Source organism: Domibacillus enclensis, assembly GCF_900156125.1.
Classification (GTDB): domain Bacteria; phylum Bacillota; class Bacilli; order Bacillales; family Domibacillaceae; genus Domibacillus; species Domibacillus enclensis.
The window spans coordinates 1-57,671 of record NZ_FTLX01000005.1 but is presented as its reverse complement, the minus strand read 5'-3'; the positions used below and the strand labels follow the sequence as shown (position 1 = coordinate 57,671).

Below are 57,671 nucleotides of genomic sequence, written 5' to 3'. Positions count from 1 at the left end.
GTTCAAAGCCGTTAAACAAGGAAATCTGCTCATATTTATCAAAAAAAGCAAGAAACCAGGGGGCGGGTTTCTTGCTTTTTTTCATCGACGTCATTAAGGCGTCGAAAGAAATTCTTCCAGTGAATTCAATGCTTTATCCGCATCATTTCCTTCCGCTGTTAAAATGATTTCCGTTCCGGGCGCAAGCGCTGCGGCCATCACGCCCATAATGCTTTTGGCTGCAATGACTTTTTCATTTTTGATCAATGTAATGTGGCTGTTGAATGTGTTGGCTTTTTCAACAAACACCGCAGCGGGCTTTGACTGAAGTCCTTCTTTAATGGAAATCTTCACTTTTCTTTCCAGCATCCTCATCCTATCCCTTCTATTCATTGATTCGTTTATATAAAATCGTCCACCGTCACTATTTGGAAGCGCTTTCTAGTATATGCCCATTTTAGCTTATCTTTATTCTCTTTTGTAATGGACAACTTGCATAAAGAAATCGCTTCCTTTTTGTGCACGTTTTCAATTCATATTATTGGACATCCCGTTTAGCTCTTTTGAACGTGCGTGGTGACTGTCCAAACTGCTTTCGAAACTGTTCAGCAAAATAGTGATAATGCTGAAAGCCGACTTCCCGTGACACCTCTGATGCCCGCTGGTCTGTGTGTTCGAGCAGGAGAGCTGCCTGATCCAGCCTCATTTTATTGAGCATCTCAATGATGCTGCTTCCTGTCTGCTCTTTAAATAAATGAGAAAGCCTTGAACTCGAAAGCCCCACTTTGCTTGCCAGTTCTTCGATTTTAACCGGCTCTTTCATTCGCTTTGCCAATAAATGAAGGGTTTCTTCAATTCTCGGATCAAGCAAATAGTGCTGCTTTTGTGCAATTAAGAGCAGGATCTCTCGCAGCGCATTCTGACAAAGCTCCTCCCCATACAAACTCTGTTCACGGTAATCTTGAATGAGCCGCTCAAAAGAGGTTTTGATCCGCTTATAGGTCAGGTCCTGTTCAAATGAAGCGATCAGAAGCGGAAGGTCGGGAAGATAACGAGCTTCCAATACATCCGGTCCAAAGTGTGCCCAAATAAACTCCCATTCTTTCCCCTTTACAGTCCCATATTCATGCGGCTCATGCGGCTTAAAAAGCGTTACGTGACCTGGTCGGCAAACACCCTTCTCACCCGCAGCACACGCATACCCCTCCCCTGTCAGCGTAAAAAGGATGATCCAATCTTGAATTCCCTCTTTTCTCCATGTGCGATACGCATCGTTCATTAAAAAATGACCCGCGATTAACCTGCCCGGCTCCGGATATTTTTGAAAGCTGGATAAAGAATCGATCGGCACTACAGCTTCACTCCCTTCTCTTTATTCCTCATTATATAAAAAGTTAGCAGAATCACGGCTGTTTTCAGCTGTTTTCTTTCTTCCGTCCTTTTCTCAACCTGCATATACTTATTCATAAGCAATCCTAATTTAAAAAAGGAGCGATTGTCTAGTGAATATTGACTTGACCATCTTAACGGAAGAACAGAAGCAGCAGTTTAACAGAGAAGGCTATTTAGTCATGAAAAACGTTTTTGCTGAAGGAGAAATAGCAGAAATCGACCACACCTTTATGGAAATGAGCAAGTCGCCGATCCCTGGCTGCTTTGAGCCCGAAATGAAAGAAACAGCCGATCCATTGAAACGGTATCCGAGAATGATGCAGCCACACCGCCGCAGTGAAGTGGCGATGAAGTACATGCTGCATCCGGGCATCATGAATATATTGGCTGATCTATACGGCGAAAAAGCACTCGCCGCTCAGAGCATGTTTTACTTCAAGCCCCCGCTTGCCCGTGGACAGGCTTTGCATCAGGATAACTTTTATTTAAAAGTGGAGCCGGGCACATGTATTGCGGCCTGGACCGCAGTTGACCGGGCGGATCAGGAAAACGGCTGCCTGCTAGTCGTGCCGAAAACAAACGAGGGTGTCATTTACTGTCCGGAGCTTGCGGATGAAACAGAATCGTTTACAAAGCATTTTGTCAAAGTGCCCAAAGGAATGAAGGCGGTACCCGTTGAAATGAATAAAGGGGATGTGCTGTTTTTTAATGGCAGCTTGATTCACGGCTCCTACCGCAATCGCACTAAGGACCGCTTTCGCAAAGCGTTTATCTGTCATTATGCAAGCGAATCCACTACGAAGATCGGCCACTTCTACAGTCCGATGTACAGAGAAGATGGGAGCAAGGTTGAGACAGAGACCAATCATGATTCTGGGCCATGCGGTACGGAGTTTGACGCCATTTACCCCCATTAATTTCTTATAAATTGTAATAGTAAAGCCCATCCGCTTCTCGCTGGATGGGCTTTGTTGTGGTGGACCGGATTTTCTGCTGAATGGACCGAAATCCAGTATCGGATGACTGGAAAACGAGGAATCCGGTCAATGACGCAGCGATTCCGGTCATCCCGCCGTTTTTCCGACCATCGAAGCAGCGATTCCGGTCCATCCCTGCCTGCTCCGGTCATAAATAAAGGACCACTCAAAAAAGCGGTCCTCACACTGCTTATTCCCGGTGAAACAACCCCACGACTTCTACCGTCTGCGTAATATTCACAAACGCGTGCGGATCTACTTCTTGAATCATTTGCTTGACTTCGTTTAACTGATACCGGGTAATGACCGTCATAAGCACGGACCGGCTTTCTCCGGAATAAGCGCCTTTTCCTTCTGTGACAGTAATGCCGCGGTACAGGTTTTTGAGCATTTTCTCGCAGAGCGCATCGCCTTTTGAAGTGACGATGTGCAAGGTGAGCTTAATGTGTTTTGTGTGAATGGTATCGACTACTTTGCCGGTAGCGTAGATCGTAATAAGTGTGCTGAGCGCAGCATCCCAGCTGAACAGAAAGCCTGCTGCGACGATGACGACTGCGTTCATGATCGACAGGAGCGTGCCAAGTGGGAAATCCCGCTTGCGGGCCAGAAGCATCGCGATAATATCAAAGCCGCCGGAGGACGCCGACGCGCGGAATGTGATGCCAACGCCTGCTCCTGTCAAAACGCCGCCAAACAGCGAAGACAAAATCGGCTCGGTGGACAGCTGTGTGATGGGAATAATGTATAAAAACAGGGATAACGAAAGGACAGATAAAATGGTGTAGGCAATAAATCTTTTGCCAAGCTTCATCACACCAAGCACGAGAAGCGGCAGGTTTAACAATAGATTGAGGACACCCGTATTCAGCGGTGTAACAATGCCAAGCATAATCGCGATCCCGCTCAGGCCGCTGCTCAAAATTTCATGTGGAATTAAAAAGAAATTGTACGCTACAGCCACGAGCATGGCGCCTGCTAAAATAAGCAAAATGTGCATCAGACGGCCTCCTTTTTTTCTTCATTATAAGAGAAAAACTGGCAACTCCTTAAAAATAGTGTTTTCAGAAAAGCGGAAAATGCGTGTTTTCTTTCTTCTTATTGTATAATGAAAAGAACGAAAGGCATTTGTCAGAGGAGTGTTGTGCATGAATGAGCAAACCCCGCTTGTTCGCTTTTTGGGTGGACGAACCGCCCTGTTTGTTTTAGGCATTGTGCTATTGATCGGGCTCATTATTATGGTGTATTCCCGTGTTTCTTTTATTTTTGATCCGATTCTCGGATTTATCGGCACCGTTGCTCTGCCCGTTATTTTATCCATTGTCGGCTATTATTTACTAAGTCCGCTCGTGAATACGCTTCAGCGGTATAAAATCAAACGCGGCTGGGGTATTTTAATTGTTTTCGTCGCCTTATCGGGTCTCATTACGATTCTCGTGCTGACGATTCTTCCGTTTTTACGGGATCAGACGGAAGCTTTGATTGCCTCGTTTCCGGGATATGCCCGCCAGCTTGGCATGGATATTGATATGTGGGCGCGCCGGTCTCCTTTTGAAGCGCAATACATGGAAATCTCTAAAAATATGCAAACGAATGCAGAACAGTTTCTCGGTTCGATTACTCAGAACTTTTCTGATGTTGCCGGCCAGACGCTGGACAGTGTGACCGGTGTCATCGCCACGCTCACGAATTTTATTGTTTCGCTCGTGACCGTTCCCTTTATCTTGTTTTATTTGTTAAAAGACGGCCACAAGTTGTACAGCGGCTTTTTACACGTGCTTCCGCCGAAAATGCGTGGACGTACAGGTGCGATGCTGATCGAAATGGACGAGCAGCTGCGCTCGTATATTCAGGGGCAGATGCTCGTCAGTCTTTGCATCGGGATCATGATGTACATCGGCTTTTTAATCATCGGCCTTGACTACGCCCTCCTGCTGGCCGCAATCGCGAGTGTGACTAGCGTTGTGCCTTACTTGGGTCCGGTTATTGCCATTACCCCGGCGATTATTATTGCCATTGTCACCTCACCGTTTATGGTCGTGAAGCTGGCGCTCGTTTGGACCGTGGTGCAGCTGCTTGAAGGTAAATTTATTTCTCCGCAAATTATGGGGAAATCCTTGCAGATCCACCCTGTGACGATTATTTTTGTTCTCTTGACTGCCGCTCATTTATACGGTGTTGTTGGCGTGCTGATCGGTCTGCCGACGTACGCGCTTTTGAAAGTATTCGTTCAGTACATGTTCGGTCTTTTTAAAGCCCGTTATAACCGCTTTTCAGAAAAAGCAGATGACCAGTATGCCGTTATTGAAAACGATGATCTTGTTTAAGTTAGTGTGTGCCGGGTAAACATCTACCACACAGATAAAAAAAGGAGATGTTTTTTCACATGGCACATGACAACAACGGATTAGGCGATAAAATTAAAGGCGCAGTCAATAAAGCTAAAGGCGAAGTGAAAGATCAAGTTGGCAACGCAACGAACAATACAAGAATGCAGGCTGACGGAAAAAAAGATAAAGTAAAAGGCGAAGTACAGGATCGCATCGGCGAATCCAAAGACCGCCATTAAGCAAAAGCCCCGCTCGAAAATGCGAGCGGGGCTTTTTTCATGCCGTCAACGACCGCTGATAAAAGGAAAATACCGCCGATATCCACCCAGCTATCGCCGATAAAATCATGATAACGCTGATATTTTGATAATATCAGCGTTAGACCCTTTCATATCAGCGATAAATAGAAGATACCGGCGATCACGCGCACGCCATACCTGTTGCATACCAAAAAAAGCAGCTCCCCGTTAAGGAAGCTGCTTTTTGTTATGCTTTTTTCTTCATCCATTTGGATAATACTTCATACACAATCGGCACAATGACAAGCGTCAGCAAGGTAGAGCTCGTCAACCCGCCAATTACCGTCACGCCAAGCCCTTTGGAAATCAAGCCGCCGCCCTCTAGTCCAAGTGCCAGTGGGAACAGGGCTCCGATTGTCGCAAGAGCGGTCATCAGGATCGGACGCAAGCGCGTCGAGCCTGCTTCAAGCAAGGCATCCCGTGTAGAGAGCCCTTCGCGTTCTTTATGAATAACACGGTCGATCAAGACGATCGCATTGGTCACTACGATCCCGATCAGCATGAGAGCACCGATCATAGAGGAAATACTGATTGTTTCACCTGCAATTAACAGTGCCACAAGTGCTCCGATAATCGTAAATGGCAGGGAGAATAAAATCGCAAGCGGTGCAAGCCCGCCGCCAAATGTAATGACAAGCACCAAATACACAATCGCAATGGCAGCCAGCATCGCCAGGCCAAGCTGTGTGAAGGATTCGTTAATGTCCTGCGTGACGCCGCCCATCTCAACGTCCACACCAGTCGGCAAGTCGAGCTTATCAATCTCCGTTTGAAGTGCAGCAGATGCCGCCGACACATCATCGCTGCCTAGCTCGCCGCTCACATCGACAAACACCTTGCCATCACGGCGTGAAACCGTATCAGATGTTTCGCCTTCTTCGATGGTCATGACGTCACCGATTTCCACCGGCTCCCCTGTCATACCGGCCACCGTTCGGCTGGTGACATCGTCAATCGATTCGTACGTCTGGACTGGAACATCGACGTATACGTTCACGTCTGCCCCATCCTTTTCAACCGTCGTCAGTACCGGCCGTTCCCGAACCGGACTGAGCTCCATCGCTATTTGTCCGGCCGTTAAGCCTGCTGCTGCCAGTTTTTCCTGATCCGCAACAAGCGTATATTCTTCATACGAATCAGCCAGACCGGTTTCGACTTTTTTGAAATCCCCGCTGTCTATCATCATCGCTTCGATGTCCGCGACCACCGGTTCAATGTCTTCCACCGTTTCTCCGTAAATATTCACGGCCACTTTATTGCTGCCGGCACTTGCCGAGAAGTCCTGCGATGCCCATTCTCCGCTCGTTACAGATTCTTGCAGGTCTAAAAGTGCGTCTTCTTTTTTCTCTTCAAAATTCTCGGTTTCTTCATTGTACATTACATAAAACATAGCGCTGTTTGTCTGTCCCGGACTCATCGGATTTTCACTGCCGACCGAATACTGAACGGTGTCGACATCATCCAGATCCATGAAATAGTTTTCGGCCTCCGTCGCAATATCCGCGACTTCCTCCTGCGTCTGGCCCGGCTCTGGTGAATACGTCACAATGACCATTTTTTCTTCTTCACCCGGCAGGAAGCTGACGCCAATCGCCGGTACGAGGAAAAAGCTGCCTACAAGCATGGCGATTGCGACGACAAATGTCACGATTTTATGATTGAGTGTCCAGTTCAGCACTGAACGATACCCGTCTGCTAATTTCCCTGGCTTTTCTTCATGTGTTTTCGCTTTAACACCTTTTTTAAACATCGTGTGTGCCAGCATCGGCACAATCGTAACAGCCACGACTAATGAAGCAAGAAGCGCAAACACAACGGTGAGCGCAAACGGCAGGAACAGCTCCCCTACCGTTCCTTCAACCAGCCCGAGTGGAAGGAACACGGCGATTGTCACAATCGTTGACGACATAATTGGCACGAACATTTCTTTCGTCGCCTCACGAATCAATTCTTTGCCGCGCAGCACTTCGTTTTCGAGCGACAGCCGGCGGTAAATATTTTCGACGACGACAATGGAGTCATCAATGACCCGTCCGATGGCCACCGTCATCGCACCTAATGTCATGACGTTCAATGTAATATCCATCTGCTTCAGCAAAATAAGTGCAATTAGAATCGATAATGGGATCGAAATAACGGAAATGACCGTCGAACGGACATCGCGCAAAAACAGCATGATGATAATGACCGCAAAAATGGCGCCAAACAGCGCTTTGCTCAGCATCGTTTTCACCGATTCTTCAATCGGGCCGCCCTGGTCAAACGTAGAGGTGATCGTCAGACCGTCCATATCTCCTTCAAACTCATCCACTTTTTCTTTTACTGCGTTTACTACATCAACGGTATTCGCATCTGCCGCTTTCACAATTTGAAGGCCGATCGATTCCTGGCCGTTCGTCCGTGAAATGGATTCTGCTTTCCCTGTTAATTCAATCGTTGCCAAATCCGACAGCTTCGCGGGACCGATTTGCATGTTTTTCAAATCGTCAAGCGTCGTGATGTTTCCATCGATTAACACGGACTTTTCCGTCTCACCGAACGTAAACAATCCAAGCGGTGCAGTCATGTCAGATGCTTGAATCATTTGCGTCACCGCTTCTTCTGTTAATTGAAGCTGTGCCAGTTTTTCTTGATTAAACACGACCGTTGCTTCTTCCACCTGCTGTCCGGAGATTTGAACAGACGCAACGCCCTCCACCCCTTCTATTTCAGGCAAAATCTCTTCTTCCACAAGCGTTGTAAGCTCCGCAAGCGTCAGCTCTTCATCAGACAAGCTGAGCGCCATCACCGGAAAAGCGTTGATTTGCAGACGGGATACATCCGGCTCCTGTACATTCTCTGGAAAACCAACATCTGCAAGTGCTTCCTGGGCTTCCTGCTCTGCTTTTTCCATATCCGTTGAGAATGTGTACTCTACCTGGACGGATGAGGCATTTTGAAAAGAGGTCGAGCTGACCACTTTTACCCCATTCAGATTTTGAAGCTGCTTTTCAATGGGCTCTGATACACTGTCCGCCACTTCTTCCGGTGTCGCGCCCGGGTACACAGTTGTTACCGTCACAATCGGCGGCGTAATATTTGGAATCGTCTCCAGCTTCATGGAAAGCCCGGAATACAGACCCGCCGCTGTAATGATGATCGTCATCAGCCAGACGGCAAATTTGTTTCTTAAGACGAAATTAATTAACGCATTCATTCCTAGTCTCCTTTTGACCAACTGGTCAGTTTTAACTTAAATATATATGACTGGTCGGTCAGCAGTCAAATAAATAAATGTTTAAATTTTGTGACCAGTGGGTCATAATAGAAAGAAGAGGTGACAGGCAATGAATGAAAAAGAAAAGCTGATTATCGAAACATCCATGAAATTATTTGCCCAAAAAGGCTTTGCCGCCACATCCATACAAGAAATCGCCACTGCCTGCAGCATGTCAAAAGGTGCTTTTTACCTTCACTTCAAATCAAAAGAAGCGCTTCTGCTCGCCATCCTGCATTATTACTTTGAATTGCTTTTCGAAAAGATCCATTCAATCGACAGCGAATCCTTGCCGCCGCGCGAGAAATTCCTGAAGCAGGTTGAATGCCAGATGCGAGAAATCCATCAGCATAAAGAGTTCATCATTATGCAGGCACGCGAAAATGCGATCCCGTTTAATGATGAGATTGAAGCATTTATTTTCAAAATGCGCACCGAAACGCATCGGATTTATCACAATCGTCTGTATGCCATATACGGCGAGCGGATTAAACCGTACTTTTGGGACATGGCCATCGCCTTGCAGGGCATTGAACAATCCTTTCTGCATTTGTCCCTGATCGAGCAGATTGATATGGACTACCGGCAGTTTGCTCACTTTATGCTCGATTGTGCGGATGACCTCGACGCCGGATTCCAACGGCGCGCCAAACAGCCGGTCATTGATGCAGAAAAAATGAACGGCTTGTTTAAAGAAAAAATGAATGGTGAGATGATTCTCGGCTGGCTTTCTGATCTTGCGGCCGAAGACTGGTCAGATGACACAGCTGTTTCTCTTGATGTGATCAAGCTAGAGCTCGCCAGCGATGCCCCGCGCCCTGCTGTTCTGCGCGGGATGCTTGCCAATCTGGCAGAAGAACCTGGACTTCAAGAGTTTATTCAGCTCGTAAAGGATTATTACAAGCTCAGCTGACTGCGCGCCCGAGTTTGGCGTATTTCCCAGGATTACGGCGCATTTCCCGGAGTTACGGTGCAATTAAGGCAGAATTGCGCCGTACTCTCAATTATTGCGCCGTAGCAGCCTGGCAATTGTACCGCAAAAGAAAAAAGCGATCCGCCAGGCGGACCGCTTTTTTTATTTCGATTGTGGACGAAAACCTTCTTCAAGCAAATAACGCTCGGCTTCTTTAAACGATTCAAAGCTTTCTTCTAAATTCAACCCGGTGTATACATTCCAAAGCTCGTCTTCATTTGCAAGCTTCAATGTCTGTCCTTCACGGTTTTTCCATTCTGTTTCTTTAATTAGCTCCTCCTGCTCAACAGGCGCTTCTTCCGGCTTATCTGATAAATAGCGGATCGAGTCTGAAATCGCTGCCCGAAGCTCCGTCTCCGTAAAGTCCCGAACATTCACAAGGCCCTTTGCATCTGCTTCATACCCCGGCATGTCACCAACGAACACAAAACCGTTTCCGTTCGGATGAAGGTGATAGACGACTACTGTTTTCTCATACAAGCTGTCCTCAAAATGGTAATTCACCCGTTTCAGCGACACATCCTTTGCTGTCAGCTGCGGAAATGTCCCGATAATTGCTTTTTTCTCTTCAAATGTAAGCATTCTACGCCTCTTTTCGTTCTTGATGAACGTAGTATACCATCTGGCGTTCCGCTTTTAAACGCAAACCGTTATTATTCAAAGAAATCGCCGAAAATTCGCACCGGCTGTTCATTGCTTATATGACATTTAACAGAAAGAAAAATGCTGTGCAAACGATTTTTCGCTATTATTTTCCTACGACTTATGGAATAATAAGAGGACAGAATAGTGAAAGGGGTTACATTGATATGATGCGTCATTTATCCATTCGAAAAAAAATGCTTGTTTTAATGATTACCGCAATCCTTTTTCTCGTTGCGATTAGTCTCAATACGAACATGAATATGAAAGATTTATCCAAGAATTCCACTGAGCTGTACGAATCACGCTTGAAGCCGATTGAATATTTAGGGCAAATCCGGACAAACAATCGGGCCATCGACACGTACTTACTGGAAATGATGATCACAGAGGACGATGCTATTTTTGATGAGCTCTCCACCTCGCTGCAGAAGAAAGCAGAGGAAAATACAGCTTTCTTTCAGCAATATTCAGAAACGGCAAGATCTGATGAAGAGAAAAAGCTGTTAAGTGAAATGAATGATTTGTATAAAAACTATTTAACACAAGTTTTCGCGGCACAAAACCTTTCTGAGCGGGCGCGTGATGTAGAAACATATGAGTTTTACTTGAATGATGTAAAACCGGTTCGCCGCGCTCTAAATGAAAAAGGAGACGCGCTGACAGAATACAACGAGAATGCGGCCAATCAGCTGAACGAGCAGAACGTTTCTCAGTCGGCACGAACCAGCTTCATCTCGACGGTTTTAGCCTTGGCGTCCATTTTGATTTTTGCCGGCCTAAGCCTTCTGATCTCCCGCATGATCACAAGACCGCTGAAGGAAGTCCAGCAACTTATGTCCCAGGCCGAAAAAGGAGATTTAACTGTTGCGGGTACGTACCGTTCGCGAGATGAACTAGGCCAGTTAACCACCTCCTTTAATCAAATGACGGACGGCATTCGCACGGTGATCCGGGAAGTGAGCGAAACAGCCGGGCACGTAGCTGCTTCTTCTGAACAGCTGAACGCGAATGCGGAGGAAACAAGCAAAGCAACTGAGCTGATCGCCGGTACGATGGAAGGCATGGCAACCGGCTCTGAGCAGCAGCTGCAGCAAGTATCACGCACAACCGAAACCATCAATGAACTTTCAGATGGTGTTCAGCAAATCGCACACAATGCCCAGCGCGTCACAGAAACAGCCTCAGACGCGAGCGGAAAAGCAGCCGCTGGCAACGAATCGATTCAAGAAGCCGTTTCACAAATGCAATCGATTAATTCAACCGTAGGTGGGCTGTCTCATGTTATTCAAGGCCTCGGTGATCGCTCGACTGAAATCGGCCAAATTATTGACTCGATCACATCCATTGCTGCGCAGACAAATTTGCTTGCGCTAAATGCAGCGATTGAAGCGGCTCGCGCGGGCGAACATGGGCGAGGGTTTGCTGTTGTAGCAGATGAGGTGCGTAAGCTTGCAGAAGAGTCCGCCCAATCCGCCAAGCAAATCAGCAGCTTGATCGATGGCATTCAAACCGAAACGGAAAGTGCGGTTCAGTCGATGCAAACGGCGACAGAGGAAGTGTCAGAAGGAATCCAGGTGGTTAATGAAGCAGGAAGTGCTTTCGCTGAGATTCAACAGTCGATTCATGACGTGACCGACCAGATCCGTGAAGTGTCCGCTGCCGTTCAGCAGATGGCGGCCGGTACCGACCAGATCGTCCAGAGCATGACCGCCGTCACCGACATTTCCGAAACAGCGGCCGCTGGAACAGAAAACGTCTCGGCTGCCTCAGAGGAGCAAATGGCCTCAATGGAGGAAATTTCATCGTCCGCCGAGGCACTGTCTCAAATGGCGCTTGATCTTCAGCGGTTGACACAGCAGTTTAAAGCATAAGTAAGGGAGGCTAAGTGCTTTAAACCTGCTTAGTCGAATGGATGCTTCGTTCAACAAGAAAAGGCAAAGGATTCTCGTCCCTTGCTTTTTCTTCATTTCATATTATATTTGAGGAACCTTTTCCCAATCGGCAATGAATTTTGCAATCCCTTGATCTGTCAGTGGATGCTTAGCAATTTGCTCGATTACTGTATAAGGAATCGTCGCAATATGAGCACCAGCCATCGCCACACGCGTCACATGATCCGGATGACGAACAGACGCCGCAATGATTTGTGTATCAAATTGGTGAACACGAAACAGTTCAGCTACTTTTGACACTAGTTGGACGCCATCCTCAGAAATATCGTCCAAGCGGCCCAAAAACGGTGATACGTATGTTGCACCTGCACGAGCCGCTAACAATGCCTGATTCACAGTGAAAATAAGCGTTACATTCGTTTTCACCCTTTTGTCCGAAAGATAGCGGCACGCCTCTAATCCTGCTAGAGTCATTGGAAGCTTTATGGTCACCTTTTGATCTCCGCCATTAATTTTGATCAGCTCATCAGCCTGAGCAATCATTTCTTCAGCTGTAATAGCGTCTGGTGTCACTTCAGCGGATACAGACTCTACACGCGGGACAGCTTGACAAATTTCTGCAATTCTATCTTCAAATTTCACGCCTTCTTTAGCGACTAGAGAGGGGTTGGTCGTAACCCCGGCTAATACACCCACTTTATATGCCTTTATAATATCTTCAAGATTTGCCGTATCAATAAAGAATTTCATTGTTTATTTCCCCCTCTTAAATGACTTTCGCCGTCATGTCTTCGTAATCCTTGCACATGATCTCCCATGACTTTTCGATATCCTCATCCAAGCCAAACAAACCGCTGCGGCCTATAATATAAATGTCTGGGCCGGCTGCATCAATGCTTTTAAATGTTTTCCGGCTTGATGATCCATCCATTTCAATTACAAATTGATAGCCTTTTTGTTCACGCAATTCTCTTAAGGCAACAATTTTATCTAGCGTGCTTTCAATAAAACGCTGCCCGGCGAACCCTGGGTCTACGGTCATAATTGTAATTTTATCTACTAATTCGATATAAGGGAAAATCGTTTCGATTGGTGTTTCTGGGTTTAATACGATTCCTGCTTTTAATCCAGCGTCCTGGATTTGATCAATTAGCCGAAAAGCCAAACCATCCAGCACTTCTGCATGCATGCAAATCCATTCACACTTGATATCAACCAATTGCTGAACCCAAAAACTCGGGTCTGTCACCATAAGGTGTGCAGAAATAGGCAGCTCACTTATTTTACGCACTTCTTCGATAAACCATGGCGACAATGTAATATTGGGAACATAATGTCCATCCATAATGTCAATATGATAAGAGCCTACGCGGTCGTTTAAAAACGTGATTTGCTCTTTAAACTTATCCAAGTCCATTGTCATAAGCGATGGTGAAAATTCTACTTTTTTCATCCGATATTCCTCCTCCATAAAACGATAATTTATTTAAAATATACGGCAGGGTTGTCAATACCCCCACTTAATTATTCCGAAAAATGAATTAATTCTAACTGAATGTTTGGAGCTGATTATAGAATTTGAATATCATCTAAATCGATGTCTTCTTCTTCAACTTCTGCGCGTTCTTCTTCCTTGCTTACATTTTTCTTAAGCACCGCCAGAGCCAACCCTGTTACAAGAGCGTTCACTAATATGGCTACTGCTCCTGTCCACGGCTGAGACATTGTCGGCAACATGAAGACCCCGCCAAACGGAACCGTTGCATCTGCTCCTAACACCATCGTGATCGCGCCACCTACCGCGCCGCCAATCGCTACTGCTGTTACACAGCGAACAATGTCATTCATCACAATCGGAATAACACCTTCCACAATATTTACCACACCCATTGGAACGGCCGATTTCAATGCTTCCGTTTCTACTGGTGTATAAATATTTTTGCCGAACAGTTTAGCGATAAAGTAAGCTAAACCAAATCCAATCGGTGTAGCTGTGTTGACTAATTGCAACGCAGTAATCGGTCCGTTAATTCCCTCTGCCTGGATGGTCAATACAAACGCAAATACCGTTTTATTAATCGGACCGCCGAAATCGATGCCACTAAGTAACCCGATAATCCCACCAAATACGAGCAATGAAGAGGAACCTAAACCGTTTAAAGCATTTGTTAATAGCGCTGTCAGAGCCGCAATCGGAATACCGATAATGTAAACCATTATTAATCCGCCAATAATCGATGTGAAGAATGGAATAATAAGAGTTGGCATTAATCCTTTTGCCCACTTAGGCACTTTGAAATATTTCAAAACCGCTACAGCAAGATAGCCTGATAAGTACCCGCCTAAAATCCCGCCAATGAATCCAGCACCAATGGCATTCGCCGTTAAACCAATAATGAAACCGGGAGCAATCCCTGGTTTTCCGGCGATTGAATAAGAAATCCCGGTAGCAATAACGACTGGCAGCAACCCTAAGCCTGCTCCACCCATTGTCGCTAAAGCATCCCATATCGAAAATTCACCTTGCACTAAGGTTCCCTGACTGGTCCCTCCGAATGCCATGCCGATTGCAATTAAGAAACCTGCACCGCAAACGATTGGAATCAAGTATGAAATCGCTGTTAATAAATGACCTTTAAGATTTATTTTTTTTATGTTGCTCATTTTTAACCCCCCTGTCGTTTAAAGTGTGTTTAATTACATAACGCTTCTTTCACATCTTCAGCATCTGCCGACTGCAGCATTTTCTCAACAACTTCGTCGTTTCCTAATTTTCTTGCAAACAGTGATAATAATTTCAAGTGTTGCTGTGCTCCATCATTCTCTTTTCCAACGGCGAAAAGAATGATTCCCTTCACACCTTTTCCATCCAGTGTCTCCCACGGGATCTCTTCTTTCGTTATCCCAATCGCTACGCCTATTTTTTTTACGGAATGACTGTTGCCATGCGGAATCGCGATGTAATTTCCGATTCCCGTTTGCCCAACTGCTTCCCTTGCATAAATGTCTTCTACAAACGCTTCAACATTTGTAATATACTCATTTTGAAGCAGCACTCCTGCTAATTCATGGATGGCTTCTTCCTTGCTCTTAACGTTTATGTTCGTTTTGATTGTATTAATGTCAACAATATCTTTTACTTCCATCATTTTGCCCTCCTGTTCGATTACATCCTTTACAGCCGTTTTTACTTTACAACTTCCGCCGCTTTTTCGATTAGTTTGTTCGGTGATTTTACAGCGGTTTCTGTTTTTACTTGAATGATTCTTTTTCCTTCAAAACGCTCTCTTCCAGCGATTTTTACATCGGCAGCTAAAATCACGATGTCTGCTTCATCAATCTGTTTTTGGGTCAGCTCGTTTTCTGTTCCGATCGTTCCTTGTGTTTCGATATGAATGTCATGCCCTGCCTTTTTTCCGGCATTTTCTAATTTTTCCTGTGCGATATATGTGTGCGCGATCCCTACTGTACACGCTGCAACTCCTACAATTTTCATTTTTATTTCCTCCTTAGTTTTTAATCGGCTAGATACTTTTTTATGGCCTCTACTGAATATTGTTGATCGATCAATTCCTGAAGCAACTCGTCATCAGCACATAATGAAGAGAACTTGCGAAAGCATTTAAGGTTTACACTATCTACGCTTTGAATGGCGTATAGAACAATTAATTTAATGGGGTGCGTTTCGTTAAAATGCCAATGCGTCAAAGGATTAGACAAATAATACAGATAAATTCCTTCTTGCTTAACCGTTTGCGCAATGGAATGAACAAGGGCCGCACCGGAACCAATGTGGGTATTTCCAAGCTGTTCTCTTTCCATAATTTCTTTATAAAAGAAAGCGGAATCTTCTATAATGTCATTGGCAGACAAGGAAACAGACATTTTATTTAAAGCGCTCTCTTTTGATTCAGACATTTCAACATCCAGTGAATAAAGGCCAATCTTCATCACACAAGGCTCCTTATTACACTTCTGACTCGTTCTTGATCATTCTCAGTAAACAGGGCAGATACAAGAATTTGAGGAGTATTAGAATGACTATCCACATGAACAGTCGTAATAATTAAGTCAATGTTGTTGTCCCTTGTATCATAGTTTTCAAGCATTCGTGTGGAGATCACATCAATAATCTCCACTTCTGGAAAAGCTTTTGTCACCTTTGTACGAAGCAATTCGGATGTGCCAATTCCCGTTGTACACATAATAAGCGCATTCATTCTACGCGGGTTCGTTTCTAAGTATTTCGCAAAATAAAGAGTAATGAACCCTGACTCCTCTTTGGAAATAGGATTAAAATCGAATGTTCTCTCGACTTCTGTAGAAGCGTCAATCACCGCCGCTAAAATATCACCATATTCCTGCTCAATTTCCTCAAGCAAATGATTTTTGATCTGAATGTGATGATTAATGCGATTCAGCATCGGTTGAATATGCTTGATCATATCTTTTAAAATTTCTTCACTTCCAGTTGTCTGCACATCTAATTTTTGTAAGACTTGACTGATGTAAAAGTGAGTCACTTCAAATACGAGAGGTGAATACCGAATCTCTTCCACACAATTAGAATCGATCCTGGATGAAATTAAATATTGAAACAGATAGAAAACTTCTGAATTCGGAATTTGAATAGAAAACCGAAAGCGAATGTGATCAATAATTTTCTGGGATAGTTCATACAGCTCATTGTTGGCTTTAATCAATTGTTGGTCATTGATCGAATACTGATCAATTGAATAACCAATGTTAATGTCCCCTTGCATTAACCGTTTGATCATAATGTATAGATGGGAAGTAATATTTAGATTATATGGGTAAGGAATGGACGAGTTTTGCGCCTGTTCAATATAGTCGATTTGTTTCATCGCAAAGGACATATACTCCTGGTTGATCGCTTCCTCATTTGCGTAAAACTCATTCGTTTCTAATGGAATCTCATTTAGCAGCAGCTGCGCAATGGCATTTCTAATGTCATTTTCATTCCCAATCACCGAAATTTTTCTGTTTACACGTACAACTTCCAAATGAAACGGCTTCAACATATCAGCTATGATTTTCTCGTCCGAATTAATAACGGATTCGCTTACATAAAATGTTTCGCAAAATGTCATGATCGAAACTGATCTTGGTGATTTGAATAAAAGTGTTTTTGTGATCGCGTTCCTCCTTTCGAGAGGTGTATAAATAGATTCCCCTTCGGCCTTTGAAGCAATTCGGTGCTTGATATACTCAGAATAGTTAAGTAAATATCCTTTTCCGTATTGAGAGACAATGATATTTTTTTGAGGAGAACCATCATTGATTTCATTGATCATTCGGTAAACGGTCTTATTTGAGATATCAAGAGATTTAGAGATCTCGTGAGCTGCAACATACTGCTTTTTTTTCATTAAATAAGTGATTAGTGATTGCTTCCTTTTTTCAGATGCACTCATTTTTTTTTACCTCTCTCTCTACAACCTAAGATTACCACGGTTTTGTGTAATCGTTTTCTTGTCTTTTGTCCGCCATGGTGGTCAACATTTGCAAAGTCAGCCACATCGATTACTATATACAACGGAAGCAAAAATGAAAATGGTCAGTTATTTTCATGAAATTTTCAGGAAAAAGGCATTTCAATAATCAAAAAAAAATGACCATCAATTGATGATCATTTCGCCGTAAAAGACACCTTTATATTTTGTGATTTGTTTAATTATGTCGTATACTTCCTCGATTTAACGCATTAGTATGATTCCAATACGACTTCGGTTTTTTTCCACCTTTAAAAAACATAATCAAAAAAAGTACTAAGCCGTCACTAGCCCCTTCCTTTAACGCCCCACCGTCATACCCACACGAAGCGACTCCAGATAAGCCAGCACCTGCTCCCGCATATCCGGCCGCTGCAAAGCCATCTCAATGCCTGCGCGCAAATAACCGAATTTGTCCCCGATGTCATGCCGCTGCCCTTCTAAGCAAACAGCATGAATAGGCGCAGCCGCACATTTTTTGCGCAGCGCGTCGGTCAGCTGAATTTCGCCCCCGGCACCGCGATCGAGGGCTTCAAGTATTGTAAAGGTGGATGGCTCCAGTATGTAGCGGCCCATAACGGCAATCATCGATGGCGCTTCGGCTGCGGTCGGTTTTTCTACAAGATCCGCTATTTCATAGAGTGGGCCTGTATGGGCACCTGGATCAATGATGCCGTATTTTGATACGTCTTCCGGCGCGACATGCTGCACACCGATCACGTCTGTTTGTACTTGATCGTAAATGTCGATCAGCTGTTGAAGCGCCGGCTTTTCAGACACCATCAAGTCGTCGCCAAGCAGGACCGCAAAAGGCTCATCCCCGATAAACTGACGAGCGGATAAAACGGCGTGACCGAGACCGAGCGGCTCTTTTTGGCGAATGTAATGAATGTTTGCCAGATTGGAAATGTCGTGCAGCTGCTCCAGGACGTCGTTTTTCCCTTTTTCTTCAAGCGTCTGTTCAATTTCAAACGAGCGGTCAAAATGATCTTCGATGGAGCGCTTGTTGCGTCCGGTCACGATAATGATGCTTTCAATGCCAGAAGCTACCGCTTCCTCTACAATGTATTGAATGGCCGGTTTGTCTACAACCGGCAGCATTTCCTTTGGCTGCGCTTTGGTCGCGGGCAGAAAACGCGTCCCGAGTCCTGCGGCAGGTATGACGGCTTTTTTAATGTTCATATTGATTTCCTCCTGTTCGATCGAAACACCCAGAAGCGGCTGCCAATAAAGGTTACGGCCATGCCTGCGAGTGTAGCGATCATTTTACTGATGAAAAGCGGCTGTCCGCTTAATATGGTTAACAGAGCGGTGGAAATAGAAAGCCCTGCGATATTTACGGATAGAAACCGCAGCACTTCTCCTGCTTCCACCCTTCCCTTCGCTTGAAATGTCCATGAGCGGTTCCAGAAAAAGCTGTTGATCATGCCGGCACTGTAAGAAAGTACTTGTGCCGACAAGGATGGGGTGCCCACAAACCATAAGCTAAAAAAAACGATAAGATCCACCGCTGTATTTGAGGCGCCGACGATGCTGAACTTGATGAGTTCACTTATATTTCGCATAGCGTGTCACAAACTCGTTTTCGTGCTCGCTTTGATGACTGTCCCGTACAATATAAAGCGGCCGGTCCTTTGCTTCATCGTATATGCGCCCGATGTATTCTCCGATGACGCCAAGCATAATGAGCATAACCCCATTGAAAAACAACATCGTGAGCAGCAAGGAAGACCAGCCGGGGATCGTCGTTTCCGTGAAGAAACGCTGGTACAGCACGATCAAAATGGCCAGGGCACTTGCGGCTGACAGCATCATGCCAAGCAGACTGGCGAGCTTCAGCGGCTTGTAGGAAAAGGACGTCATCCCATCCATCGAAAACTTCAGCATTTTCTTCAGCGGGTATTTCGTTTCACCGGCCATCCGCTCATCCCGTTCGTATTCAATCGCCGTCTGCTTAAACCCTACCCAGCTGACAAGACCGCGCACAAAGCGGCTTTGCTCCTTCATGCCTTTCAGCTGGTCGCACACTTTCCGGTCAATAAGCCGGAAGTCGCCCGTATCGAGCGGAATATCAATATCTGTTGACGCCCGGAGGATACGATAAAAGGCTTTGGCGGTCTGCTTTTTAAAAAAGGATTCGCCATTTCGCTTTGTCCGTTTTGCGTAAACGACCTCATATCCTTCCTTCCACTTTTCAATCATATCGAGAATCAGCTCCGGCGGGTCCTGCAAATCGGCATCGATAATGACAATCGCAGCGCCGGCAGCATGATCCATGCCAGCTGTAATCGCAATCTGGTGTCCGAAGTTCCGGGAAAAATCAAGGTACTTCACGTGGCGGTCGGACAGCGCCAGCTCCTTTAAAATCTCAATGGTTGCATCACGGCTGCCATCATTGACAAACAGCAGCTCGTACGGACCGTCCACCTGCTCCATCACCGTTTTCAAGCGGCTGTATGTTTCACGGACAACGAGCTCTTCATTGTAAACCGGAATGATAATGGAATACTTCATTTCGTCACGCTCCTTCATAAACATAAAGTCCACTCCAGTCCTCCGATGTCACTTCTGTACAGTTTTCCTGAATCCATTCTGTGACCTCGCTGTTTTGTCCGCCGCCCGGACCGCCGCTCGAGGTCATGAAAAATTTCACTTCACCGTTTGCGGTCATTTCTTCAAGCTTTTGGACGGTCATCGCGGGATCAGAGCCGCCAAAGCCGCCCATTGCCAGTGCTGTGTAATCGGTATCGAGTATAATGCTGGCTGCAGAGTTCGCATTTTGAACGGCAACCAAATACGTTTCACCTGTATTGTTTTCCTCAAGATAGCTGAGAAGCTCGTCACTGATGCTGCCACCCATGCCGCCACCTCCTCCGGATGGGCGTTCACCCGTTTCTAGATCTTCAGGCACTTCGCTATTTCCATCATTAACCTGATCATCTGGCAGGTCCATTCCATCCGGCACCTCCATATCCTCAGGTATTTCCGGCCGCTCACCATCTTCTGCCATGGCCACACCACGATCGCCGAATACTCCACCGCCTGGTCCTCCTGTTGAAGCAGGTCCTGCCACCGGCATCACGCTGTTAGTCGTTCCAGCGGCCACCGGCATTGCTGCCCAGTAAGCAGGCATCACCAGCAGACCCAGCATCGCTGCGGTCCGGACGTGCTGGGCATGCTTCGTTGTGAGAAGCAGCAGCATGCATACAATTAAGCCCATCGCAATCACAACGCCGATCAGCCACGGCTGGATCGTTTCGATATTTTGATACAGTACAAACGCCTCGAACGTAAACGTGGAAAGAAGCGCGATTGGAAACAAGAACCGGCTCCAGTCCTTCTGCTCTTTGTACATACTCCAGAGCAAGGCCCCGCCAATGGCCGTTAATGCTGCAATGGCCGGTCCCATCATGCTCAAGTAATACCGGTGGAAAAAGCTTGCGATGCTGAAAAAGCCCATCATCGGCAGCAGCCACGCCAGCCAGAAAAGTGCAAATTGATGCTGCATCGTCCATGCTTTTTGCCGTTTAACGGATACGATTAAGGCAATGAGGCCGAATAAAACAAAGGGCAGCAGCCAGCTTGCCTGACCGGACATCGAGTCAGAGAACAAGCGGAAAAACCCGGCTTCTCCAATGTCTTCTCCCCCGGCACCCTGAGTGGAGTTGCTATTCAGCAGACTGCCTGATCCAGAACCGCTGTCCTTGGATTCGTCGCCCGTCAGGCGCTGAATGCCGTTGTAGCCAAAGGCAAGCTCCAGCACCGAATTTGTTTCGCTTCCGCCGATATACGGCCGGTTCTCCTCTGGTGTCAGCTGGACAGCTACTGCATACGATACCGATACACTAAACAGCACCACAGACGCCGCAATCAAATGCACGATCCGTTTTTTCCAGCTGTGCTGTGCGGCAAGCAGATAAAAAAGGTAAAAAGCCGGAACGACCATGTATGCCTGCAGCATTTTAATGTTAAAGCCGACTCCAATAAAAGCCATTGACAGGAGCAGCCAGGACCACTTTTTCTCTCTGACGGATTTCATTAACGCCCACGTCGCCAGCAGCAGGAAAAAAATCAGTAACGCATCGACATTATTGGTACGTGTCACTGCGACAAAAATCGGCGTGACCGCTAACACAAGCGAAGCCCAGCGCGCTGTTTTCTGCCCGTAAAAAGGCTTGACGATCATATACAAAATCAAAACCGACAACACGCCAGCGATGGCCTCCGGAAGAAGAACGCTCCAGTCGCTCACGCCGAAGATTTTGGCACTGACCGCCTGGAACCAAAGAGCAACGGGCGGCTTATCCACTGTAATAAAATTGCCTGAATCAAGCGATGCGTAGAAAAAGGACGTCCAATTGGTCGTCATGCTTTCCACAGCTGCTGTATAGTACGAATTCGATCCCGATTCGCCTATCTTGTAAAAATTCAATGCTGCTGAAAGCGCCAAAATCGCTGCCAGCCACGGATCAAACCGCTTCTTCATTGTCACCACACTCCATTTCTTTCTTTCGATAGTTTGAAGTGTAAACAGAATTGGTGAAAGAACGGTGAAACCTTCAACTGTTTTAAAGAGAGGTGTTAAAGAAGCCTATTTACAATGATTTGGAAAAGAGGTACACTACCGCAAATGGAGGTTTTTACATGAAACAGGAGATTCTGCAGTCTTTACTAAAAATAGAGGGGTGGGAATGTTGAGAAGCGTCTATTTAAAACCGCACAGCTTAACGTACGCTGACCGCATCTTCACTCTTACGTCCGCACCGGAAATCAGGGAAGCACTCGACCTTCATGTGGAAACAGTTGATGACACGATTGATTTTTTACAAGCAGTGCTGAAAGAGGAAGTGGATGGCCAGACCGTTTCGCGGGCTATATTCAACGAAGAAGATGAATTGATTGGCATTACGACACTTATGTTTATCGACCGGGCAAAAAAACAGTGCAGCCTTGGCACATGGATCGGCTATCCTTATTGGGGAAAGGGGTACAACTCGGCGTCTAAATATGCGATTTTAAACATGGCGTTTGAGGAATTACACCTTGAACGGGTGTTTGTTGGCGCCCGACTTGTTAATGAACGCTCCCAGCAAGCACAGAAAAAGCTGCCGTTCATCACATGGAACGTTGCGTCCAAGTATCCGGATGTACATGAAGCCTTAGAAGAAAAAGAAAAACAGCCCTGTCTTTTAAACGTCGTCCATCGATCTGACTTCCCGATGATGCGCGCGGCAAATAAAGCGGATATTCCGGCGATTCAGTCCTTGGCAAGGTGTACATGGCAAGATACATATGAGAAGCTGATCCCATTAGCAGTTCAGAATGCTTTTTTAGCAGCTGCTTACAGCGATGAAGCGCTCTTGAACCGAATCGACCGGGGTCTTTTTCTCGTTGCCATGCTTCACGATCAGATGTCAGGGTTTGCACATGCGTCTGCTTCCGGGGACGAAGCTATTCTTCATGCCCTCTACATAAATCCCAGTGCCCAGAGTCAAAAAATCGGCACGCTGCTTCTTCATCGAATTGTGAATGCAATGCCTGAAGTGAGCAGGTTCACAGCGGATGTGGAAAAAGGAAACCTGAATGGGGAGCGCTTTTATGCATCAAAGGGCTTCACCTGCATCGATGAGTTCGAGGAAAAGCTGTTCGGACATACGCTTATGACGAAAAAAATGGAGCTTCGTGTCCACTAGAAAAAGACGGCCACTTGTTGTGGCCGTCCCTTTGCACGTACGGTTATTCATGTATGGTCAAATTTCGCCGCTTCAGCTCTTCTTCTAAGAGCCGGAGAAATTCAGGGTCCAACTTTAGTTCTACCGCTTTTTTGTACGCATCGATGATAAATTGATCTGTTTGTTCAATCATGTCTGTTCTCTCCCTTTTCTTGTTACAAAGGAAGTATACCTGCCTAGCTATCTTTCTAAACCTTTAAATGTGCTATTTTTCTGTAAAACGCTCCAGCCAGTCTGCTTCTTCAATCTCATTGGAAACGTCGATGATCTTTTCCATCACCCGTTCTTTTTCCACGCCATCAAGCTTTGTCGGCTGATAGTCGTTTCGGTCTGAGCGTGAAGAAATGGAGAACGGAACGATGTCGATGTCCTGCTGCTCTGTGGCTTGTCCATCTTCGAGATGAAATGTTTGCTGAAACACAAACGAATCCTTATCAGATGGATTCCGGTTGCCTCCAAACATAAAGTTGCCGAGGCTGTAGACAATAAATTTACCGTTATATTCTTCTATTCCCTGTACAACATGCGGGTGGTGGCCGACAATGAGATCGGCGCCCGCATCAACGGTAAACTGCGCCAGTGACCGCTGTGATTCTTCAGGAACGTAGCTTCGTTCAATGCCCCAGTGGTAATGGACAACGATGATTGCCACACCGTCCTCGCGCATGGCCAAAATATCTGACTCTGCCTGATCGCGGACTTCTGCGGTATCATCCCAGCCTTCATAGCCGAGCACACCTACCTTGACTCCCCTAATTTCCGTTACGTACGTGTCGCCATAACCGGAGTAGCCGATATTCGCTTTTTCCAAATTCGTTTTTGTGTCCTCGTATCCCTTTTGCAAATAATCAAAAATATGATTATTCGCCAGATTGACCGATTCAATGCCCGCATCAGTCAAAATTTGTGTGTACGACGGATCGCCTTTAAAGCGGAATTTTTTTGCCGCCTTTTCGGTTGCATCCGTTAACGTCGTTTCTAAATTAACCGTCGACAGGTCATCGTGTTGAAAAATGCCGTCCAGGCCTTCTGTAAAATGAGCAAGACCGCTTCTCTCTACTTCATCTGGAAATGATCCTGCATACGTAAATGTTTCATCCGTTCCAAGTGTAAAGTCTCCGGCAGCACTGATCGTAATGGTTGTTTTTTCCGGCTCAGTCACCGCATCAACAATAGGTTCAGCAGCTTCTTCCAATGTATTTCCCGTAATCAAAAGATTGACCAGCAATGTAACCAGAACCGTTAAAAGCAAGCCCAAAAGCGTGAGTCTTACCCACCCCTTCAGCCTGCGCCGCTTGCGTCTCTCGGCTCTTCCATTTTCCGTCATAAAATATATAGCTCCCCTGCACTGTTTGTTCCATTATACTACATTTTCGGCACAAATAAGGGATTAATGATGCGATTCGACATTGGCAGCGGGCTTGTCCACCTCCGCCTCCACGACATCACCGATGACAACTTTTTTCGTCGGCATAATATGCTGTCCATCCGTTTGAATATCCGCTTTTACAAAGTAAATACCGTCTTCTGACATCAGCTGATCTGCGGTAAACACTCCTTCAGCTTCTTCGATAACAGCCAGTGGTTTCGACTGCTCACCATCCTGCCAGAAGAAAACCGCTACGTCGGCATCCGGAAACGTTTCTACTTGAATCCGGTCCCCCGATACCTCGATTACCGCTTTGAGCTTTTCCTCTGTGACATACTTTTGAGCGGCATCTGGATCAAGCGAGCAGCCCGCGAGCAGCAAGCTGCCCGCTAACACCCAAGTCTTCTTCATGCTGCACGGCCTCCTTTCACCTGCTTGATCACCAGGTCTAACACCCAGACAAGAATCATCGAAGCACCCGCAAGCGGGAACAACAAGCCAAGCACGATCATAAGCACAATCACTCCTTTTGCCACACGCGTACCAGGGCGTTCTGGCAAACCGTGCCGGCGTGTACGCCATAAAAGCAAGCCGCTGATGATCACCAGCACCATGCCGATGCAAACAGCGAGACCGATCAGTTTGTTGATCAAGCCGAACTGCGACCCTTTATGCAGCGTAATCCCCATTGCAATCGCTTTGCCCGCAGGACCGTAGTCGTCATACCGGTAATCAGCCAGGACTGCGCCTGAATACTGATCCATATACATCGTCACCTCGTCTTCTGCCTTCGCCGGAAACGCTGAAACGGTAAATACACCTGCTTCATCCTGTGGAATGTAAAGATCAAAGCCTGGTTTGATGCCGCGTTCTTCTGTGACCGCTACGGCGTCATCAATCGTAATCGGAATGTATTCGGTTTGAACGGATGTTGGCACCGGCAGATTTTCCGCTGCCCAGCCGACATCAGCGATCTCCTCTGCTTTTACTTCAGACAACGGGGCATCTCCAACCCAGATCGCCGGCGGATAGCCTTCACCTGAATTGGTCGCCATATTTTGCACCTGCGTTCCCCAGAAGCCGGACCACGGAAGACCAGTCATGATCAAGAAAAACATTCCGGCCGAAATCCAGACAGCCGGTACGGCATGCAAATCACGAACCAGCGTCCGGCGCCCCTTTGATAAGCGGGGTAGCAGTACACCTGACAGACTGTTTTTTTTCTTTCGCGGCCACCAGAGATAGACGCCGGTCACAAGTAAAATAATTGCCCAGCAGGCGGCTAGTTCAACAAGACGGTCGCCGATTGTACCGGCCATCAACTCTCCATGAATGTCTTCCAGCTTATTCATGATTCGGTCGTCATCCTGCAGCGTGCCGATCACCTGCATTGTATAAGGGTCAACGAAAACCGTTTTCGATACGCCTTCATCCATAATGCCGATTTCTGTCGAGCGTTCTGCCGATTCACCCGACCGGTAGCGTGTCACCGCTGCATCAGGATACTGTGCCTGTACAGCAGAAATTAAATGGCTGGCTGGCATTGCCTCTGACTTTGGCGTCACGTCATACCAGTCTTCATACAGCTTGTGTTCAATCTCTGCTTTAAATAAATAAACGCCGCCTGTGATCGCCAGCACAAGCAAAAACGGCGCAAAAAGAATGCCCGCATAAAAGTGCCACCGCCAAATCCATTGATACGATCCTCGTTTTGTATCCATTCTATCGCCCCTTCAGCTCCATTGTTCAGCTAACGTCTGATTTTCCCATTCGGATCATGCTAACACTGGATTATACAGACTGTTTGTGAATAAAGTATGAAAGAAAAATGAAAAAACGCCTGCTTATGAAGAAGCAGACGTTTTACGCAAGCGGCTCATACAAATCGTTATAATCGTAAATGCAGTAAAGCTTAAAAAAGGTATCGTAATGAAGCTAAGCACGTTAATATACTCTCCGGAGCACGGGACACCGCTCGTACACATTTCAAACTGCTTCATCGCCGGCACCTTTTGCAGCGCATAATGGTACCCGGATATCCCCATGCCGATTGCACTAAGCGGCAGGACATACCGGTAAATGCGGGAATCATTCCAATAAAACGCAAGACCCAGCACCAGCGTGAGCGGGTACATCAGGATGCGTTGATACCAGCACATCGTACAAGGGACGAATCCAAGCTGATCACTGAAAAACAGGCTGCCGAGCGTGGCTGTAATAGCGGTCAGCCAGGCGGCAAGAAGCGTTTTATTCAGCATCGGCCGCTTCCTCGTCCACCATATCCACCAGGTCTTCAAATGAGTTCCCTTTAAACTCCTTGCCGTTTACAAAAAGAGTCGGCGTCCCGGACACACCAAGCTGCTTGGCCGTTTCCGTGTCCTTTTCCCAGGCTGACATGGATCCTTCCGCTTCCACAACTGCCATGACACTCGCCACTTCCTCCTCTGTTGCGATTTCAGCGAGCGTTTCCTTTAAGAAGTCATTCGTATACAGGTCCACTTGCTCAAACGATAAATCAGACGGCTGTTTTTCATACATTAAATGATGAAATTCCCAAAAACGGTCACTTCCAAGTGCCTGAAACACCGCTTCCGCAAACTGGGCCGACCGGTTGGAATCAACATTAATAAACGAATAGTTCATGAAGTAAAATTTCGCTTTGCCTGTCTGTACAAGCTCTTCATCGATCATTGGGAAAAAGGAATCATTAAAGTCCTTGCAGACTGGACATTTATAGTCACCAAACTCCACAATTGACACCGGTGCCGCCTCTTCTCCTATAAACGGCTCATTGTCAAATTGAATGTCTGCACGCGTCTCCGTCAAATTTGATAAAAACAGAACCCCTGCCATACACACCGCAAAAAAACCAACAACCCAAAAAACACCTTTAGCCAATTTTAGCCACTCCTTCATACTACATTGTGTAGTGTTATCATGTAAAAAGAAGTCATTTACGACAGTGCGTAAATGAACAAAAAACAAATTGCCGCAAAAACAGCCAGTGAAACAAAAGCGGAACGCACCGGTATACACAGTGGCCGGCTGGATCGCGGATCAAGCAGAAAACGGATCCGTTCGTTGACTGACGTATCTGCAAACGACACACAGGAAAACGGCATAGACAACTGGCCTCCCGCTTTGATCATTTTAATCAATGCGCTGCCAATCGGCGCTGATGAGCCATTTCGCTCAATGGCATACGCATCTGCCAGCAGCTCTTTTGAACGCCGGTACTGATCACTCACCCACGATAAAATCGGCATATACCACAAAACAGAAGCCGACATGGACAGAATAAACACCTTGAGCGGATCACGATTTGACCGGTGGTACAGCTCGTGATACACAACCGCTTCAAATTCTTCCTCAGACAGCATTTCCTTTAAGCCGGTCGACAGTACAACAGCCGGACGGAAAAAACCCATCGTCACAGCAATCGGTGCCGGGTAGGAAATCACTTTAATGTCTGCCTCATACCGTTCTGTCCATTCGTCCGTCAGCGGGCGCATCGTATAGCTTTCAAACAGCTTCTTCATGCGTGATGACTGAACCCATTGCACACCCAGCTTCCAAAAAAACAGACATAATGTTGTAAACACAAGGGCATCCAGCGCATATTTCAGTGATGTGAAGCCAATGCTTTTCAGCACACTGTGGCAGACGATCACAAGGTTAAACCGCACGTCCCATCCCGCTGCCACTGACACAGCGTACAGCACCATTTGCGATAAAAGAATGCCCGATGCCAGGAAGCTTAGAATAAAAAGTCCTTTTGTTTGACGAGTCGACATTATGATGACGGTTCCTTTTTCCAGTCTTTGATTTTCTGCTCCAGCTGGGCGACTAACGCCTCATCCGCTTCATCAAGCGCCTCAATCATATGGCTGACGACGACGCTGCCGAATTCATCCATCAGCTCCTGCGTCATTTCCTTCGATTGTGTGTTCACAAATTCTTCCCGGGACTGCACCGGACTGAAAATCGATGCCCGGCCTTCTGTGCGCTTGATCAAGATACCTTTATCTACGAGGCGGTTCATCACTGTCATCACTGTATTAAAATTGGTCGATTTTTCTTTTTCAAGCTCGTGCTGAACGTCTTTAATCGAACGCTCCCCCTGCCAGAGCACGTCCATAATCTTTGCTTCAAGCGGGCCGAAAAAACGATTCAAGCCGCGTTCGTTTCGTTTAAATAATTGAATTTTCATCAGCCGCCTCCTCACATTACTCATTGTAGTGCTCAGCCAGTTCTTCGTCAAGACACCGTTTCATGACAATTATGTTTCAATGAAAACAAGAAAAAAGCCGAACTGTGCAGCTCGGCTTTTCAAAATGAATAAGGTCTCAGGATTATGTCATGTTGGAGTACCGCCAAAACCGGTTGGCGGCAGGCGGGGCAAGACGCTCAAGTCCTCTTGTTTCAGAACGATGCAGCGGCTTCCAGTCTCCGTTTTCATGCTTTAAATAAATCTCATGATGCGGTGCTTCATCGTGCTCGCCGCTAATATCAATGAAGCCGTTCGGGTAAAAGCCGGCGTACAGTTCGTACACAATATCAGGCGATGGCATGAGCGGATTGCCGACGGAATGCTCCAGCAAAAACGATACTTTTTCTTCATCCGTTTGCACCTGTTTAATAACAATCCCTTCATCCGATGCCGTTTCGCGCTCGACCAGCTCCTTATTGACGGTGTACCCCTCTGACGCTCCGACATCACGCTTCAGCGACACTTCACCGCTGCTGACAGAAATCTCTGCGCGTGTCCGGTACCGGTCTGCTTCCGGATCAAACGTGCGCCCGTCTCCAGTAAAGTAGCGCATTTTCGACAGGACATTCGGATTCTCCACCCACTCGTCCTCCAAAAATGTCGTGTAGCGGAGACGGTAGTTCAGCGGCTTGATTGGCATACGGCCATTTAACTGGTCCGAGGGGCGGCCAATGTCTTTCCCCATTAAAAACGTTTCGACGAGGATGTCGTCTTCATCCTTCGTTACTTTCAGCAAATCAATTGCCCGGGCCAGTAATGACGGCTGTTCCGTTTCTTCTTCATCCCCAACTTCCAGCGGACGGATGCCCTTGATGCCATAAACGTACTGCTCGTCCATGTCAATATGCCGGTCTTGAAAAGCGGGCTCTGTCACGGTCCCAGCGTACTCGTCATTGCGGAATATCTCATACTCTTCAATGCCGCGGATCGGCTCCCACACAAGCGAGATGAGTCCTTCTTCAATAACCGTCGTGACGATAAGCTCTTGAAGCGGAATGTCTGCATTTTTTTCTTCACGCTCAACGGCTGTGGCGGTTTGAATTTTGATGGTGCCTGTTCCTTTTAACGTGTAAGAGTAGATCGTACCGGGTTCGAGTCCGTTGTCCGTAAACGATTTTCCGCTCCCGCTGTACAGCTCTTTTCCGTCTTTAAACACCTGGACAGATCCATCATGTTCCCAGTGGATTGAAATGCGGTCGGGCGTCTGGCTGATAGAAATAAGTTTCATGCATAAGCCACCTTTCTTTTCCATTCTCTACCCCGTTTCGTTCTTCTTAAAAACGCAAAAGAAAAGAAGCCTCCTGCTCAGCTTTTTTTCTGACCTGCTTTGATCAAAGCAGCAATTAAGATGAGAAGAGGCACACCTAGAAACAATCCAAGTCCAAAAGTGTAAAGTCCTTCTTCGATCATGAACGGTCATCCAGCTTTTTTTCGATTCGTTCCAGCTGACTGGATCGTCTTTTCCAGCCTTTTACACCGATCCAGATAAGGACAACCGGCACGATTAGCCCGAGCAGCATCATAATTTGAAAAAGGACGTCACCTGTATTTATTTCACTCATTTCAAAAAAACCTCCATTGTTTTCCTTTTAGTATACAAGTTTTTTCCAAAACAAAAAAGCCCCGGCTGCTGGGGCTTTTTTGTTTTTATTCATTAATGCAACGGCATCTTGTCAACACCGAGATCTTCAAGCTCAGTTTCCGCATCTTCTATTAAGCTTTCTGCTTGCTCTTTCGTTTCCTCATCTAACCCTTCAAGCACTGCACCACCGCCGAGGCCATGTCCTCCTTTGCCTCCATGACCGCCGCGTCCGCCGTGCTCAGGCATTTCGATACCGAGTGCTTCTAGCTGTGCATCAGCTTCTTCACGCGTGATTTCTTCATTCCGCATTTGCTCCATAATGGCTTCTGCTTTTGCTTTTGTTTCTTCATCTAAATCGGCAAACAAATCTCCTTTACCGCCGCCTTCATTGATGTCAACGCCGAGAGCGGTCAATTGCTCCTCTGCTTCATCGTGCGTGATCGTCCCTTCTTCAACCTGTGCAAGAATTTCGTCCGCTTTCAACTGTGTTTCTTCATCCAGACCGGCTGCTTCCACGTCCTGTGTTAAGTGGCCGAGTCCCTTGCCCTGTCCACGCTCAGGCATTGTCACACCAAGTGCTTCTAGCTGTTCCTTCGCCTCAGCCTCTGTGATCTCGCCCGCTTTTTGCTGCTCCATAATGGCTTCCGCCTTCGCTTTTGTGTCTTCGTCCAAATTCGCGAACCGGTCGCCTTTTTCCGGAAGCTCTACGCCAATCGCTTCAAGCTTTGTCCGCAAGTTTTCCATTACACTTTCCACTTTTGTTTTCGTTTCATCATCAAGGGCTGTACTGCTTGCTGCAAGTGCTGGCAGACCCGCTGCTCCGAGCACACCAAGTGATAAAGCGCCCGTCATGACTACATTCCATACTTTTTTCTTCATCTGTTTTCCTCCTTTAATGTAGCGGGCAATTTCCTGCCCTTCTTGTACTGTAACCGGCTTTGGTGAAAAACCGGTGAAAGCTTATTCGCTTTGTGAAGATAATGTCATGTTGATCGTTTCCTGCTGTCCGTCACGGTAAACCGTCACCGTTACTTTGTCTCCAATCTCCGCTTCGTTGTACAAATATTTGCGGAAGTCAGCTGTGCTTGTCACATTTCGGTCCCCGATCTTTACGATCACATCTCCTGCTTCGAAACCGGCTTCCGCTGCGGCTGAACCGGTTTCCACCTGCGAAATAACGGTTCCTTCCGTTACTGTTTCAGGAAGATTCAGCTGATTTTGTGTAATCTGGCGGGAAAGCGCGCTGACGTCTTCAAGTCCAACACCGAGATACGGCCGCTCCACTTCACCATTTGTCATTAACTCTTCGATCACTGGAATAGCGTCTTCTGTCGGAATGGCAAACCCGAGACCTTCTACACCGTCTTCGGCAATTTTCAAGCTGTTAATGCCGATCACTTGTCCAGCACTGTTAATCAATGCGCCGCCGCTGTTGCCCGGATTAATCGCAGCATCCGTTTGAATGACGTTCAGCTCCCATTCGCCGGCTGACGTTGACACCGGCACACTCCGGTCAATCCCGCTGACAATGCCCTCAGTCACCGAGCTGGACAAATCAAGCCCGAGCGGATTTCCTATCGCCGCAACCTGTTCACCGAGCTTTAAGGCACTTGAATCACCAAAGTCGGCTACTTCTGTCACATGGCTGCTTGAAATTTGCAGCACAGCCAGGTCTGTCAATGCATCTGTTCCGACTACCTCGGCATCAACCCGCTCACCGCTAGCAAGCGCCACTTCAACGGTATCCGCTCCTTCTACCACATGATTATTTGTCACAATGTAGCTCGTGTCCTCACCCTTTTTAAAAATAACACCCGATCCCGTTCCTGCTTCTGTTTCTTCCGCTGCTTCGTCTGTTGTATCCATCGGCTGGCCGCCAAACGGATTGTACTGCTCCTGCGCCTGTAAATTCACAACCCCTACAACCGCTTCGTCTATAGCATCAATCGCTGAAACAAGATCCGTCTGTGATGCGGCTGTGGATGAAGCGGGCTGTACGGTAATGTCGCTTGAAGAAGCCACTCCTTCTGTTTCAGCTGTCGTTGCGTTTGTTTCGAGCAGTGAGGGAGCCATGTAAAACATCATCGTTCCGCCGGCAAGCATGCCTGTAAAAGAGGCAGCAGCTGTTTTCATTAATCCGCTTTTTCCTTTTTTCTCCTGGCCTTGTGTCGGTGTATAGCGTTCTTCTGTTTCCATCTATAATCGCTCCTTTTGGGTATTGGTTTTCTTGATTGACTTTATTGTAAAAAAGAAAAGTGAAAAGACGGTGAAAGAGAGAGCTTTTGATTGAATGAGGTAGATTAACGCTGATAAAGTTTATTTATCGCCGGTATGGTGTGAGCGATCGCTGATAAAATCAACATATCAGCGTTAGATCCCAAGATATCAGCGCTTTTTTCAATTTACCGGCGATACGTCTGTGTCCCTCCTTTGCTACATAAAAAAAGCCGAACGCTGCCATGCGATACATTTCGCAGGAACATTCGGCTCTTTCGATTGGTGATTACATTCTTTTTGTTCCATCTTGCTGATCTGTCGGCAGTTGTACGGTAAAGGTGCTTCCGTTACCGGGTTCACTTTTAACCGCTATCGTTCCGCCATGAATGCCGGCGATCCATTTAGCGATCGATAAACCGAGTCCGTGACCACCGACCGTGCGGGTACGCGACTTGTCAGAGCGGAAGAAGCGGTCAAAAATGCGGGACTGGTCCTCCGCGTCAATCCCGATGCCTTCATCTGAGACGCTCATGGTCCAGTGCCGGTCGCGTTGAGACAGCATCACTTTCACCTGTCCACCGTCCGGCGAATATTTCACGGCATTATCCAGCAAAATATACAGCAGCTGCTTTAGCCGTGCACGGTCTCCGTTTACAAAAAGCGGTGCCGGTCCTTCAAGAAAAAGCGACACACCTGCCGAGTCCGCGTACGGTGTCAGCGATTCAATCACCTGTGCCGCTTCCTTCTCCATATCCAGCTCCTCCACGGTCCGTTCAACACTGCCCGAATCCGCCCGTGCCAGCACAAGCAGATCACTGACAAGCCCTGTCATTCGCTTTACCTCCGACTTCATGTTCCGGAGCAGCTTCCCGGCAAACGGATCTTCCTCAACCCCGTCTGTCATTTCCAGTGCGTCGATTGAAGACAGCATGACACTGAGCGGGGTGCGCAATTCATGAGACGCATCCCCGACAAACTCTTTTTGCCGCTGAAATGCCGTTGAAATCGGCCCCATTGCTTTTTTCGACATCATAAAGCTAAGCCATACCGCTACACCCGCAAACAACACAGCCAGACTGACGAGGACAATAAGCAGCCATGTAAACAGCTGATAGGCAAACGAAATGTCTTTTCCAATATAAATCATGCCGACAAACTGGCCGTTATAAAAAATCGGGCTGCCGTCGACCATTAGACGAACCGTGTCTGATTTAGGCGATTCATCAATTTCCCGTCCGCCAATGCGCCGTTCATCAAATGTGACTTCCAGTGTTTCTTCGCGAATCTGGTTTCGCTCCGGCACCCAGCCGGACACCAGCTCAAACAGTTCCTCGCGCATATGCGGCAATGTTTCACCGCCCATCACAAAATCCCCGTTCTCATCCGTCACATAATAGAAAAACTGGTCCACCCCTGCCAGAACAAGCTCCTGGCTCCCAAGGCCCTGCAGTTCATTCCGTGCACTTTCAGCTAAATAATCGCTGATAATACGCGTTTCCTGACGGGTTAAGTTTTCAAGCTCCCGGTGCTGGTCACGTAAAATCACAACATATAATAACGTATACACGACCACAATAAACAAAATAAGAAACAGCATAATCAGCCCGCTGTACTGCATGGTCAGACGCCGCTGGGTTGTTTGAAACAGGTCGCTGCTGCGCTTAAACCGCTTCAGAATATTACTCTTCAACTTTATACCCGACGCCGCGCACACTTTGGACAATGTCCGGACGGCTGAATACATCGAGCTTTTTGCGCAGCAGCTTCACAGTTGCGTCGATGGTTTTCGCTGTTACATCAGCGTCGTAGCCCCAGATCCGGTCCAGCATAACGTCACGTGTCAGCACCTGTCCCTTGTTTTGAACAAGCAGATCAAGCAGCTGAAATTCACGCGGACTTAATTGAATCGATTGGCCGTCCATCTGAATCGTCTGGCCGTTCCGGTTTAATTCCACTCCTTGAATGGACACCGTTTCTTCGACAATTGGAGCATAATTACGGCGGGTAAGTGCCCGAAGACGTGCCAGCAGCTCATCAATTTCAAACGGCTTTACTAAGTAATCATCCGCACCGGCATCCAGACCGACAACACGGTCCTCCACCGCATCCTTTGCTGTCAGCATTAAAATCGCACCGCCATATCCTTCTTTTCGTAAATCGCGGCATACATCGACGCCGTCCCCGTTCGGCATCATCCAGTCCAGCACGAGCACATCATAGTGAACAGAAGACGCATAGTCGTACGCGTCCTCACCCGTTTTCACCCACTCCACCTGATAACCGCCTTTTTTCTTCAGCATAAAGCTAATTAATTCCCCAAGCTGTAAATCATCTTCTGCAAGCAGTATATTCATCCGGTCCACTTCCTTTCGCTTCTTCTGTTATACCATGTTTTAATGAAAAATTAGTGAAAAAAAAGACGCCTCATCGGGACGTCTCGATTCTCACGTATAAGCAGACGGCAGCTCAATCGTAAACGTCGTACCCTCGTTCACGACAGATTCCACCTTGATTGTCCCGTTGTATTGTTCCACAATCGTAAAACAAACCATTAAACCGAGACCGGTTCCATCCTCTTTGGTCGAATAAAAGGGCTCGCCTATTTTCCGCAATACGTGCTCCGGCATGCCTTTTCCTTCATCTGCTATGAGAATCCGAACCGTCTCCCCATCCGATTGAACAGATGTGCGAATGACGCCCCCATTATCCATCGCTTCAGTTGCGTTTTTAATCAAATTAATGAATACCTGCTTCATTTGCCCCGCGTTGCACCGGATAAAACACGCCGGTTCAATCGCTTTATATTGAATATCGATTTTGCGCATGACCGCCTGAGGCTGCAGCAAAATACACACATCCCGGACCATTTTCCCCGCATCACACACTTCAATCTCAAGCGACACCGGCTTTCCAAGCACCATCAGCTCGCTGGCAATCGTTTCGATCCTGTCAATTTCGTCTTCAATAATAGTGTAATAGGCTTCATGCATGACATCTTCCTGCGCCAGCTTCATAAATCCTTTGATCGATGTGAGCGGATTGCGGATTTCATGGGCAATCGAAGCGGCCAGCTGTCCGGCGAGGCTCAGCTTTTCTGCTTTGATCGTAAGCTGACGATTTGCTTTTCGATCGTCGATGCTCCGAATGATCAGAATAACGGTAAAATCATTCAGCATATCATGAGAAAACGGAAAGACTGCGAGCTCTATATCCACTATTCGACCCGTCAATGTAACCATTTTCATTTCCACAAGAGGCACTTGTTCGTTTCTTTCCATTTTCTGTGCCCGCGCTTGAATAAGGGGATGCTCGTCCGGATGAAAAAAACGCATGACACTTTTTGACGTTAAATCGTATGCGCCGCATTCGAGCAGCTCTTTCGCCATCTTATTCCAGTATAAAATGTGAAATTTCCGGACGATCAACACCGCATCCGGCATTTTTTCAATAACATTTTGATAATGATGCATTTTTTCTTTTAAGTTTTCTTCTATAAACAGAGATGGCATATGGAGATCGTTTTGATAATACATAGAGGCCATTAATTCATCATCTGTCATCACGTAAGAGTGGCCTTTCATTAAGCCGATCGCCATATTGGCAGAAATCTCTTTGCTGCTATAAGAACACACACAGAAGATTTGAAAAGGCTTCAGTAATTCATCCGACTTTTGTTCATACAAAGGGATTTCGTTAGTATGATCCGTTGACTGATGCCAGAGCACTTTACTCCAAATGCGGATCGGTTTTCCGGCTTGTTTATAAAAATGAACGGTTTCCTGAACGTTCTCAAGGACCGTTTCAATATCAAATGACTGGTGAGTTCCGTAAAAGGTACGATGATCGGTAAAGACAATGGCTTCTATTTGTGAAGAAGAAAATCTTTTTTTGTAAAGTCGGTGCTTCATTTCCTCATACATGTCCGGTGACTCCAGTAAAATAACGGCATGATTCAACTCAAGCCCCTTTGCGAGAAAGGTGCACGCGTTATCCAAATACTTTTTCTCATCTTCATATAAATACAAAAAGTGTGCACCACTCGTGACTTCCATGTTTTGTGTTAAAGCGACTTTTGGGTGCACCCTGTCATTTGTCCGTTCCAAGCTCAATCCCTCATTCTTATTCATCTTTTTTCGACCTATTGTACCACGTACAGTTTTTTCCGTATATATAGATCTTTATACCTAAAAACTATACATTTTGAAAGAGTTCTATTAAAATAACGAAAAGGATGTGATGAATTGAAAGCTTCTAAATTCCGGCTGATCTTCCGGGTTGTTCTTATACTATTTGCGCTCGTTTACGGTGTTTCCGCTTTCCCGGATGGCTGGAGCCGTTTTGCTCTGCTTGTCGCTGTTATTGCTGGATTTATGACATTTGAAGAGGTGTTTATGAAAAAGGCCGGGAAAAAAGAACGAACTTTCTTTGTTGTTTTATTTGCTCTTACTTTTTTTCTAACCTTTTATTTTGTTTTTTTAGCATAAAGAAAACCGCCCCGGAAAAGGCGGTTTTTGTTATTTTTCTTGTTGATTTAAATAGTCGTTTAACTGCTTGAACAGCAAGTGCAGTCCTCCGCTGGCGATCGCAATGGCAATAATGAATGTGACAAACATAAGAAGAAATAAATCCATTTTTCGCTTTACGCCCCTCTCACTTAATCTACGTTGAGATCAGTATAACGCGGGGCGGTTACATACAGATGACAATGGCATTAAATTACATTACGATTCGGTTAAAGCGTGAAATATAACGCCGTCTCGATCATAGAAAAAAAGCCGCCTGCAGCAGACGGCTTTTTCCTTATTCCAACTCCACCTGCTTCGTTTCGCGTCCGAGCAGCGCTAGTACAATTACGCCGATCACAATGCTAATGCAGAACAAACCGAAAATAAAACCGATGGACTGCCCAGCTGCGATCAAAGAGCCAACGAGCAGCGGACCTAAAATGCCGCCAATCCGGCCGACAGAGGCCGCCATTCCAGACCCCGTGCCGCGAATAACAGCCGGATATTGCTCTGGCGTATAAGCGTACAGCGCCCCCCATGCACCGAGGTTGAAAAAGGACAAAAACATGCCGGACCCAATCAGCATCGCGGTTGATTCTGCATTGCCGAAGACGAGCGCTGATGCGGCTGTTCCGAGCAGATACGTGACCAAAACGAATTTCCGCCCTGCCCGTTCAATGAGCCATGCAGCGGTAAAATAGCCGGGCAGCTGCGCAAGCGTCATAATAAGGACATATTCAAAGCTTTTAATTAAGTCGAAGCCCTTCAGCACCATCACACTCGGCAGCCAAAGAAACATCCCATAATACGAAAACACAACCGTAAACCAGACAGTCCAAAGCACAAGCGTCGAACGGGCATGCTTTTTAGACCAGACATCACGAATGTTTTGTGCGATGGTTCGTTTCTCTGCTTTTTTTGGTGAAAACGCCGGTGAATCGGGCAGCTTCAGCCGTAAGTACAGCGCGTAAAATGCCGGAAGAGCTCCGATAATGAGTGCCGCCTGCCAGCCGTACGACGGGATGACAAAATAAGAAATAAGAGCGGCAAGCAGCCAGCCGAACGCCCAGAAGCTTTCAAGCAGCACGACAACACGGCCCCGGTCCTTCGCCGGAACACTTTCCGACACAAGAGTAGACGCAACCGGCAATTCGCCGCCCAACCCCATCCCAACGAAAAAGCGCAATAGTAAAAAGGCAAAAAGCGTCGTGGTAAAGGCGGATAATCCGCTGGCGACTGAAAACAAAAGCAGTGTAATGATGAAAATGTTTTTCCGTCCGATTCGGTCTGCATAAATACCGAAGACGAGGGCGCCGACAGCCATGCCAATTGAATTGACGCTGCCAATCCAGCCCATCTGCTCCGGTGTCAGTGCCCATTCAGCTGCAAGTGCGGCAATAATAAACGACAGCATGCCTACGTCCATGGCATCGAACATCCAGCCGAGTCCTGCTACACCAAGCAGTTTTTTCTGCGAAATTGTTTTTTCTGACATTGATTTTAGATCCCCTGTCTTTACAGATGTGATTACTACACCACTATAGTCAATCCTTGCCGAAAAAACAATGGTTTTTCTATTATAAAAATATCGTTTGAAGCACTGGATCGGATTGCAGAACGTGCTTTGCTTTCATCCGGTACCGCTCTTCATGTAAATACGTATAGCGGTTCGGCTTGATCTCCGGCGCGCGGTCGATGGCCATCTCGAAATCAGCCTGCTCCATGCCGAGCGTCTTCACATAGTCAAAAAAGCCGGTGCGTGTGAAGACCTTTCGCATCCGTTCATACCGGTGCTCCTGGACAAGCGCCATCACATACGAGGCAACACCGACTTGAATGCCGTGCGCCTGCGGTTTTTCCGCCCATTGATCCAGTGCATGCGAGATTAAGTGCTCCGCGCCGCTGATCGGAGCGCTTGATCCGCTGATTTCCGTTGCAATGCCGCTCATCGTCATCGAGCTGATCAATTCTTTTAACAAAATCGGCGCGTGAATGTCCGTCATCGGCGTTCGGATAAAGCTGTTAACCGCTTTTTTGCTGAGCATTTCCGCGAACGCATTGACCTCGCTTACGCCCCTTTGCTGTTCAAACTGCCAGTCATACAGCGCGGTAATATTCGACATTAAATCGCCAATGCCAGCGAATATAAAGGATGCTGGCGCTTTTTGCAAAATACCGAGCTCCGCAACGATGCCATACGGAATTTTTGCCGGGACGCTTGTTTTTTTGCCATTTATTTTCAGCGAGCAGCCACTGCTGGCAAATCCGTCGTTTGACGCGGAGGTCGGAATGCTGATCATCGGGATTTTGCGCAAGAAGGCGGTATATTTCGCGACATCAATGACCGCACCGCCTCCCATACCAACGAGTACATCGCTCGCTGGAATCCCAAAAGCCCGCTCGGTAATGTCATGAATATCGCTCGATCCGTCCAGTAACATGGTTTGAATGGAACAGCCGTCGAGTGCCGCCGCTACCCGCCTGCCATAGGATTCTGCCACAAAACCGTCCCACATCACCGTCACCTTTGAAAAGCCATGCTGCCGGAGACGTTCGCCCAGCTCCTCCATTACATTTTCACCGATGTCCATAATCGCCGGAATCGATATATTCGTCACTGCGCGGTTCATTTCGACAGAATTCCTTCTTGAATTAAATCCGCTTTAATGTCATTAAAGCGCTCAAACGGCACGTACGGGACTCCTTTTTCCGTTAAAATCTCCGGCAGTGCTTCTTTCGCATACGTCCGGTCCGCAAATGCGGCTGGATGCGAATCCGGCTCACTGTCGCCAGCAAAATACACCACCTCATACTCTTCCTTCAGACGCTTGATAACCGTTGCTTTATCAATGCCGTACCGCTCCGAATATGTCCAATGAGCCGGATCAATCTCCAGGTGGATATTCCGGTCGCGGTATACTCCTTTATTCGACAGCACGGTGACGTTTTCCAGCCCCCTGCTTTCGACAATCGGTTTAATATAATAATCCGTGCCGGCACTCAAAATGTAAAAGTCACCGCCAGCTGCCTGCACTGCCCGGACAAAATCCGGTACATCCTCGTCAATCGGAATCGATAAAATATCTTCCGCAATTTGCTTCTCACTTTGATGGATAGAAGCAAATACCTTGGCTAAAAAATCAATGTCCTTCCATTCTCCACTTTTCCACTTCGGATACAGATCGCGCCCTTCTGGAAAATACGCGTCAATCACCAGCCAGTAAAAATCCTTTTTCGAAATCGTGCCGTCAAAATCAGAAACAAACGCCCACTTCGTCATGTCTTTTCCTCCTGATCATCTGTTGATACCGCCATTATATACCAGTGAACACCGGAAAACGAGCCTGTTCATCAATTTGTGAAATATTTCACAAATGTAACCGTTCACCTTTGAAAAAGGGATTGACGAGACATTAAACAGGCTGCCCTGATTACTGACAGCCTGTTCAGAACTCGATTTGGTAAAAGCACTACACTTTATGGCGCAATTATTTCGATTACGGCGCAATTCGAAGATAATTGCGCACTATTTCAAATAATTGCGCGTTAGCTGACGGAATTGCGCCCTGTTCTCTAAAATTGCGCGCTAATCAGGAGAATTGCGCCAAAAAAGCGAAATGGTTTATTCCATCATTTCCAGCTGATAAATCATCAATGCAAGCTCGCCGCGTGTTACTTGATCCATTGTGCCAAATTTGGACGCTGATTTCCCGGAAACAATGCCTGCTGCGTCAAGGCGGTTCACCGCGTCCTGATAACGGGAGCTGACGTCAGTGAAGCCCGCTTTTTGACTAGTTGCCGGTACATCGTAGGCATTTGCCAGGATCAGAGCCGCTTCACCGCGTGTAATCGTTGCAAATGAATCAAACATCGTGGCTGTTTTCCCGTTAATAATGTCTGCTTCTTCAAGCGCTGCCACCGCTGCTTCCCCACGCGCCGGTACATCTGTAAATGGTGATTTCATCGTTGAATCGCTGTCGATCATTTCCGTGCTTTTCGCAATCATGATCGCTGCATCGATCCGTGATAGTGGCTGATCAACCCCATAGCGTGTATCGGTTAAACCGTTTGTGATCGTTTTAAAGTACAAGTACGCCACTGCATCCTGGTATCGGCCTGATACATCTGTAAACGGCGTATCCCCTAAAAATTCAGAAGGAAATTGATCCACAATCGCGGCGGATAAACCGGCAGCCGGCATCGTCATATGCGCATACGATTCACGAAGCGCATCATAAGCTGTATCGTAATCACCGGTCACATATGAATCAAATGCGCTCAACAGCTGTCCAACGTGCTCAGTCAAGCCTGCCTCTAAAGCCTCTGCTGGAATCCGTCCATCTGTAGCCGCTTCAAGAAACGCGGCCTGCTCAACAATATACTCGTCGAGATCCGCTTTTGCTTTGTCTCTGCCTGATTTGCTATTTTCAGCAGTGGCCGTTACATAATCAACAAAATAGCCGATATGCGAGGTCCAAATGTCAGAGAACGCTTCTCCCGCTTCTTCTCCGTAAACAGAAGCAACTGCGGCTGACAGATCATCCGCATTGGCTAAAAGTGCGCCTGCAGACTGCTCGAAGCTTTCTGCTCCGTCAATGCCGTCCTGCATCGCCATGACCGCAAGTCCCGCATGCTCAGTGAACAAGTGATTTAAATGCGAACGCAGGTCAGCAGCCGGTGTGTCCGGATTTGTATTTTGAACTACTGTCGGGAACTGGTCTGCGACGGCGATCGACAAGGTTTCGCCAAACATGCTCATATGATGAATCGCTTCACGCTCCTGCATGTAGGCCGTTTCAAAGTCGCCCGCTTTATATGCATCGAAGGCTTTCAAAAGCTGATCGATATGCATCGTTAACCCTTCCTCTAATGCAGCGGCTGGAAGACGTCCGTCTGTTGCTGATTCAAAAAAAGCGGCTTGCTCTGTCTTGTATTCTTCTAAATCAGCAAGCGCTTGATCCATTCCCGCCTGGTCACCTGCATTCGCAGCGGTTACATAGTCAACAAGGTAGCCGATATGAGAATTCCAGATTTCAAGAAACGCCGCTCCGCCTTCTTGCCCGTATAAAGTAGAGATGGCTGCTGCGATGTCATCTGAATTGGCAAACAGGGCGGCAGCGGCTTGATCAAAGTCTTCTGCTCCGTCTGCCCCTTTTTGCATGACTTCAACAGCTAGAAATCCGTGCTCCGTCAAAGCCGTTTCAACTCCAATGCGAAGCTCCGCAGCCGGTGTATCCGTTAACAAAAAAGTGCCGTGTGCTGCTGCTTGAATAGGTGCTGTGCTGCCGCTATGATCCTCGCCGTTATGGGCGAATGCCGCCGTTGGAATCATTAATGAAGCTGCAAGTGGGAGGGCCAATACGTTTTTTGGGAATTTCACAATAAATCTCTCCTTTTTCTATCCTTATTTTTAGTGCTCTGATCAGCAAACGGATGAAAAGAAGAAATGGATCACTTCTTTTGAAAAAAAATTAAAAAAATTTTAATAATTGTGATCCAGCTGTAACAAAAAAAGGCAAAGCCCTATTTACTCCGGGCTTTGCCTTTTATTAAAAACGGACTAGTTCACCTGTCGCTGCATGAACAGCGACCGACGAATCTACCTTTCCGGTTAAACGATACGTCGTTCCATCCCACATATACACAGGGGTGATGTCAACGTGGGGTTTTATTTTCTCAAATGCTTCACTTCGGGATAACAGCGGTGCTTCCGCTTTTTCGAATTCTTCGTACGGTGCCGTCATCCAGCTGCTGTCCTGATAGCTGATCACGTTATAGGAATCCGGATCAAGCAGCAGCTTCCACATGCGCGGCACGACCGATATATCTTTTGTGTTGGTTAGTCGTGCTTCGATCACGCCGTTTGACCGCAGCACATTTGACAGCGTCCACTCGCCGCTTTCTTTCGGCACGTATGTCTGCAAAAACTCCGTAGACGCTTCACGCACCTTCGCATAGCCCTTTTTTGTAATCGGCCGTGTATCTGGATGAGGCGGAAATTCAAACAACCGGTTTTCGTCGATATCCGCCGCTGCCAGCTGCACGAGCTTTCGCTTCACCTTTTTGTTTTTGGCCGTTTTCCACGTCAGGATTTCCTGCATGTCTTCTATCGTTTTTCCTGTCTCATTATCAACGAGTACATCATCGATCATAAACAACGGCAGCCATTTTTCTTCCTCTTTAGCTGGATACTCGACCAAAACAAGCCGTTCCTTCACGAGCGGCTCGATTGAGTCTGTCGACAATTGAAGAACGGATTCTTCTGCCTGCTCAGGCACTTGCCCATGTACAGAAAAAAAGACGAGCTTTTTTTGTTCATCCATTGAGAGCTGAATAAAGCCTTCCGGCGAAACCGGAATTCCTCCAAATGCGGTTTGAAACGAAAACTCATGGTCTGTCCGCTGTGCATCAATAAACTCATTTCCATACGTCCAGCCCGTTTCCTGCTCCACCCAGCGAATCACTTCTTCCTTATCACCGGTTAAAAAGGACAGTCCGCGCTTCGGTGCTAGCCCGCCAACAAAAATCACACTGTTCAGCCGGCCTGTTTTCGCATTCAGCTCAATCACGGCTGTACCATGCGGGTTTGATTCATCCTCCTGGCGGCCTGTATGCCCCGGCGGCAGCCATTCTGTTGTAAATCGGTAGTCTGTTTCATTCCAATCGTTTTTGGCATAGGTGGTCATCGATTCAAAACACGTAAAGTCCTCCAGACCAAACTTCGTCCGAACCATCTCTGTCCACTCTTTCAGCTGTTCGTGTCTCACTGTTTTAAAAACCCTTTCCCTTTCACAAAATCAAGCATATACGTTCGGCGCGGCTCCGATAAGTAATCAGCCATGCCTTCTGTCCATCCAGCATCCTTATTATTCGAGGACCGGTCCGCATAATACGCCCGGATCACATCGTCGTATTCATCGAGAAGCGTTTCGTATTTTGTTTCATCGTATTCATTTGTATGCAAAATGGCCTGAACCGGCAGACGCGGCTTTACTTCATTTGTTTGTGCCGGAACGCCAAATGTCAAGCCAAATAACGGAATGACATGGTCAGGAAGATTCAGCAATTTACTGATCGGCCCCGGGTTGTTGCGGACGCCGCCAATATAGCAAATGCCGTATCCTTTCGATTCCGCCGCGACAACGAAGTTCTGGGCAAGAAGCGCTGTGTCAATGACAGCGACCATAAAGTTCTCCGTTGTGCCCGCTTCAACTGTTTTGCCGTGCTTTTTCGCAGCATAATCCAGCCGCTTTAAATCGGCACAAAAAACGAGCGCACGCGCCGCGCCTTTGATTTGAACCGGGTTTTTCGACAGCTCCGCCAGCTGCTCACGCTTGTTCGCATCCGTTACGTCAATAATCGAGTACGCCTGGACGAAGTGGGACGTTGCCGCACTTTGAGCCGCTTCAATCAGCTCATGAAGCTGTTCATCCGAAACGGGCTCGTCTGTATACTTCCGAACCGAGGCATGGGATTTTAATAATTCAAGCATTGTACTCATCCTTCCGTTTGTTGTAGAAAAAAGTCAAAGCCAAGCATTGTGGCGATGCCGATAATGAGCGTCCAGAGCCCGATGCTGATCGTCAGCCAAAGGGTTGTCCACTTTTTATCTGCACCAAATGACAGACCAATAAAGGCCGCAATATGGGTGCCGATGAATAAAGGACCGAGAAGAGCAAGCCCCGGCAGGCCGTATTTATTCATAATCCGTCTGGCCCGGTCCATCTGTTTTGTCTGCCGGCCGTTTTTCAAATCAAACCGTTTTTTCATCCACTCTTCCACTCTGGCAAAACCGAAAATGAGCATCAGCACCGTCAGCATGTTGCCGGTGAAGCCAAGCAGCATGACCCAAAAGGGCGAAAGTCCACGCACGATGCCGACCGGGATAACGAGTGCGATTTCCATCCAGGGAATGGCGGCTGCAATAAACACAAGGGAATATTCCACAAGTTGCATTCTTTTTCCTCCGTCTTATAATACCTTTACTGTATCGAAGGGCTGGCATTCTGGCAACTATCAGCCCTTAAGAGTTTCCTCTTCCTTTTTCGGGTAAACTACGAAAGAAATCGTTTACAGGAGGGGTACAATTGATCAGTCAAACTAGAATGATTGTCCAAAACTCGCTGGATGCACTTCTTGAGAATGAAGTCTTTTTGCCGGAGCTGACCGGGACAGAGCGTAAAAAGGCTTTTATGTCCTTGAGCTCCATTCTGTCTACGCCGAATCATGTGCACAAATCGTTTATCCGTTTGCCGCTTGAATCAGGAGAGGTCGTGCGCATACCCGCTTTCCGGGTACAGCATAACAACGCCCTCGGTCCGTATAAAGGCGGCATCCGGTTTCACGAATCCGTGAACGAAGAGGAAGTCATCAATCTCGCTTTTTTAATGACACTGAAAAATGCGCTGCATAATGTACCTTTTGGCGGCGGGAAAGGCGGCATTCTCATCGATCCGAAAACGCTGGATGAGCGGGAGCTTCATTTGCTTTGTGTGAAGTACGTCCGCTATTTCAGTGATTTGATTGGCCCGGATAAAGACATCCCTGCTCCAGACGTCGGGTCCGGGGAGCGCGAAATGGACTGGATGATGACCGAATACAAAAAAATTCACCCCGGTCATGCGTATTTAGGCAGCTTTACTGGAAAAAGCGTCGCGATTGGCGGATCAAAGGGGCGAAGAGAAGCGACTGGGAAAGGGGTGTATTTTACCTACCGCTACTTGCTTCATGATTATATGAGGCAAAATGAAAAAACACTCGCCTCTTCTCACAATGCGTTTGCAAAAACAGCTCTCGAGCATGCAGGACGCCCGATGCGTACGGCTATTCAAGGATTTGGAAATGTCGGTTCTGTTACCGCAATGGAGGCGTATAGCTGTCCGCACATTCAAAACAAAATTGTCGCCGTCAGTGACCGTAACGGAACACTTGTGAATCCGGATGGCCTTGATATTCCAGCTTTAGTTGCGTTTGCTTCGAAAAACCGTGGAGACCTGCCGATGACGCAAAAGGCGCTGCAGGCAGCGGGCGTTTCCGCTGACATTCATGACCGCGATGCCATTTTGTCTATGGAACTTGACGTTCTTTTCCTCGCTGCACTCGAGGACCAGCTGCATGACGACAACAAAGAACAGGTCCGCGCCCGAATCATCGTCGAAGGTGCCAATGCGCCTATTACACAGGAGGCCGACGACTATTTCAGCGAAAAAGGCGTGGTGATCATCCCGGATATTTTAGCCAACGCGGGCGGGGTTATCGTCTCGTATCTTGAATGGCTGCAAGGACGCGAAACACAATTTTACACAGAAGAAGCCGTGTATGAGCAGCTGATCCATAAGATGCAGGAGACGATGGAAACAATCTTGCCACAATTTTTTGCCGATCCGTTTTCACTCCGCCAAAACTGTTACATCCATTCCCTGACCAGGCTGTCAGATGTTCTGTACCGGCAAGGCCAGCTGTATTAATGGTTTAAAGAGAGGAATGCTGTGGCCGTAACGCCGGTATCTGTTCATTATCGCTGATATAAAGAGTGGATCGCCGATATGTTAAAGATATCAGCGTTAGATGGGCAAATATCAGCGGTTTATTGATTTTATCGGCGATCGACAAGTCGGTATCGGCGGTATTCTTCCTTTATCAGCGATCGCTTTTAAAGAAGAAATGGGCTCAAAAACAAAGAAAGCCGAGCGACCGCGAATGATGTTTCGCTGACCGTTCGGCTTTTCTTCTATTTTGTGCTACTCAATGACCTGTCGTTCCATTTGCTTTAGTTCATAAAAATACCCCTGCTTCGCCATCAGCTCTCCAAACGAACCGGCTTCGGCGATTCGTCCGTTTTCCATGACGATAATTTGATCCATTTTTTCAAGGCCGGTTAGCCTGTGGCTGATGAGGAGGAGCGTATCCTTCTCCGCTGCCTTCAGCAAGTGATTGAACATCCTCCCTTCCGTTAACACATCAAGGGAAGAGGAAGGTTCATCGAGCAGCCAGATCCGGGCCCGCTTCAGCAGCACCCGGGCCAGCGCAAGCCGCTGTTTTTCACCGCCAGACACATTTTCCGCTCCTTCAAGCACCGGATCATCCAGGGAAAAAGGCAGTTCCACAACGCGGAGGGCTTCCTTCATCTCTTCATCCGTTACATCCTCTCGTGCGATTTGCAGGTTGTCTTTGATCGTGCCGTAAAAAAAGTGATTGGCTTGAAGCATCACATTCGTTTGAGACCAGATGCTTTCAGATTGAATGTCACGGATGGATGTTTCCCCAATGAACAGATCGCCGTGTTCCACCGCGTACATATCCAGCAACAGCTGAAGCACTGTTGACTTGCCTGAGCCGCTCGGGCCGACAATAGCCGTTTTTGTACCAGCGGGCAGTTTAAAGGAAACGTCCTGAAGAGCAGGCCGTTCTTCTCCCGGATAGGTGAACGTGACATTCTTTAATTCAATGGAAAAAGCCCGTTCTTCATCAAGTCTTTGCTTTTTAGGAGCTGGAGCCGGCTCGTCTACTACTGAAAACAAACGGCTCGATGCCTGTCTCGTTTCTTCAAAATGCGCCGGAAACAGGGCCATTGGCACCGCATTGTCAAATACCGTTAACGAGATCATGACAAGCATCGCCAGAAGCAACCCGTCCAGCTCCCCGATCGTGACAAAATACGCGCCGAGCACGAGAACCATAAATGAAACAAACAGCGCGGCCGCTGCATTCAGCGACTGGCTTGCTGCAGCCTGGACGCCTTCTTTTTCCTGTTCTCCCGCGTAGCTGTTCGCCATCTCCAGCAGCTGCCCCTGCTTTTTATCCAGCTTCTGATGCAGCTTTAAATCTCGAAACCCGTATAACAGCTCGGTCGTCTCGGTCGACAGTTGAGCCCGCTTCGCCCGAACCCCTCGCATCACATTCCGCTGCTTGAGCGAAAGCAGCCCCGGAATAATAAACCCGGTGAAAAGAAGGCCCGCCAGCAGCACAAGCGCGATCCATACCGAGTAAAACATCGTAAACAGCACTGTGCTTAAAAACACGATCACAAGGACAAGCGGCGGATAAAATACACGCAAAAAGAAGTTCTGCAGCGTTTCTACATCGCCGACGATCCGCGCCAGCAGGTCACCGCTCCGGTATTTCCCGAAAATCCGCGGTGCAAGCGGCTCTAATTTTTCATAAAAGGATACGCGCAGATTGCTTAAAATAGTGAAGGTCGCCCGGTGGGAAACATACCGTTCGGCGTAGCGGCTTCCCGCTTTCGCCGCACCAAACAATTTCAAAAGAGCCGTCATGATCGTAATAATGTACAAAGGCGGCTGAAGAGCCGACTTTGAAATCATAAATCCGCTCAGCCCGAACAACGCAACCGATGTCAGGCCTGCCAGCACCCCGAACAGGACAGACAGAAGCACATCCCGCTTTTCTTCCATCATAATGTCGATTAACCGTTTCACTGTGCCCCGCCTCCCTGCACCATCAATCGGTACGTTTCGCTTGTATCCAGTAATTCCGTATGGGTTCCAGCCGCTTCCACTTCTCCTCGTTTCATCAGGAAAATCACGTCTGCCTGCTGAATCGTGTGGAGCCGGTGCGCCACCGTGATGACCGTCGCCGTTTCGGCCAATTCATCGATCGACCGCTGCAAAATTTGCTCGGTTTTTAAATCAAGCCCGGTTGTCGGTTCATCAAACAGCACAAGGGATGGCTTTTTTAAAAAAGCTCGGGCCAGCGCTACACGCTGCTTTTCCCCGCCGGAAAGACCGCGCCCCGCTTCCCCTACGCTTGTGTCCAGCCCTTGTTTAAGCTCGCCGATCATCTCCTTCAAGCCTGCTTTACGAACGGCTTCCTCCACTTCCTCACGAGTCGGCTGACCGACTGCACCGAGCAGGATGTTTTCCTCAATTGTTCCCGAGAATAAATAAGGGACCTGTGAAATGTAACTGATCTGTTCAAACCAGGAAGCTTCACTAAATTGATGCCTCGGCTGACCGTCAACCAGCACCTCTCCAGCGAGTGGATCAAATAAGCCCGCCACAATGTTCAACAGCGTCGTTTTCCCTGAGCCCGTTGCTCCGACAATCGCAACACGAGCGCCCGGCTCGATGCGGAAATTAACGGTTTTTACGGCAAATCCGTCTCCATATCGAAACTCCACATTCTCAAGCGCCAGAGATGGCTGCGCCGTCACTTCTTTTATCCCCCACTGAACCGCATGATCGTCCGTTTGCAGCTCTTCTTTGATTTTTTCAGACGCTCCCAGGCTGCCGCGTCCCGTATGAAAAGCAGCGCCAAGCTCCTTCAGTGCCGTGTAATATTCTGGTGCCAAAACGAGGACGAAAAAAGCCGATACGAAAGAAATGCTATCAAACACGACGAGACGCAGACCGATTTCAAGAGCGATCAGTCCAATGCTCAGCGTAGAAATAAACTCAAGCATCAGCGTCGAGGTAAAAGCGATTTTTAAAATATCCATCGTCGCTTCCCGGAATCCGAGGCTGCTTCGCTGAATTTCTTCCCTCTGCCGTGCAGAGCGGCCAAATAGCTTCAGCGTTTGAAGTCCCTGCAGCGTGTCCAAAAACTGCCCGGAAAACGCTGCTAATTGACCAAGCTGTTCTTCTGATTTCTTCTGCGTTTTAATGCCGATGATAATATAAAAAAGCGGAATAAATGGGGCGGTAATCATCATAATGACCCCGCTCCAAATATGGGTATACGAAACAGCCGCCAGTACGATCAGCGGTACAATAGATGCCTTTATCACTTGCGGCATGTATTCGCGATAATAGCTGTCGATGCTGTCGACCGCTTCCATCATCACCGTCACCTTCCCGCCCGACTGGCCCTGTATCGCCGTCTGGATCGGGTTGGACGTCCACTTGTGAAGCAGCAGCGTACGAACATGACGCTTCACAATAGCCGCTAATTTCACCCCGAGCCTTGCGTTCATATACGTAATAAATACACGGACCGCCATCGTTCCGAGCAAAAAGCCGAGCAGCGGGATAATCGCTTGAAACGCTTTCTCTTGAAGAAAAACCGCATCGACCGCATGAACTAAAAAGTAGGCCTGCCCTGTAATCACAGTGCCCAGCAGAACCGACAAGCCAACGAGTGCTCCGATGATCCCTTTTTGTGCAAACGCCCAATTCTGAAGTTCTTTCATCGGCTTTATTTTTCCACCTTTCTGAACGTGAAAATATTCACAATGTCTTTTTAGTATAAAATAAGTTTCTTTAAATTGCTCCTCTTCTGCTCGCTTTTCGGTTACTTTCCAGCCCTGACGTCACATTTTGTTCAATGATAGCATGAAAACCATTCCATTAAGAAGAAATAGACTGCCGGTATTTCTTAGGTGTCAGGCCCGCATGCTTTTTAAACACCTTTGTAAAATGGCTTTGGTCAGTAAAGTGCAGCCAGGCGCTGATCGCGGCAATCGGATGTGTGGACAGCTTTAGCAGGCTTTTCGCTTCCTCCACCCGCGCTTTTTGAATCGCTTCACCGACGGTCATGCCCGTTTCTTTTTTCAATCGTGCAGATACGTGAGAAAGCGACAGGTCAACGTGCACAGCAATCTCCTCCAGCCGTATAGGCTCATAAACGTGCTGCTCGATATAACGCAGGCATTTCAGTATGGTGGGCGAATACGCTTGTAACCTCGCTTTTTGCACCCGTTCTGTAAACGCACAAAGCGCATCCCGCAGCAGCGCTTCGACTTGCTTTACTTCCTGCAGCTCTTCTAGCCGCTGAATGTATACGTCACTAATCGTATAAGCCGTCTCCGGGTGCACGCCGCCTTTCATTGCAGCCCTTGTCGCTAATGTAATCGACGCAATGGCCAGGTTTTTCTGGCTTCGGATAAAGCTCCGTTTGGACAAAACCCCAAATTCACCGCCATCCGCCGGTCCTGACTGAACAATTTCTATCACATCCTGTATGAGCCCTTTTTGAATCGCATCCATCAGTTTCTGCTCATGAGACGGATCATGGTGAAACGACAGCGTTTGTTTTCGCCGGGACAGATGCGGCTCGGACTGCTCCACCTGAACAGCTTCCCCCTGCTCAGCCAGCACCCCTTTTTTGCCATACACACTCCAAAAAGCGAAATGGGCCATCGCATGCCATTTCTTTTTTGAAATAACGGGCAGCCGGCGATAATAGCCTGCCCGCTGCTCCTGCCGGGCGCTTACATCATTCATCCATGCACGGAGCCGAATGTCCGTCATTTCTTCATGCAAGCAAGGTCCGGCTAAAAACGTATCTCCATCCGGTAAACGAAAGAAAAAAAACTGCTCTAAATAAGCCGAAGTAAAGATGGCAGGTCCGTTTTTCGACGGCTTCAGATCCAGTTTATATGTTTGTTGAAAGGCTGCCGAGTCTTGACTGTTCAACAGTAAAGCCTGACAGCCTAATAGGTCTGACGTTAATTGCTTGAGCGGCTCAAATCGCATGACTATTCTCACTCTTTCACGGTTATTTACCAAAAATAATGGTTATATACCATCATTATAGCTTCCTTTTTTATATGATGCTCAAAAAGAAGGAGGATTTCATATGAATCAAAATGTAACCGCATTACTAAAGGAAATGACACTAGAAGAAAAAGCGGGCATGTGCTCCGGTCTTGACTTCTGGCATTTAAAGGGTGTCGAGCGGCTCGGCATTCCATCGATTATGGTTACCGATGGACCGCACGGACTTCGCAAGCAGGATACGAGTGCCGACCACCTTGGTCTTTTCGACAGCGTGCCGGCGACCTGCTTTCCTTCTGCTGCCGGAATGGCCAGCTCCTGGAACCGCTCGCTGATTGAGAAGGTCGGCGCTGCACTTGGAGAGGAATGTCAGGCAGAACAAGTCGGGGTGCTGCTCGGTCCGGGCGCAAACATTAAACGCTCGCCGCTTTGTGGACGCAACTTTGAATACTTTTCAGAAGATCCGTATCTCTCATCTGAAATGGCTGCTTCTCATATTCAAGGTGTTCAGAGCCAGGGCGTCGGGACCTCACTAAAGCACTTTGCTGTGAACAACCAGGAGCACCGCCGCATGTCTGTTGATGCCATTGTGGATGAACGGACACTTCGCGAAATTTATTTAGCCAGCTTTGAAGAAGCGGTGAAGCGTGCGCAGCCGTGGACGGTGATGAGCTCCTACAATAAAGTCAACGGAGAATACGTAGCTGAAGGCAAACGGCTGTTGAATGATATTTTAAAAGAGGAATGGGGGTTTGAAGGCTTTGTTGTGTCCGACTGGGGCGCTGTCAACGAGCGTGCGGACGGACTGGCTGCCGGACTTGAGCTTGAAATGCCAGCCAGTCATGGTGCTGGCGAGAAAAAAGTCATCGAAGCGATTCAAAATGGCACATTGTCTGAAGAAGCACTCGACCGGGCCGTTGAGCGGATTTTGGGGATTATATTCAAAGTGGTGGCACATCAAAAGGAAAATGCAGCGTATGACAAAGAAACACACCATCTGCTGGCACGTGAAACGGCGCGCGAAAGCATGGTACTGCTGAAAAACGAGGCCATTCTTCCATTGTCCCGCAGCCAAAAGGTCGCGGTGATCGGTGAATTTGCCCAAAAGCCCCGCTACCAGGGCGGCGGCAGCTCGCACATTAAGCCGACAAAGCTTGAAAACATTTTTGATGAAATCGCGAAGGAAGCCGATGCCGCATATGCCCGCGGCTACGACGTGTCAAGCGATGAAACGGATGAAGCACTTATTGAAGAAGCGACCCGTGCGGCGCGTGAGGCCGATGCAGCTGTTTTATTCGTCGGACTGCCGGATCGGTACGAATCGGAAGGCTATGACCGGAAGCATTTGCGCTTGCCTGCAAACCACATCTCACTCATTGAAGCCGTCTCTTCTGTGCAGAAAAATGTCGTCGTTGTGCTCAGCAACGGAGCGCCTGTTGAAATGCCGTGGCTTGATCAGACGGCGGCTGTGCTGGAAGGATATCTCGGCGGCCAGGCATTGGGCGGCGCGATCGCTGATGTATTGTTTGGCGTCGTCAGCCCGAGCGGCAAGTTGGCCGAAACCTTCCCGCACAAGCTCGAGCATAACCCGTCTCACTTAAACTTTCCAGGAGAAGGCGACAAGGTGGAATACAAGGAGGGCATTTTTGTCGGCTACCGCTATTACGACACGAAGCGCATCGAGCCGCTGTTTCCGTTCGGATTCGGTCTCAGTTACACAACCTTTGCTTATTCGGATTTAAAGGTGGACAAAAAAGAATTGACGGACCAGGATTCTGTCAACGTCACGGTGAACATTAAAAACACCGGCAGCGTCGCAGGTCACGAAATCGTTCAGCTGTATGTTCGCGACCAGGAAAGCACCGTCATTCGTCCGGAAAAAGAATTAAAAGGGTTTGATAAAGTGTACCTGGAGCCAGGTGAAGAAACAGCTGTCACCTTTACGCTCAGCAAGCGTGCATTTGCGTACTTCAATACTGAGCTTGCCGACTGGCATGTAGAAACAGGCACTTTTACTATTTTCATCGGCGCATCGTCTGCGGATCTCCGCCTTGAAGAAACCATTCAGGTGATGTCGACAGTTCCAGTCGTGAAGCAGGTGCACCGCAATACGACTGTTGGTGATATTAAGCACCATCCACTCGCTAAAGCCTTTATCAAAAAAGCGACGGAAGGAAGCCCTTTTTCCCTGCCGGAAGAAGGCGCAGAAGAAAACGATATGATGGCCGCAATGGTCAACTACTTGCCACTGCGTGCGCTGATCGCCTTTAACCCAGGCGGCGTTGACGAAGCGGAAATGAACCGTTTTATTGACGAACTAAATACGTCGCTGAAAAAAGACGCATTGATCCAGAGCTGATTCCGATCAAAATATAAAAAAAGGTTCCCACTTCCGGGAACCTTTTTTCTTATACAAGCAGCCGAATGCGGTTGCCGGATGGGTCTTCCACGACAAATTGATCAACAGCGGCGCCAAGCTCGTTCAATCGTGTGATAGCTTCCTCACGCATCTCCTCACTTGGAAACAGCAGCGTAAACCAGTTCATCCCTACAGCATTGTGTGGCTGCGGCTTAACACCTGTGCCGTTCCATGTATTCAAGGCAATGTGGTGGTGATAGCCGCCTATTGAGGTGAAAATCGCCTGCGGATAATGGCTGACCACTTTAAAGCCAAGCCCTTTTGTGTAAAAAGCTTCCGTCTCCGGCAGACTTGATACATGCAAGTGAAGGTGGCCCATCAGCGTACCGGCCGGCAGTCCGGTAAAAGACTCATCACTTTCAGCAAGCAAGCCGTCTCCATCAAGCTGAACAGTGGCCATGTCCACGAGACCCTCTTTCCACTTCCATTCCGACGACGGGCGGTCCCAGTAAATTTCAATGCCGTTTCCATCCGGATCATCGACGTAGATCGCTTCGCTTACGTAATGATCCGCAGCGCCAAAGCGCCAGCCCGTTTGGAGCAAATGACGTAAAAAGACGGCTAAATCTTTTCGCTCCGGAAGAAGAATGGCGAAATGATACAAACCCGCTGTTTTTCCTTGCTTCGGCATAACACCATCCGGCTGTTCCAGTGTCACGAGAGCCGTCTCTCCATCTGCTGTTAACACAGCCTGCTGCGCTGACTGGGTTAACACACGCAGCCCAATCACATTCGTATAAAACTCAATCGAGCGGCTTACATCTGTTACATTTATACTGACCTCACCCACAAAGACATTTGGCTTCTCATGAAAACGATCCATTCTGTATTCTCCTCTTTTTGTTACCTTTTTTATTTTGGTTACTTTATGTAACTTATTATAAAAAGAAAGAAATGAATAGTCAAGCTTCTTTATTCGGATAAACGAAAGCTGCCTGCACCCAATTTGTCGGATCATCACTATACTGGGGGTTCTATCGCTGATATATTCACCTAATCGCTGATATGAGCCACTCTATCGCCGGTATATCCTGCTAATCGCTGATAAAAGTTGTCCTAACGCCGGTATTTCAACTATATCAGCGATAGGACGGTGGATATCGGCGTTAGCTTTTTTTCTTCAACTAACAAAGCCGAACGATTCAACTGAATCATCCGGCTTTTCCCATAGATAGTGTAAATTTAATGAACAATCGTCACAATGACCTTTCTTTCATCAAGTATTTTTTTGGCTGATGAATCGATTCCTTTATCGGTAATGACTTCACCGACTTCTCCCGGCGGTACAATCATGGAAAAAGCGCGCTTCCCGAATTTACTGGAATCCACCATTAAAATCACCTGATCCGACTGCTCAATCATTTTCTTTTTCAAAATGGCCTGCTGCTCATTTGAATCACTTAGTCCGGCTTCTAAATGAACCCCTTTGCATGACAGAAAGGTTTTATTCACATGATACAAATCAAGCGAGCGTTCTGCGAGAGGCCCCACGTAGGAGAGCGACTTTGGCAGCAGCTGGCCTCCAGTTGAAATGACTGTCATTTTTTCTTTTTTGCTTAATTCCATGATCACTTTCATTGAATTGGTAATCACCGTCAGCGGCATATTCGGCAGCGCCTTTGCCATGTACCAGGCGGTTGTGCTGGCATCCAAAATGATCCGGTCGCCTTCCATGACCCGTTTCGCTGCTTCATAAGCAATAGCTTTTTTCTCCTGTACATTCGTGATCACACGTTCAGAAAAGTGAATTTCCGCTTCTTCTTCCTGGATACTGACAGCGCCGCCGTGGCTCCGCTGCAGCTTTCGTTCCTTTTCCAGCTTTTCAAGATCGCGTCGAATGGTTTCCTCTGTCACAGAAAAAAGATCGCTCAGCTCTGTCACACGTATGCTCGTCCGCTCATTCACAATCTCCACAATTTTTTGATGTCGTTCTGCTACAAGCATCGATTTTGCACCTGGCCTTTGTTTGTTTTTGTTCATTGTATCACGCCAAATAAAATACGTCTTTTAACTCTGTCGACACCGGACTGTGGTCCGGGTTCGTTTCCATGAGCGGCTCCATGAACGCCCACCACTTTTGACAAATATCAGTGCTTGCCATTTGCGCCCATTTGTCTTCGCTTTCAATCTCTACATATGCAAACAGCTTTCCCGTCGCTTCCTCTAGAAAAATTGAGTAATTGCTTGCACCATGCGCCTTAAGCTCCACTGCCATCTCCGGCCACAGCTCATCATGACGCTTTTTATATTCTTCGTATTGATCCTTGTACACGGTCATTACACTTGCTTTCCGAATCATTCATAACACTCCGTTTCTTTTTGTTTTATCATAACTTATTTTTGTTTACTTTTGAATACCCTTTCATAAAAAAAGACCAGTCAGCTGTAAAAAGCTGACTGGTTTCCTAAAGGTGATGGCTCAATTTGCTCCTTATTGCGCCATAGCTCCCTTCAATTATGACTGGTGGTCTTATCGCTTCATAAATGCAAGCTGCATAGGAACTGACAGCTCTGGAATTTCTTTCGCCTCGACGCACAATGTGCCTGGCAGGTCGGCATGATCTTCTCCGTTAAAAGCGATTGTACAATGGCCCAAATCACCGACCGTTTCATTTACCTTATCCCCTACAAACGTGACCGTGTATGTCTGATCTCCGAACGCAAGGACATCACCTGCTTCAATCGTTCCTTCAAGAGGGGCAGCCTGATGAATGACGGCAATATCCCGCAAATCCTTCGGGGCCGTTTCATTGAAAATAATGAGCATTTTTTCTTCCATAAACATATCCACATCTGGTCCAAGCGCTGTAACGGTTGATTGATAGATTGTTTTTGTTTTGTTTAATGTATTCATAATTGATTCACCTCTCGTTTATTCATACATACCGAAGCTGGCAAAATACGCAATTACGACGGCAAGCGGTCCGGTAATCAAGCGGGACATGAGCACAGCCGGCACTCCGACTTCCACCGTTTCCGGCTTTGCTTCCCCGAGCGTCAAGCCGACTGGCACAAAGTCCGCCCCGACCTGCGGGTTGATCGCAAACAGGGCAGGAAGGGCCAGGCTCGGCGGAATGTTCCCCTTGCCGATTTCCACGCCGACGAGGACACCAACGACCTGGGCAATAACTGCCCCCGGGCCAAGCAATGGCGACAGAATCGGTACGGCACAAATGACGGATAACAACAGAAGCCCGAACACATTGCTCGCAAGCGGCGACACAAAGTTGGCGATCACGTCGCCGATGCCAGTGTACAGGATAATCCCGATCAGTGTGCTGACAAGCGCCATAAACGGGATGATGTTCTTTAATACTTGCTCGATCGTTTCGCGGGCCGCCTGGTACAGCAGCCCGATGACGCCGCCCATCGAACGGCCGATTTTCTCCACGAGATTCTGCTTGCGCGGCTCGCCCTTGCTGCCCTTCATCTGGGCGACTTTTTCACGCGCCTCTGCCTTCAGTTCCTGGGCGTTTTTCGGATGGGCCGCGGCGGTCACCGGGGCTTCGGTTCCGTCTGCCGGCTGAATATCCGGCTCCTTGACACCCGAAACAAAGTTGTCTTCCTTGATGAATTTCATCAGCGGACCTGACGGCGAGGTCGGTGTTAAATTGATCGTCATGACGCCCATTTTCGGGTAGACGCCGCAGCGGGCTGTGCCGCCGCAGTCGATCAGGACGCACGCCATTTCTTCTTTTTCAATCGATGTTTTAAAGCCGTCCACTGCTTCGGCACCGGTTAAGTCCGCAATGCGCTGCGCCACCGGATGGATGCCGCCGCCTGTAACGGACACGACGTATTTTTTCTGCTCGTCCGGCTGGATGACCAGTGGCCCTCCCCAGCCGCTGCTGCCTTTTGTAATCTTGACTGC

Annotated in this window: 58 protein-coding genes (1 of these 58 running past the window's edge); 11 read left to right on the top strand and 47 right to left on the bottom strand. The window is 47.5% G+C overall.

Translation table 11 applies throughout. From position 1 onward, the window contains the following. Nucleotides 1-15, top strand: the final stretch of a protein-coding gene (locus tag BW952_RS11405; protein WP_045849279.1) for an NAD-dependent epimerase/dehydratase family protein. It extends 834 nt beyond the left edge of the window; 15 of the gene's 849 nt are visible here — the last part of the coding sequence; its start codon lies off the left edge, out of view; it ends in the stop codon at nucleotides 13-15. Between the two features lie 78 nt (nucleotides 16-93). Here the strand turns inward: BW952_RS11405 and BW952_RS11400 are convergent, their stop codons facing one another. Both BW952_RS11400 and BW952_RS11395 read right to left on the bottom strand, forming a co-directional pair. After that, nucleotides 94-354: an HPr family phosphocarrier protein gene (locus BW952_RS11400; protein WP_231581255.1), complete on the bottom strand. Its 261-nt coding sequence runs from the start codon at nucleotides 352-354 to the stop codon at nucleotides 94-96. Between the two features lie 163 nt (nucleotides 355-517). After that, entirely contained in the window at nucleotides 518-1,330 is an 813-nt protein-coding gene (locus BW952_RS11395; RefSeq protein WP_052698331.1) for a helix-turn-helix domain-containing protein, read from the bottom strand. A gap of 151 nt (nucleotides 1,331-1,481) precedes the next feature. On the opposite strand from BW952_RS11395, the gene BW952_RS11390 reads away from it, so the two are divergent. Continuing rightward, nucleotides 1,482-2,288, top strand: coding sequence for a phytanoyl-CoA dioxygenase family protein (locus BW952_RS11390; protein ID WP_045849218.1), 807 nt, complete (start codon nucleotides 1,482-1,484; stop codon nucleotides 2,286-2,288). 4 nt (nucleotides 2,289-2,292) lie between these two features. Here the strand turns inward: BW952_RS11390 and BW952_RS11385 are convergent, their stop codons facing one another. Then, nucleotides 2,293-2,481 (bottom strand): hypothetical protein, encoded by a 189-nt coding sequence (locus tag BW952_RS11385; RefSeq protein WP_045849217.1) that lies wholly within the window; start codon nucleotides 2,479-2,481, stop codon nucleotides 2,293-2,295. 57 nt (nucleotides 2,482-2,538) lie between these two features. Beyond that, on the bottom strand, nucleotides 2,539-3,348 hold the full coding sequence (locus BW952_RS11380) for a YitT family protein (RefSeq protein ID WP_082084513.1): 810 nt from the start codon (nucleotides 3,346-3,348) through the stop codon (nucleotides 2,539-2,541). Between the two features lie 145 nt (nucleotides 3,349-3,493). Between BW952_RS11380 and BW952_RS11375 the strand changes: the two genes are divergently transcribed. Together BW952_RS11375 and BW952_RS11370 are read left to right on the top strand one after the other, a co-directional pair. Next, nucleotides 3,494-4,672 (top strand): AI-2E family transporter, encoded by a 1,179-nt coding sequence (locus BW952_RS11375; protein WP_045849215.1) that lies wholly within the window; start codon nucleotides 3,494-3,496, stop codon nucleotides 4,670-4,672. Between the two features lie 59 nt (nucleotides 4,673-4,731). Continuing rightward, on the top strand, nucleotides 4,732-4,914 hold the full coding sequence (locus BW952_RS11370) for a CsbD family protein (RefSeq protein WP_045849214.1): 183 nt from the start codon (nucleotides 4,732-4,734) through the stop codon (nucleotides 4,912-4,914). Nucleotides 4,915-5,161: 247 nt separating this feature from the next. Here BW952_RS11370 and BW952_RS11365 read toward each other — a convergent pair whose 3' ends face one another. Next, nucleotides 5,162-8,170 (bottom strand): efflux RND transporter permease subunit, encoded by a 3,009-nt coding sequence (locus BW952_RS11365; protein ID WP_045849213.1) that lies wholly within the window; start codon nucleotides 8,168-8,170, stop codon nucleotides 5,162-5,164. A gap of 130 nt (nucleotides 8,171-8,300) precedes the next feature. On the opposite strand from BW952_RS11365, the gene BW952_RS11360 reads away from it, so the two are divergent. Further along, nucleotides 8,301-9,143: a TetR/AcrR family transcriptional regulator gene (locus BW952_RS11360; RefSeq protein ID WP_045849212.1), complete on the top strand. Its 843-nt coding sequence runs from the start codon at nucleotides 8,301-8,303 to the stop codon at nucleotides 9,141-9,143. Between the two features lie 162 nt (nucleotides 9,144-9,305). Here the strand turns inward: BW952_RS11360 and BW952_RS11355 are convergent, their stop codons facing one another. After that, on the bottom strand, nucleotides 9,306-9,785 hold the full coding sequence (locus tag BW952_RS11355; RefSeq protein WP_045849211.1) for a hypothetical protein: 480 nt from the start codon (nucleotides 9,783-9,785) through the stop codon (nucleotides 9,306-9,308). 227 nt (nucleotides 9,786-10,012) lie between these two features. On the opposite strand from BW952_RS11355, the gene BW952_RS11350 reads away from it, so the two are divergent. Continuing rightward, entirely contained in the window at nucleotides 10,013-11,719 is a 1,707-nt protein-coding gene (locus tag BW952_RS11350) for a methyl-accepting chemotaxis protein (RefSeq protein WP_052698330.1), read from the top strand. Between the two features lie 102 nt (nucleotides 11,720-11,821). On the opposite strand, the gene fsa is transcribed toward BW952_RS11350, so the two are convergent. From fsa to BW952_RS11295, 11 genes are all read right to left on the bottom strand, one after another. After that, entirely contained in the window at nucleotides 11,822-12,490 is a 669-nt protein-coding gene (gene fsa, locus BW952_RS11345) for a fructose-6-phosphate aldolase (RefSeq protein WP_045849210.1), read from the bottom strand. 16 nt (nucleotides 12,491-12,506) lie between these two features. Then, complete coding sequence (gene alsE / locus BW952_RS11340) at nucleotides 12,507-13,193, bottom strand: D-allulose 6-phosphate 3-epimerase (RefSeq protein ID WP_045849209.1); 687 nt, start codon at nucleotides 13,191-13,193, stop codon at nucleotides 12,507-12,509. A 116-nt stretch (nucleotides 13,194-13,309) separates the two neighbouring features. Continuing rightward, a complete protein-coding gene (locus BW952_RS11335) occupies nucleotides 13,310-14,404 on the bottom strand; it encodes a PTS fructose transporter subunit IIC (protein WP_045849208.1) in 1,095 nt (364 codons plus the stop codon). 29 nt (nucleotides 14,405-14,433) lie between these two features. After that, nucleotides 14,434-14,889 carry a PTS sugar transporter subunit IIA gene (locus BW952_RS11330; protein ID WP_231581254.1) on the bottom strand — a complete coding sequence of 152 codons (456 nt, stop codon included), beginning with the start codon at nucleotides 14,887-14,889 and terminating at the stop codon, nucleotides 14,434-14,436. 38 nt (nucleotides 14,890-14,927) lie between these two features. Continuing rightward, nucleotides 14,928-15,236 carry a PTS fructose transporter subunit IIB gene (locus tag BW952_RS11325; RefSeq protein ID WP_045849206.1) on the bottom strand — a complete coding sequence of 103 codons (309 nt, stop codon included), beginning with the start codon at nucleotides 15,234-15,236 and terminating at the stop codon, nucleotides 14,928-14,930. A 20-nt stretch (nucleotides 15,237-15,256) separates the two neighbouring features. Further along, nucleotides 15,257-15,691 carry a PTS sugar transporter subunit IIA gene (locus BW952_RS11320; protein WP_045849205.1) on the bottom strand — a complete coding sequence of 145 codons (435 nt, stop codon included), beginning with the start codon at nucleotides 15,689-15,691 and terminating at the stop codon, nucleotides 15,257-15,259. Then, nucleotides 15,691-17,175 (bottom strand): BglG family transcription antiterminator, encoded by a 1,485-nt coding sequence (locus BW952_RS11315; protein ID WP_045849204.1) that lies wholly within the window; start codon nucleotides 17,173-17,175, stop codon nucleotides 15,691-15,693. The genes BW952_RS11320 and BW952_RS11315 overlap by 1 nt, the downstream gene beginning before the upstream one ends. Before the next feature lie 378 nt (nucleotides 17,176-17,553). Further along, a complete protein-coding gene (galU, locus tag BW952_RS11310; RefSeq protein ID WP_269430714.1) occupies nucleotides 17,554-18,441 on the bottom strand; it encodes a UTP--glucose-1-phosphate uridylyltransferase GalU in 888 nt (295 codons plus the stop codon). After that, entirely contained in the window at nucleotides 18,432-18,818 is a 387-nt protein-coding gene (locus tag BW952_RS11305) for a GtrA family protein (RefSeq protein WP_045849202.1), read from the bottom strand. Before BW952_RS11305 ends, galU begins: the two co-directional genes overlap by 10 nt. Beyond that, nucleotides 18,802-19,791: a glycosyltransferase family 2 protein gene (locus BW952_RS11300; RefSeq protein ID WP_231581257.1), complete on the bottom strand. Its 990-nt coding sequence runs from the start codon at nucleotides 19,789-19,791 to the stop codon at nucleotides 18,802-18,804. Before BW952_RS11300 ends, BW952_RS11305 begins: the two co-directional genes overlap by 17 nt. Continuing rightward, on the bottom strand, nucleotides 19,772-21,739 hold the full coding sequence (locus BW952_RS11295) for an ArnT family glycosyltransferase (RefSeq protein ID WP_045849201.1): 1,968 nt from the start codon (nucleotides 21,737-21,739) through the stop codon (nucleotides 19,772-19,774). Before BW952_RS11295 ends, BW952_RS11300 begins: the two co-directional genes overlap by 20 nt. 205 nt (nucleotides 21,740-21,944) lie before the next feature. Here BW952_RS11295 and BW952_RS11290 point away from each other — a divergent pair, with 205 nt between their 5' ends. Beyond that, nucleotides 21,945-22,946: a GNAT family N-acetyltransferase gene (locus BW952_RS11290; RefSeq protein ID WP_076496292.1), complete on the top strand. Its 1,002-nt coding sequence runs from the start codon at nucleotides 21,945-21,947 to the stop codon at nucleotides 22,944-22,946. A gap of 43 nt (nucleotides 22,947-22,989) precedes the next feature. Here the strand turns inward: BW952_RS11290 and sda are convergent, their stop codons facing one another. The 15 genes from sda to BW952_RS11220 all read right to left on the bottom strand — a co-directional run bounded on the left by sda (nucleotide 22,990) and on the right by BW952_RS11220 (nucleotide 36,526). Beyond that, nucleotides 22,990-23,118 (bottom strand): sporulation histidine kinase inhibitor Sda, encoded by a 129-nt coding sequence (gene sda, locus BW952_RS11285; protein WP_082084511.1) that lies wholly within the window; start codon nucleotides 23,116-23,118, stop codon nucleotides 22,990-22,992. A gap of 72 nt (nucleotides 23,119-23,190) precedes the next feature. Continuing rightward, entirely contained in the window at nucleotides 23,191-24,312 is a 1,122-nt protein-coding gene (locus BW952_RS11280) for a CapA family protein (RefSeq protein ID WP_045849200.1), read from the bottom strand. Between the two features lie 63 nt (nucleotides 24,313-24,375). Next, the gene (locus BW952_RS11275; RefSeq protein WP_045849199.1) at nucleotides 24,376-24,765 is read right to left on the bottom strand and encodes a hypothetical protein; all 390 of its coding nucleotides are present in this window, start codon (nucleotides 24,763-24,765) and stop codon (nucleotides 24,376-24,378) included. Then, nucleotides 24,762-26,075: a PepSY-associated TM helix domain-containing protein gene (locus BW952_RS11270; protein WP_045849198.1), complete on the bottom strand. Its 1,314-nt coding sequence runs from the start codon at nucleotides 26,073-26,075 to the stop codon at nucleotides 24,762-24,764. The genes BW952_RS11275 and BW952_RS11270 overlap by 4 nt, the downstream gene beginning before the upstream one ends. 123 nt (nucleotides 26,076-26,198) lie before the next feature. Continuing rightward, nucleotides 26,199-26,609, bottom strand: a complete 411-nt coding sequence (locus BW952_RS11265; RefSeq protein WP_045849273.1) for a disulfide oxidoreductase — start codon at nucleotides 26,607-26,609, stop codon at nucleotides 26,199-26,201. Next, entirely contained in the window at nucleotides 26,602-27,252 is a 651-nt protein-coding gene (locus BW952_RS11260; RefSeq protein WP_052698327.1) for a DsbA family protein, read from the bottom strand. Before BW952_RS11260 ends, BW952_RS11265 begins: the two co-directional genes overlap by 8 nt. Nucleotides 27,253-27,308: 56 nt before the next feature. After that, nucleotides 27,309-28,148 (bottom strand): M56 family metallopeptidase, encoded by an 840-nt coding sequence (locus BW952_RS11255; RefSeq protein WP_045849196.1) that lies wholly within the window; start codon nucleotides 28,146-28,148, stop codon nucleotides 27,309-27,311. Beyond that, complete coding sequence (locus BW952_RS11250) at nucleotides 28,148-28,564, bottom strand: BlaI/MecI/CopY family transcriptional regulator (RefSeq protein WP_045849195.1); 417 nt, start codon at nucleotides 28,562-28,564, stop codon at nucleotides 28,148-28,150. The genes BW952_RS11255 and BW952_RS11250 overlap by 1 nt, the downstream gene beginning before the upstream one ends. A 142-nt stretch (nucleotides 28,565-28,706) precedes the next feature. Continuing rightward, nucleotides 28,707-29,852, bottom strand: a complete 1,146-nt coding sequence (locus tag BW952_RS11245; RefSeq protein ID WP_045849194.1) for a DUF3238 domain-containing protein — start codon at nucleotides 29,850-29,852, stop codon at nucleotides 28,707-28,709. 178 nt (nucleotides 29,853-30,030) lie between these two features. Next, nucleotides 30,031-30,186, bottom strand: a complete 156-nt coding sequence (locus BW952_RS19460; protein ID WP_156149400.1) for a hypothetical protein — start codon at nucleotides 30,184-30,186, stop codon at nucleotides 30,031-30,033. 92 nt (nucleotides 30,187-30,278) lie between these two features. After that, a complete protein-coding gene (locus BW952_RS11240; RefSeq protein WP_045849193.1) occupies nucleotides 30,279-31,085 on the bottom strand; it encodes a hypothetical protein in 807 nt (268 codons plus the stop codon). Nucleotides 31,086-31,166: 81 nt separating this feature from the next. Continuing rightward, nucleotides 31,167-32,402: a S1C family serine protease gene (locus tag BW952_RS11235; RefSeq protein WP_045849192.1), complete on the bottom strand. Its 1,236-nt coding sequence runs from the start codon at nucleotides 32,400-32,402 to the stop codon at nucleotides 31,167-31,169. Nucleotides 32,403-32,709: 307 nt separating this feature from the next. Beyond that, entirely contained in the window at nucleotides 32,710-34,113 is a 1,404-nt protein-coding gene (locus tag BW952_RS11230) for a sensor histidine kinase (protein WP_052698326.1), read from the bottom strand. Continuing rightward, nucleotides 34,103-34,777 (bottom strand): response regulator transcription factor, encoded by a 675-nt coding sequence (locus BW952_RS11225; RefSeq protein WP_045849191.1) that lies wholly within the window; start codon nucleotides 34,775-34,777, stop codon nucleotides 34,103-34,105. The genes BW952_RS11230 and BW952_RS11225 overlap by 11 nt, the downstream gene beginning before the upstream one ends. A gap of 90 nt (nucleotides 34,778-34,867) precedes the next feature. Then, nucleotides 34,868-36,526, bottom strand: a complete 1,659-nt coding sequence (locus tag BW952_RS11220) for an ATP-binding protein (RefSeq protein ID WP_052698325.1) — start codon at nucleotides 36,524-36,526, stop codon at nucleotides 34,868-34,870. Nucleotides 36,527-36,664: 138 nt separating this feature from the next. On the opposite strand from BW952_RS11220, the gene BW952_RS11215 reads away from it, so the two are divergent. Beyond that, nucleotides 36,665-36,907, top strand: a complete 243-nt coding sequence (locus BW952_RS11215) for a hypothetical protein (RefSeq protein WP_045849190.1) — start codon at nucleotides 36,665-36,667, stop codon at nucleotides 36,905-36,907. A 316-nt stretch (nucleotides 36,908-37,223) separates the two neighbouring features. Here BW952_RS11215 and BW952_RS11210 read toward each other — a convergent pair whose 3' ends face one another. The 7 genes from BW952_RS11210 to BW952_RS11180 form a co-directional block, all read right to left on the bottom strand. Then, nucleotides 37,224-38,423 (bottom strand): MFS transporter, encoded by a 1,200-nt coding sequence (locus BW952_RS11210; protein ID WP_045849189.1) that lies wholly within the window; start codon nucleotides 38,421-38,423, stop codon nucleotides 37,224-37,226. A gap of 82 nt (nucleotides 38,424-38,505) precedes the next feature. Beyond that, nucleotides 38,506-39,558, bottom strand: a complete 1,053-nt coding sequence (locus BW952_RS11205; RefSeq protein ID WP_045849188.1) for an iron-containing alcohol dehydrogenase family protein — start codon at nucleotides 39,556-39,558, stop codon at nucleotides 38,506-38,508. Further along, on the bottom strand, nucleotides 39,555-40,208 hold the full coding sequence (locus BW952_RS11200) for an MtnX-like HAD-IB family phosphatase (RefSeq protein ID WP_045849187.1): 654 nt from the start codon (nucleotides 40,206-40,208) through the stop codon (nucleotides 39,555-39,557). Before BW952_RS11200 ends, BW952_RS11205 begins: the two co-directional genes overlap by 4 nt. A gap of 342 nt (nucleotides 40,209-40,550) precedes the next feature. Continuing rightward, on the bottom strand, nucleotides 40,551-42,308 hold the full coding sequence (locus BW952_RS11195) for an S-layer homology domain-containing protein (protein ID WP_076496290.1): 1,758 nt from the start codon (nucleotides 42,306-42,308) through the stop codon (nucleotides 40,551-40,553). A 169-nt stretch (nucleotides 42,309-42,477) separates the two neighbouring features. Then, nucleotides 42,478-43,695 (bottom strand): hypothetical protein, encoded by a 1,218-nt coding sequence (locus BW952_RS11190; protein ID WP_139325441.1) that lies wholly within the window; start codon nucleotides 43,693-43,695, stop codon nucleotides 42,478-42,480. Then, nucleotides 43,692-44,420: an oxygen-insensitive NADPH nitroreductase gene (gene nfsA / locus BW952_RS11185; protein ID WP_175607578.1), complete on the bottom strand. Its 729-nt coding sequence runs from the start codon at nucleotides 44,418-44,420 to the stop codon at nucleotides 43,692-43,694. Before nfsA ends, BW952_RS11190 begins: the two co-directional genes overlap by 4 nt. Nucleotides 44,421-44,425: 5 nt before the next feature. After that, nucleotides 44,426-44,884: a small multi-drug export protein gene (locus BW952_RS11180; RefSeq protein ID WP_045849184.1), complete on the bottom strand. Its 459-nt coding sequence runs from the start codon at nucleotides 44,882-44,884 to the stop codon at nucleotides 44,426-44,428. Nucleotides 44,885-45,015: 131 nt separating this feature from the next. Between BW952_RS11180 and BW952_RS11175 the strand changes: the two genes are divergently transcribed. Together BW952_RS11175 and BW952_RS19455 are read left to right on the top strand one after the other, a co-directional pair. Beyond that, nucleotides 45,016-46,395, top strand: coding sequence for a Glu/Leu/Phe/Val family dehydrogenase (locus BW952_RS11175; RefSeq protein ID WP_094031973.1), 1,380 nt, complete (start codon nucleotides 45,016-45,018; stop codon nucleotides 46,393-46,395). A 100-nt stretch (nucleotides 46,396-46,495) separates the two neighbouring features. Beyond that, a complete protein-coding gene (locus BW952_RS19455) occupies nucleotides 46,496-46,642 on the top strand; it encodes a hypothetical protein (protein ID WP_156149399.1) in 147 nt (48 codons plus the stop codon). A gap of 26 nt (nucleotides 46,643-46,668) precedes the next feature. Here BW952_RS19455 and cydC read toward each other — a convergent pair whose 3' ends face one another. From cydC to BW952_RS11160, 3 genes are all read right to left on the bottom strand, one after another. After that, complete coding sequence (gene cydC, locus BW952_RS11170) at nucleotides 46,669-48,366, bottom strand: thiol reductant ABC exporter subunit CydC (protein WP_076496289.1); 1,698 nt, start codon at nucleotides 48,364-48,366, stop codon at nucleotides 46,669-46,671. After that, on the bottom strand, nucleotides 48,363-50,075 hold the full coding sequence (gene cydD / locus BW952_RS11165) for a thiol reductant ABC exporter subunit CydD (protein WP_045849182.1): 1,713 nt from the start codon (nucleotides 50,073-50,075) through the stop codon (nucleotides 48,363-48,365). The genes cydC and cydD overlap by 4 nt, the downstream gene beginning before the upstream one ends. 157 nt (nucleotides 50,076-50,232) lie before the next feature. Beyond that, nucleotides 50,233-51,360 (bottom strand): helix-turn-helix domain-containing protein, encoded by a 1,128-nt coding sequence (locus BW952_RS11160; RefSeq protein WP_052698324.1) that lies wholly within the window; start codon nucleotides 51,358-51,360, stop codon nucleotides 50,233-50,235. Nucleotides 51,361-51,463: 103 nt separating this feature from the next. Here BW952_RS11160 and BW952_RS11155 point away from each other — a divergent pair, with 103 nt between their 5' ends. Beyond that, nucleotides 51,464-53,740: a glycoside hydrolase family 3 C-terminal domain-containing protein gene (locus BW952_RS11155; protein WP_045849181.1), complete on the top strand. Its 2,277-nt coding sequence runs from the start codon at nucleotides 51,464-51,466 to the stop codon at nucleotides 53,738-53,740. Between the two features lie 49 nt (nucleotides 53,741-53,789). Here BW952_RS11155 and BW952_RS11150 read toward each other — a convergent pair whose 3' ends face one another. The 5 genes from BW952_RS11150 to srlE form a co-directional block, all read right to left on the bottom strand. Continuing rightward, nucleotides 53,790-54,623, bottom strand: a complete 834-nt coding sequence (locus BW952_RS11150) for a VOC family protein (RefSeq protein ID WP_045849180.1) — start codon at nucleotides 54,621-54,623, stop codon at nucleotides 53,790-53,792. A gap of 359 nt (nucleotides 54,624-54,982) precedes the next feature. Further along, nucleotides 54,983-55,744 carry a DeoR/GlpR family DNA-binding transcription regulator gene (locus BW952_RS11145; RefSeq protein ID WP_045849179.1) on the bottom strand — a complete coding sequence of 254 codons (762 nt, stop codon included), beginning with the start codon at nucleotides 55,742-55,744 and terminating at the stop codon, nucleotides 54,983-54,985. Between the two features lie 40 nt (nucleotides 55,745-55,784). Then, nucleotides 55,785-56,099, bottom strand: a complete 315-nt coding sequence (gene rhaM / locus BW952_RS11140; protein WP_045849178.1) for an L-rhamnose mutarotase — start codon at nucleotides 56,097-56,099, stop codon at nucleotides 55,785-55,787. A 171-nt stretch (nucleotides 56,100-56,270) separates the two neighbouring features. Beyond that, nucleotides 56,271-56,654 carry a PTS glucitol/sorbitol transporter subunit IIA gene (locus BW952_RS11135; protein WP_045849177.1) on the bottom strand — a complete coding sequence of 128 codons (384 nt, stop codon included), beginning with the start codon at nucleotides 56,652-56,654 and terminating at the stop codon, nucleotides 56,271-56,273. Between the two features lie 18 nt (nucleotides 56,655-56,672). Further along, nucleotides 56,673-57,671: PTS glucitol/sorbitol transporter subunit IIB (gene srlE, locus BW952_RS11130; protein WP_076496287.1), on the bottom strand; the 999-nt coding region annotated here is incomplete at its 5' end.

Bases quoted from the DNA above. Each gene is read 5' to 3' on its own strand.
- BW952_RS11400 (WP_231581255.1), bottom strand. From the start codon at position 354: ATGAGGATGCTGGAAAGAAAAGTGAAGATTTCCATTAAAGAAGGACTT.
- BW952_RS11385 (WP_045849217.1), bottom strand. From the start codon at position 2,481: ATGGACCGGAATCGCTGCTTCGATGGTCGGAAAAACGGCGGGATGACC.
- BW952_RS11375 (WP_045849215.1), top strand. From the start codon at position 3,494: ATGAATGAGCAAACCCCGCTTGTTCGCTTTTTGGGTGGACGAACCGCC.
- BW952_RS11370 (WP_045849214.1), top strand. From the start codon at position 4,732: ATGGCACATGACAACAACGGATTAGGCGATAAAATTAAAGGCGCAGTC.
- BW952_RS11365 (WP_045849213.1), bottom strand. From the start codon at position 8,170: ATGAATGCGTTAATTAATTTCGTCTTAAGAAACAAATTTGCCGTCTGG.
- BW952_RS11360 (WP_045849212.1), top strand. From the start codon at position 8,301: ATGAATGAAAAAGAAAAGCTGATTATCGAAACATCCATGAAATTATTT.
- BW952_RS11355 (WP_045849211.1), bottom strand. From the start codon at position 9,785: ATGCTTACATTTGAAGAGAAAAAAGCAATTATCGGGACATTTCCGCAG.
- BW952_RS11350 (WP_052698330.1), top strand. From the start codon at position 10,013: ATGATGCGTCATTTATCCATTCGAAAAAAAATGCTTGTTTTAATGATT.
- fsa (WP_045849210.1), bottom strand. From the start codon at position 12,490: ATGAAATTCTTTATTGATACGGCAAATCTTGAAGATATTATAAAGGCA.
- alsE (WP_045849209.1), bottom strand. From the start codon at position 13,193: ATGAAAAAAGTAGAATTTTCACCATCGCTTATGACAATGGACTTGGAT.
- BW952_RS11335 (WP_045849208.1), bottom strand. From the start codon at position 14,404: ATGAGCAACATAAAAAAAATAAATCTTAAAGGTCATTTATTAACAGCG.
- BW952_RS11330 (WP_231581254.1), bottom strand. From the start codon at position 14,889: ATGATGGAAGTAAAAGATATTGTTGACATTAATACAATCAAAACGAAC.
- BW952_RS11325 (WP_045849206.1), bottom strand. From the start codon at position 15,236: ATGAAAATTGTAGGAGTTGCAGCGTGTACAGTAGGGATCGCGCACACA.
- BW952_RS11320 (WP_045849205.1), bottom strand. From the start codon at position 15,691: ATGAAGATTGGCCTTTATTCACTGGATGTTGAAATGTCTGAATCAAAA.
- BW952_RS11315 (WP_045849204.1), bottom strand. From the start codon at position 17,175: ATGAGTGCATCTGAAAAAAGGAAGCAATCACTAATCACTTATTTAATG.
- BW952_RS11305 (WP_045849202.1), bottom strand. From the start codon at position 18,818: ATGCGAAATATAAGTGAACTCATCAAGTTCAGCATCGTCGGCGCCTCA.
- BW952_RS11300 (WP_231581257.1), bottom strand. From the start codon at position 19,791: ATGTTTATGAAGGAGCGTGACGAAATGAAGTATTCCATTATCATTCCG.
- BW952_RS11295 (WP_045849201.1), bottom strand. From the start codon at position 21,739: ATGAAGAAGCGGTTTGATCCGTGGCTGGCAGCGATTTTGGCGCTTTCA.
- BW952_RS11290 (WP_076496292.1), top strand. From the start codon at position 21,945: ATGTTGAGAAGCGTCTATTTAAAACCGCACAGCTTAACGTACGCTGAC.
- sda (WP_082084511.1), bottom strand. From the start codon at position 23,118: ATGATTGAACAAACAGATCAATTTATCATCGATGCGTACAAAAAAGCG.
- BW952_RS11280 (WP_045849200.1), bottom strand. From the start codon at position 24,312: ATGACGGAAAATGGAAGAGCCGAGAGACGCAAGCGGCGCAGGCTGAAG.
- BW952_RS11275 (WP_045849199.1), bottom strand. From the start codon at position 24,765: ATGAAGAAGACTTGGGTGTTAGCGGGCAGCTTGCTGCTCGCGGGCTGC.
- BW952_RS11270 (WP_045849198.1), bottom strand. From the start codon at position 26,075: ATGGATACAAAACGAGGATCGTATCAATGGATTTGGCGGTGGCACTTT.
- BW952_RS11255 (WP_045849196.1), bottom strand. From the start codon at position 28,148: ATGTCGACTCGTCAAACAAAAGGACTTTTTATTCTAAGCTTCCTGGCA.
- BW952_RS11250 (WP_045849195.1), bottom strand. From the start codon at position 28,564: ATGAAAATTCAATTATTTAAACGAAACGAACGCGGCTTGAATCGTTTT.
- BW952_RS11245 (WP_045849194.1), bottom strand. From the start codon at position 29,852: ATGAAACTTATTTCTATCAGCCAGACGCCCGACCGCATTTCAATCCAC.
- BW952_RS19460 (WP_156149400.1), bottom strand. From the start codon at position 30,186: ATGAGTGAAATAAATACAGGTGACGTCCTTTTTCAAATTATGATGCTG.
- BW952_RS11240 (WP_045849193.1), bottom strand. From the start codon at position 31,085: ATGAAGAAAAAAGTATGGAATGTAGTCATGACGGGCGCTTTATCACTT.
- BW952_RS11235 (WP_045849192.1), bottom strand. From the start codon at position 32,402: ATGGAAACAGAAGAACGCTATACACCGACACAAGGCCAGGAGAAAAAA.
- BW952_RS11225 (WP_045849191.1), bottom strand. From the start codon at position 34,777: ATGAATATACTGCTTGCAGAAGATGATTTACAGCTTGGGGAATTAATT.
- BW952_RS11210 (WP_045849189.1), bottom strand. From the start codon at position 38,423: ATGTCAGAAAAAACAATTTCGCAGAAAAAACTGCTTGGTGTAGCAGGA.
- BW952_RS11205 (WP_045849188.1), bottom strand. From the start codon at position 39,558: ATGAACCGCGCAGTGACGAATATATCGATTCCGGCGATTATGGACATC.
- BW952_RS11200 (WP_045849187.1), bottom strand. From the start codon at position 40,208: ATGACGAAGTGGGCGTTTGTTTCTGATTTTGACGGCACGATTTCGAAA.
- nfsA (WP_175607578.1), bottom strand. From the start codon at position 44,420: ATGCTTGAATTATTAAAATCCCATGCCTCGGTTCGGAAGTATACAGAC.
- BW952_RS11180 (WP_045849184.1), bottom strand. From the start codon at position 44,884: ATGCAACTTGTGGAATATTCCCTTGTGTTTATTGCAGCCGCCATTCCC.
- BW952_RS19455 (WP_156149399.1), top strand. From the start codon at position 46,496: ATGGGCAAATATCAGCGGTTTATTGATTTTATCGGCGATCGACAAGTC.
- cydD (WP_045849182.1), bottom strand. From the start codon at position 50,075: ATGAAAGAACTTCAGAATTGGGCGTTTGCACAAAAAGGGATCATCGGA.
- BW952_RS11160 (WP_052698324.1), bottom strand. From the start codon at position 51,360: ATGCGATTTGAGCCGCTCAAGCAATTAACGTCAGACCTATTAGGCTGT.
- BW952_RS11155 (WP_045849181.1), top strand. From the start codon at position 51,464: ATGAATCAAAATGTAACCGCATTACTAAAGGAAATGACACTAGAAGAA.
- BW952_RS11150 (WP_045849180.1), bottom strand. From the start codon at position 54,623: ATGGATCGTTTTCATGAGAAGCCAAATGTCTTTGTGGGTGAGGTCAGT.
- BW952_RS11145 (WP_045849179.1), bottom strand. From the start codon at position 55,744: ATGCTTGTAGCAGAACGACATCAAAAAATTGTGGAGATTGTGAATGAG.
- rhaM (WP_045849178.1), bottom strand. From the start codon at position 56,099: ATGATTCGGAAAGCAAGTGTAATGACCGTGTACAAGGATCAATACGAA.
- BW952_RS11135 (WP_045849177.1), bottom strand. From the start codon at position 56,654: ATGAATACATTAAACAAAACAAAAACAATCTATCAATCAACCGTTACA.